This window comes from Paracidovorax sp. MALMAid1276 (assembly GCF_049198005.1).
In the GTDB taxonomy this organism is placed as follows: Bacteria; Pseudomonadota; Gammaproteobacteria; order Burkholderiales; family Burkholderiaceae_C; genus Acidovorax.
In genome coordinates, this window is record NZ_JBMIRS010000042.1 from 1 (window position 1) to 49,425 (window position 49,425).

The 49,425-nt window shown below is 58.7% G+C and carries 50 protein-coding genes and 4 pseudogenes; 22 read left to right on the forward strand and 32 right to left on the reverse strand.

All coding sequences use genetic code 11. The annotated features are described in order from the left end of the window. From ACOQFS_RS02270 to ACOQFS_RS02280, 3 genes are all read left to right on the forward strand, one after another. A partial coding sequence (locus tag ACOQFS_RS02270) for a hypothetical protein (RefSeq protein ID WP_421561369.1) occupies positions 1–293 on the forward strand: 293 nt, incomplete at its 5' end. A gap of 16 nt (positions 294–309) precedes the next feature. Further along, positions 310–840 (forward strand): chlororespiratory reduction 6 domain-containing protein, encoded by a 531-nt coding sequence (locus tag ACOQFS_RS02275; protein ID WP_421561370.1) that lies wholly within the window; start codon positions 310–312, stop codon positions 838–840. Positions 841–953: 113 nt separating this feature from the next. Then, positions 954–1,475 (forward strand): helix-turn-helix domain-containing protein, encoded by a 522-nt coding sequence (locus ACOQFS_RS02280; protein WP_421561371.1) that lies wholly within the window; start codon positions 954–956, stop codon positions 1,473–1,475. Here the strand turns inward: ACOQFS_RS02280 and ACOQFS_RS02285 are convergent. The 4 genes from ACOQFS_RS02285 to ACOQFS_RS02300 form a co-directional block, all read right to left on the reverse strand. Then, the gene (locus ACOQFS_RS02285; RefSeq protein WP_421561372.1) at positions 1,463–2,434 is read right to left on the reverse strand and encodes a hypothetical protein; all 972 of its coding nucleotides are present in this window, start codon (positions 2,432–2,434) and stop codon (positions 1,463–1,465) included. The two genes, ACOQFS_RS02280 and ACOQFS_RS02285, sit on opposite strands and share 13 nt — an antisense overlap. A gap of 471 nt (positions 2,435–2,905) precedes the next feature. After that, the gene (locus ACOQFS_RS02290) at positions 2,906–3,151 is read right to left on the reverse strand and encodes a hypothetical protein (RefSeq protein WP_421561373.1); all 246 of its coding nucleotides are present in this window, start codon (positions 3,149–3,151) and stop codon (positions 2,906–2,908) included. A gap of 157 nt (positions 3,152–3,308) precedes the next feature. Next, entirely contained in the window at positions 3,309–3,914 is a 606-nt protein-coding gene (locus tag ACOQFS_RS02295) for a hypothetical protein (protein ID WP_421561374.1), read from the reverse strand. Further along, positions 3,911–4,279 carry a hypothetical protein gene (locus ACOQFS_RS02300; protein WP_421561375.1) on the reverse strand — a complete coding sequence of 123 codons (369 nt, stop codon included), beginning with the start codon at positions 4,277–4,279 and terminating at the stop codon, positions 3,911–3,913. Before ACOQFS_RS02300 ends, ACOQFS_RS02295 begins: the two co-directional genes overlap by 4 nt. 591 nt (positions 4,280–4,870) lie before the next feature. Between ACOQFS_RS02300 and mobI the strand changes: the two genes are divergently transcribed. Further along, on the forward strand, positions 4,871–5,290 hold the full coding sequence (gene mobI / locus ACOQFS_RS02305) for a conjugative transfer protein MobI(A/C) (RefSeq protein ID WP_146186043.1): 420 nt from the start codon (positions 4,871–4,873) through the stop codon (positions 5,288–5,290). Positions 5,291–6,611: 1,321 nt separating this feature from the next. Here mobI and ACOQFS_RS02310 read toward each other — a convergent pair. Then, complete coding sequence (locus ACOQFS_RS02310) at positions 6,612–6,983, reverse strand: hypothetical protein (RefSeq protein WP_060987628.1); 372 nt, start codon at positions 6,981–6,983, stop codon at positions 6,612–6,614. 30 nt (positions 6,984–7,013) lie between these two features. Here ACOQFS_RS02310 and ACOQFS_RS02315 point away from each other — a divergent pair, with 30 nt between their 5' ends. Both ACOQFS_RS02315 and ACOQFS_RS02320 read left to right on the forward strand, forming a co-directional pair. Continuing rightward, on the forward strand, positions 7,014–7,376 hold the full coding sequence (locus ACOQFS_RS02315) for a hypothetical protein (protein ID WP_146186044.1): 363 nt from the start codon (positions 7,014–7,016) through the stop codon (positions 7,374–7,376). 373 nt (positions 7,377–7,749) lie between these two features. Next, entirely contained in the window at positions 7,750–8,637 is an 888-nt protein-coding gene (locus tag ACOQFS_RS02320) for a hypothetical protein (protein ID WP_421561376.1), read from the forward strand. A 61-nt stretch (positions 8,638–8,698) separates the two neighbouring features. On the opposite strand, the gene ACOQFS_RS02325 is transcribed toward ACOQFS_RS02320, so the two are convergent. After that, entirely contained in the window at positions 8,699–8,962 is a 264-nt protein-coding gene (locus ACOQFS_RS02325; protein ID WP_108627287.1) for a hypothetical protein, read from the reverse strand. Positions 8,963–9,199: 237 nt separating this feature from the next. On the opposite strand from ACOQFS_RS02325, the gene ACOQFS_RS02330 reads away from it, so the two are divergent. Beyond that, the gene (locus tag ACOQFS_RS02330) at positions 9,200–9,580 is read left to right on the forward strand and encodes a hypothetical protein (RefSeq protein WP_421561377.1); all 381 of its coding nucleotides are present in this window, start codon (positions 9,200–9,202) and stop codon (positions 9,578–9,580) included. Here ACOQFS_RS02330 and ACOQFS_RS02335 read toward each other — a convergent pair. The 8 genes from ACOQFS_RS02335 to ACOQFS_RS02370 all read right to left on the reverse strand — a co-directional run bounded on the left by ACOQFS_RS02335 (position 9,561) and on the right by ACOQFS_RS02370 (position 15,356). Then, positions 9,561–10,085, reverse strand: coding sequence for a DUF6036 family nucleotidyltransferase (locus ACOQFS_RS02335; protein ID WP_108627289.1), 525 nt, complete (start codon positions 10,083–10,085; stop codon positions 9,561–9,563). The two genes, ACOQFS_RS02330 and ACOQFS_RS02335, sit on opposite strands and share 20 nt — an antisense overlap. After that, entirely contained in the window at positions 10,082–10,756 is a 675-nt protein-coding gene (locus ACOQFS_RS02340; protein ID WP_108627290.1) for a helix-turn-helix domain-containing protein, read from the reverse strand. The genes ACOQFS_RS02335 and ACOQFS_RS02340 overlap by 4 nt, the downstream gene beginning before the upstream one ends. 636 nt (positions 10,757–11,392) lie before the next feature. Further along, the gene (locus ACOQFS_RS02345) at positions 11,393–11,593 is read right to left on the reverse strand and encodes a hypothetical protein (protein WP_108499163.1); all 201 of its coding nucleotides are present in this window, start codon (positions 11,591–11,593) and stop codon (positions 11,393–11,395) included. A gap of 259 nt (positions 11,594–11,852) precedes the next feature. Then, entirely contained in the window at positions 11,853–13,202 is a 1,350-nt protein-coding gene (locus ACOQFS_RS02350; protein ID WP_108627291.1) for a HipA domain-containing protein, read from the reverse strand. Continuing rightward, on the reverse strand, positions 13,199–13,516 hold the full coding sequence (locus tag ACOQFS_RS02355; RefSeq protein WP_199226546.1) for a hypothetical protein: 318 nt from the start codon (positions 13,514–13,516) through the stop codon (positions 13,199–13,201). Before ACOQFS_RS02355 ends, ACOQFS_RS02350 begins: the two co-directional genes overlap by 4 nt. Positions 13,517–13,937: 421 nt before the next feature. Further along, on the reverse strand, positions 13,938–14,615 hold the full coding sequence (locus tag ACOQFS_RS02360; protein WP_108627292.1) for a YkgJ family cysteine cluster protein: 678 nt from the start codon (positions 14,613–14,615) through the stop codon (positions 13,938–13,940). 83 nt (positions 14,616–14,698) lie between these two features. Next, positions 14,699–15,022 carry a hypothetical protein gene (locus ACOQFS_RS02365; protein ID WP_421561378.1) on the reverse strand — a complete coding sequence of 108 codons (324 nt, stop codon included), beginning with the start codon at positions 15,020–15,022 and terminating at the stop codon, positions 14,699–14,701. Between the two features lie 160 nt (positions 15,023–15,182). After that, a complete protein-coding gene (locus tag ACOQFS_RS02370; RefSeq protein WP_158276469.1) occupies positions 15,183–15,356 on the reverse strand; it encodes a hypothetical protein in 174 nt (57 codons plus the stop codon). Positions 15,357–16,521: 1,165 nt separating this feature from the next. Between ACOQFS_RS02370 and parA the strand changes: the two genes are divergently transcribed. The 4 genes and pseudogenes from parA (at position 16,522) to ACOQFS_RS02390 (ending at position 22,373) form a co-directional block, all read left to right on the forward strand. After that, positions 16,522–17,196 (forward strand): ParA family partition ATPase, encoded by a 675-nt coding sequence (parA, locus tag ACOQFS_RS02375; protein WP_421561379.1) that lies wholly within the window; start codon positions 16,522–16,524, stop codon positions 17,194–17,196. Between the two features lie 9 nt (positions 17,197–17,205). Then, on the forward strand, positions 17,206–18,213 hold the full coding sequence (locus ACOQFS_RS02380; protein ID WP_108497336.1) for a ParB/RepB/Spo0J family partition protein: 1,008 nt from the start codon (positions 17,206–17,208) through the stop codon (positions 18,211–18,213). Positions 18,214–19,649: 1,436 nt separating this feature from the next. Further along, entirely contained in the window at positions 19,650–21,008 is a 1,359-nt protein-coding gene (locus ACOQFS_RS02385; protein WP_421561380.1) for a replication initiation protein, read from the forward strand. A 218-nt stretch (positions 21,009–21,226) separates the two neighbouring features. Continuing rightward, positions 21,227–22,373 (forward strand): annotated as a pseudogene (locus ACOQFS_RS02390) (IS3 family transposase). Between the two features lie 154 nt (positions 22,374–22,527). Here the strand turns inward: ACOQFS_RS02390 and ACOQFS_RS02395 are convergent. Continuing rightward, a pseudogene (locus ACOQFS_RS02395) lies at positions 22,528–22,958 on the reverse strand (DDE-type integrase/transposase/recombinase); the annotation flags it as partial. Between ACOQFS_RS02395 and ACOQFS_RS02400 the strand changes: the two are divergent. After that, positions 22,953–23,236 (forward strand): annotated as a pseudogene (locus tag ACOQFS_RS02400) (ATP-binding protein); the annotation flags it as partial. The pseudogenes ACOQFS_RS02395 and ACOQFS_RS02400 sit on opposite strands and share 6 nt — an antisense overlap. A 72-nt stretch (positions 23,237–23,308) precedes the next feature. Here ACOQFS_RS02400 and ACOQFS_RS02405 read toward each other — a convergent pair. Then, complete coding sequence (locus ACOQFS_RS02405; RefSeq protein ID WP_108497338.1) at positions 23,309–23,620, reverse strand: helix-turn-helix domain-containing protein; 312 nt, start codon at positions 23,618–23,620, stop codon at positions 23,309–23,311. A gap of 199 nt (positions 23,621–23,819) precedes the next feature. Here ACOQFS_RS02405 and ACOQFS_RS02410 point away from each other — a divergent pair, with 199 nt between their 5' ends. The 3 genes and pseudogenes from ACOQFS_RS02410 to ACOQFS_RS02420 form a co-directional block, all read left to right on the forward strand. After that, positions 23,820–24,110 carry a hypothetical protein gene (locus ACOQFS_RS02410; RefSeq protein WP_133246262.1) on the forward strand — a complete coding sequence of 97 codons (291 nt, stop codon included), beginning with the start codon at positions 23,820–23,822 and terminating at the stop codon, positions 24,108–24,110. A 98-nt stretch (positions 24,111–24,208) separates the two neighbouring features. After that, positions 24,209–24,340, forward strand: a complete 132-nt coding sequence (locus tag ACOQFS_RS02415) for a hypothetical protein (RefSeq protein ID WP_291438078.1) — start codon at positions 24,209–24,211, stop codon at positions 24,338–24,340. Positions 24,341–25,261: 921 nt separating this feature from the next. Then, positions 25,262–25,411, forward strand: a pseudogene (locus tag ACOQFS_RS02420) (hypothetical protein); the annotation flags it as partial. Between the two features lie 89 nt (positions 25,412–25,500). Here ACOQFS_RS02420 and ACOQFS_RS02425 read toward each other — a convergent pair. The 8 genes from ACOQFS_RS02425 to ACOQFS_RS02460 form a co-directional block, all read right to left on the reverse strand. After that, a complete protein-coding gene (locus ACOQFS_RS02425) occupies positions 25,501–25,842 on the reverse strand; it encodes a hypothetical protein (protein ID WP_421561399.1) in 342 nt (113 codons plus the stop codon). Positions 25,843–25,898: 56 nt separating this feature from the next. After that, complete coding sequence (locus ACOQFS_RS02430; RefSeq protein ID WP_421561381.1) at positions 25,899–27,296, reverse strand: hypothetical protein; 1,398 nt, start codon at positions 27,294–27,296, stop codon at positions 25,899–25,901. Next, positions 27,293–27,808 carry a Mov34/MPN/PAD-1 family protein gene (locus tag ACOQFS_RS02435; protein WP_421561382.1) on the reverse strand — a complete coding sequence of 172 codons (516 nt, stop codon included), beginning with the start codon at positions 27,806–27,808 and terminating at the stop codon, positions 27,293–27,295. The genes ACOQFS_RS02430 and ACOQFS_RS02435 overlap by 4 nt, the downstream gene beginning before the upstream one ends. Then, positions 27,765–28,223: a DUF7665 family protein gene (locus ACOQFS_RS02440; RefSeq protein ID WP_421561383.1), complete on the reverse strand. Its 459-nt coding sequence runs from the start codon at positions 28,221–28,223 to the stop codon at positions 27,765–27,767. The genes ACOQFS_RS02435 and ACOQFS_RS02440 overlap by 44 nt, the downstream gene beginning before the upstream one ends. 9 nt (positions 28,224–28,232) lie before the next feature. Next, complete coding sequence (locus ACOQFS_RS02445) at positions 28,233–28,730, reverse strand: hypothetical protein (protein ID WP_421561384.1); 498 nt, start codon at positions 28,728–28,730, stop codon at positions 28,233–28,235. 103 nt (positions 28,731–28,833) lie between these two features. Further along, entirely contained in the window at positions 28,834–32,157 is a 3,324-nt protein-coding gene (locus ACOQFS_RS02450) for a UvrD-helicase domain-containing protein (RefSeq protein ID WP_421561385.1), read from the reverse strand. Then, positions 32,154–32,789 (reverse strand): hypothetical protein, encoded by a 636-nt coding sequence (locus ACOQFS_RS02455; protein ID WP_421561386.1) that lies wholly within the window; start codon positions 32,787–32,789, stop codon positions 32,154–32,156. Before ACOQFS_RS02455 ends, ACOQFS_RS02450 begins: the two co-directional genes overlap by 4 nt. After that, a complete protein-coding gene (locus ACOQFS_RS02460; RefSeq protein WP_421561387.1) occupies positions 32,786–33,502 on the reverse strand; it encodes a hypothetical protein in 717 nt (238 codons plus the stop codon). The genes ACOQFS_RS02455 and ACOQFS_RS02460 overlap by 4 nt, the downstream gene beginning before the upstream one ends. 872 nt (positions 33,503–34,374) lie before the next feature. Between ACOQFS_RS02460 and ACOQFS_RS02465 the strand changes: the two genes are divergently transcribed. Together ACOQFS_RS02465 and ACOQFS_RS02470 are read left to right on the forward strand one after the other, a co-directional pair. Continuing rightward, entirely contained in the window at positions 34,375–36,396 is a 2,022-nt protein-coding gene (locus tag ACOQFS_RS02465) for a HEAT repeat domain-containing protein (protein ID WP_421561388.1), read from the forward strand. Between the two features lie 309 nt (positions 36,397–36,705). Continuing rightward, a complete protein-coding gene (locus ACOQFS_RS02470) occupies positions 36,706–37,761 on the forward strand; it encodes a DMT family transporter (protein ID WP_056637549.1) in 1,056 nt (351 codons plus the stop codon). 11 nt (positions 37,762–37,772) lie between these two features. Here ACOQFS_RS02470 and ACOQFS_RS02475 read toward each other — a convergent pair whose 3' ends face one another. Further along, the gene (locus ACOQFS_RS02475) at positions 37,773–40,094 is read right to left on the reverse strand and encodes a heavy metal translocating P-type ATPase (RefSeq protein WP_421561389.1); all 2,322 of its coding nucleotides are present in this window, start codon (positions 40,092–40,094) and stop codon (positions 37,773–37,775) included. A gap of 78 nt (positions 40,095–40,172) precedes the next feature. Between ACOQFS_RS02475 and ACOQFS_RS02480 the strand changes: the two genes are divergently transcribed. Together ACOQFS_RS02480 and ACOQFS_RS02485 are read left to right on the forward strand one after the other, a co-directional pair. After that, on the forward strand, positions 40,173–40,607 hold the full coding sequence (locus ACOQFS_RS02480; protein WP_056637555.1) for a Cd(II)/Pb(II)-responsive transcriptional regulator: 435 nt from the start codon (positions 40,173–40,175) through the stop codon (positions 40,605–40,607). A gap of 60 nt (positions 40,608–40,667) precedes the next feature. Further along, complete coding sequence (locus tag ACOQFS_RS02485; protein ID WP_421561390.1) at positions 40,668–40,859, forward strand: heavy-metal-associated domain-containing protein; 192 nt, start codon at positions 40,668–40,670, stop codon at positions 40,857–40,859. A 157-nt stretch (positions 40,860–41,016) separates the two neighbouring features. Here ACOQFS_RS02485 and ACOQFS_RS02490 read toward each other — a convergent pair whose 3' ends face one another. From ACOQFS_RS02490 to ACOQFS_RS02515, 6 genes are all read right to left on the reverse strand, one after another. After that, positions 41,017–41,310 (reverse strand): hypothetical protein, encoded by a 294-nt coding sequence (locus tag ACOQFS_RS02490; protein WP_252662057.1) that lies wholly within the window; start codon positions 41,308–41,310, stop codon positions 41,017–41,019. 78 nt (positions 41,311–41,388) lie between these two features. Beyond that, positions 41,389–41,730, reverse strand: a complete 342-nt coding sequence (locus tag ACOQFS_RS02495) for a copper-binding protein (protein WP_421561391.1) — start codon at positions 41,728–41,730, stop codon at positions 41,389–41,391. Positions 41,731–41,768: 38 nt separating this feature from the next. Next, complete coding sequence (locus tag ACOQFS_RS02500; RefSeq protein WP_421561392.1) at positions 41,769–42,272, reverse strand: cupredoxin domain-containing protein; 504 nt, start codon at positions 42,270–42,272, stop codon at positions 41,769–41,771. A gap of 35 nt (positions 42,273–42,307) precedes the next feature. After that, entirely contained in the window at positions 42,308–43,720 is a 1,413-nt protein-coding gene (locus ACOQFS_RS02505) for a multicopper oxidase family protein (protein WP_421561393.1), read from the reverse strand. Positions 43,721–43,739: 19 nt separating this feature from the next. Next, on the reverse strand, positions 43,740–45,173 hold the full coding sequence (locus tag ACOQFS_RS02510) for a TolC family protein (protein WP_421561394.1): 1,434 nt from the start codon (positions 45,171–45,173) through the stop codon (positions 43,740–43,742). After that, positions 45,170–45,487 (reverse strand): hypothetical protein, encoded by a 318-nt coding sequence (locus ACOQFS_RS02515; protein WP_015012919.1) that lies wholly within the window; start codon positions 45,485–45,487, stop codon positions 45,170–45,172. Before ACOQFS_RS02515 ends, ACOQFS_RS02510 begins: the two co-directional genes overlap by 4 nt. Positions 45,488–45,631: 144 nt before the next feature. Here ACOQFS_RS02515 and ACOQFS_RS02520 point away from each other — a divergent pair, with 144 nt between their 5' ends. From ACOQFS_RS02520 to ACOQFS_RS02530, 3 genes are read left to right on the forward strand one after another with little or no spacing between them, the layout of a single operon-like run. Beyond that, positions 45,632–46,318 (forward strand): heavy metal response regulator transcription factor, encoded by a 687-nt coding sequence (locus ACOQFS_RS02520; RefSeq protein ID WP_421561395.1) that lies wholly within the window; start codon positions 45,632–45,634, stop codon positions 46,316–46,318. Continuing rightward, positions 46,315–47,721, forward strand: coding sequence for a heavy metal sensor histidine kinase (locus tag ACOQFS_RS02525; RefSeq protein ID WP_421561396.1), 1,407 nt, complete (start codon positions 46,315–46,317; stop codon positions 47,719–47,721). The genes ACOQFS_RS02520 and ACOQFS_RS02525 overlap by 4 nt, the downstream gene beginning before the upstream one ends. Continuing rightward, positions 47,714–48,976: a type II restriction endonuclease gene (locus tag ACOQFS_RS02530; RefSeq protein WP_421561397.1), complete on the forward strand. Its 1,263-nt coding sequence runs from the start codon at positions 47,714–47,716 to the stop codon at positions 48,974–48,976. The genes ACOQFS_RS02525 and ACOQFS_RS02530 overlap by 8 nt, the downstream gene beginning before the upstream one ends. Before the next feature lie 233 nt (positions 48,977–49,209). Here ACOQFS_RS02530 and ACOQFS_RS02535 read toward each other — a convergent pair. Beyond that, positions 49,210–49,425, reverse strand: a 216-nt coding sequence (locus tag ACOQFS_RS02535; RefSeq protein ID WP_421561398.1) for a DUF4148 domain-containing protein, incomplete at its 5' end; no start/stop codon positions are given.

The following is a 49,425-nucleotide window of genomic DNA, read 5'->3' on the forward strand; positions in this document are numbered from 1 at the left end:
CGAATCCCGGATTTGAAGGTGAACAGGAAAGCCAACAGAATCAACGATCTACCAACACCACCCCCGCGCCAGTGCTGGGTTTGCGTACCGCCAGTTATTGCACTGAAAACAAGGGGACCCCCATGTACGCATCCGCGCAGCACCCCTACCATTCCTGCATCTGCCTGTTCGAACGCGGTGTGGCCAGCATGACCAAGGTCTCAAGCACACCGCTCGTGCAACCCGGAAGTGATCGCCTCCACCTCAGCGTTCTGCGCTCAGCACTGGGCTCTCAAGTGGCCATCGTCTCGTGAATCAGGAGCGCAACCCATGCCCATGACCCCCAAGCCGTCAGTAGTCCGAACCGATGCCGCTGGCCTCGCCGCCTTTGAGGGTGACGCGTTGCTGGTGCTGGAGATCTCAAAGCGTGAGATTGAAACCGGCAACATCGCCAGTGCTTTGGAACGTCTCCATGCAATCGCTGAGTCCAGAGAAACCGCCCTTCGCTACCAGGAGTGCCTGGTCATCCAGGTGGTGGGTTATGACACTGACCCGCGCGAGTTGGCGGAAATCCCCGAGGTGCGCGCCTTCTTTGCCCGACTCGCCAAAGAGTGGCCCCACTGGATGTGGTTCCTGCACAGGCGTGTAGGCGCGATCCATCTGCTGATGGCGCTGCTTTGCAAGGTCAAAATCCATCGCCGGGGGGCCAGTACAGGGACCGAGTTTCTTGACCGCTACGAGCTTGCCGCCCAGATGGCAGACCTGTTTCAACGCGGCAACGCTATGTTCGAGGCGTTCGGAATCAGCGAAGGTGAGGCTGAAGCTTCATGCGAGAGCGCTTGCTCTGAATTGGTCCCCTAGAAGACTCCTGCCCTAGTTTCACTAGATGGTAAACCCAACAGGATCGCAGGGACACCAGACCTCGCGCGATATCAGCGGATCTTCTTGGCTCGTGTGTCCACTACCATTTCCAAATGATTGAACCGCCCGTGACAACTAAATTCGATTTGTCGCCTGAATCGGAACCCGCAAAGGCCGATAACAGCAGCTCCTTTGGGCGGCGACTGAAATTAGAGAGGCTCAGGCTACAGCTATCTCAGCAGGAAGTCGCGACACATTGCGGCGTCGCGAGGACAACGCAGAACATCTATGAAAAAGACAAACGCTCACCAGGTTTGGACTACGTGCAAAAACTTGGGGAGCTAGGATTCAATCTCCCCTACCTGCTGAACGCAAAACCACCGCCGCCATCTATTACAGAGGGGCTTCAGGCAACCGCTGTAGCACTTGGGAACGCATACCGCATCGTTGACGAATTCTGTGTAGACAGCGCTGGCAATCGATTTCCCCTGGAAAGTAGGCTCCAATGTTTTCAGCTTTTGTGCATGACCATGCACGAAGACTGTAGAAAAGATTCGACCATGGGCACGCTGCGAGATGCGATCAAGAAATTGCCCGCGAAAGGATCTACCGAGCGAAAAGGTCAGTCCTGGTAGACGGACACACGCCGCAGCGTCTTTCCCAAAACGACCACCTCCACACTGCCGACCGTGTAGCCACCGAGCTGCCATCGGCGGCTTCCATCTGACGCCCGCTGCTGCTCCCCAAAGGCACCTGCCATCCGCTGCTCGAACGCAGACATGTCCTCGGCCGTGACGCTGCAGGTGACACCCACCATGCCCCGGCGCGGCTGGAAGTCGAATTGCACGGGCCGATCCACTGAGCAGGGAATGAAGCCGTCGCTCAAGCGGATCGGCGGCTGCATGCCGGCCTGGTAGCCCATGCCACACCCGATACCGCCTCCAAACGAATAGGCACTGCAGTTGCGGACATCGAAGCCATAGAGATCGCCAGCATCTCTGGGCGACATCCCCAGCGGAGCTGCGACCGACACGCCACCCTCATCACCAGGCTTGGCGATGTAGACCATCTGAGCCGAACCGCAGCTGGGGTACAGCCGCACCTTGTAGCTGGTACCGTCCTTGAGCTGGCTCGACACGTCGAAGAAGCCCTCCTTCGAAAACGAGGTCTTCACATTCCACGGACCCTCGTGCTCCAGCACCTTGCTGATGGCCTCGATCAGGCTGGACTCTCGGCAGGAGCCGCTTTGGGTAGCGGCGAACCAGGTTGCCTTGGCCTGCGCCGATTTCGTCACGTCATCGGTGCAGCGCAGCCAAGACTTGTCCGAGTTGGCGGCGGCATAGGGCCCCCAACACCACCCACGGGATTCAGCCATCTCCTCCGCGAGGTTCGCGCGGCTGCACGGAGATCCTGGCTTGTCCGAATCCCGTGTCGCCGCGCGGCACTCTACCCGCTGGTGCAGGGCCTCGGCCTGCAGCTTTTCATCGCTCATGGCACCGTAGGCCTTGCGCACGTCTTCGACGGTCGTTTCGCCGCAACCGCTCAGCACCAAAGCTGCGGCCGACACCAAAGGCAAGAGGACAAGAAGTTTCATTGGGCTGGACGGTAAGGGGAAGTAGCGAGCTTAGCCCGGAGCGTGCTCAACTGGCCCCCGCTAGCGTCCAGTTCGGTGAAGTCGTTCACGCTGCTCGTCCAAAACAAAGGGCTGACCACCGGTCAGCCCTTTGGCAAAGAGTCGAGCGCAATGTGAGAGCGCTGTTCTTCGCAAAACCCAATCAAAGGACCAGAACGCTCAATCTACCCGCGCCCTTCATTCAAAACAACTATCGGTGGATACTCGTAGCCCCTCTTCAAAAGGTATGCCTGTACTGCGGTGAATCTGACCTTGGCCAGATCCAGGTCCGTGAATAGTTCCTGTCTGCGCCCATGACGGCGATTTGTCTCGCCATACCAATGGCGGTTGATTACACAGGCATCGAACAGATCAACATCCAGGCTTAGGATGTACCGGCGTTTTCCACGAACAAACTCTTGACGCATACGCGCTCCGCAGAAACAGGCCTGCCTACGAAGTTTTGGCGCGCTTGCTGGCGAGTCCCACGGCCAGGTCTGTCAAGACCGCAGCTTGCAGGTTCTGCAGTAAATCCTCAGGCACTCTGGTCCAGGCCAGAATGGAATTGGGATATGCGCCTACTGGCATTCCGTGTTCATTGAGGATGCAGGTGGTATTCCCCTGAGTGAAAACACTGCCATAAATGACGGTAACCGATGGCTTCATCATCATTTCCAGGCCGAGGGAATCAAGGTACATCGAAGGGTCGTGGGCAATGACCTCCACATACCGCTCATTGTGAATACCGCTCCACTTACGGCAAGCCATGGCGACTCGGACTCCCTCCGGGGGGGGGCCCACAGTCCAAGAGCCAAGACTGGCGGACTGAGTGTTTTTCAGATCTTCATTCATTCAATTAACCCAAAGAACGTGCAAAGCTTCGAACGCCTTTGCCAACCCTGTTACTGGCGTCGGTCGTGGACGACACAACTGGAGGCAACTCGGTACTGCTTGGACTACCTGCAATCTCCTTTACCGGGTCAACAGGCTTCGGAAGAGACTCCACGTCATCTGCATTCGTCGATAGCGCAGGTTGTCTTGAGCGTGGACTGTCCGACGAAATCTGAGATCTAGGTTCAGCCGCCATAGATGCTTGTATTGCTGGCTTACTCCCGTCTACTACGATTTTCCCCGTCTCTGAATAGAGCGCCAGAAGTGCCAATATCCTCAAACGTTCGGCTCTAGCGCGCTTAGAAATACTGCTCAACTGATCTAGCAACTTGGGTTGTGTTTCGCCAATAAACACTGCGAACTGGATCGGTTCGAGCTGCCCGTAAACAACCCCCATGTTTACCGGAATGCCCCTGAAAGTTTCTGATCCGCTTTCAAGGTACATACCGATCATTGCCAAAGCCCTAAGCCGTTCTGATCTGACATTAGCCGGAATCCGCGCAAAAGCACTATGCAAAAGCGGGTATGCCTCGTTAATTTCGACAACGACTTTCAGGCTTTTGCCGCTCATACAGAAGCACCGCCGAGCAGCCAAAATCCACGCGCATTCGAAAGCACAGGATTTTTAGGCGATACCACTTTCAGGCGCGGGAATGCCTCCTGAATTGCCTGCTGGAAGAAGCAAGATCCACCGCCGACCAGAACAATAACGTCAGGAGACATAGTTTCCACACGGAGAGCCTTTTGAATCGAAGTGGCTGCGACAGAGGAAAGAGTTTCACTTGCCTTCTTGAGGAAAGGAGCAAGTTCGACACGCTCACCCATGAGCAAGATGCTTTCCTTGCCGGAGTGAATTGCATTTCCGAGCGTTTCGACACTCACTTTTGCTCCGTGCTCTTCGGAAATAAAAGTTCCCGCTTGCGCTCCCACCTTCATTACATAAACTTCACAATTAATCGCACTCCATTAGACACTTAATGCAATTACGTGCAATTCTTGTCGCAGGTCAACCGCAGCGTAGTCGCAGCAAGTACGCCTGGCGTCGGACGGTCTCGTAGCAGTACAGAGTGACTAATGACTCACTTCAACGAATTGCTCGGACAAAACGACGTTTTCATCATTTTACGCCTCTTGATCCTAATAGGATGAATTCACACCCCTCTTTATGCGGACTGCAAGATCAGCTGTTCCAGCGGCTCTTTGACCTAGTGGATTCATCCTATTAGGATGGAACGGCAAATAATGGATCATAAAGAGACCCAACCCCCTCCGCTCCCTGCGACATGAAAAGTCCAAAAAGCTGTGCATCCTAATAGGATGGATTGGCACCCTGAATCCTTCCTATTAGGATTGACACTTTTTCAAGCCTACACCTGAGGATGCTATAGGATGGGTGGATTCATCCAACTAGGATGGACCAGACCGGCATCTCCATCCCGGAAAAAGTGTGTTTTGAGCAGTACGGCCCCGTGGATGGATGTACCGGGTATCTCCATACACGGTAAAGAGATGGATCTACCCCCCGAAATGAACAAAGACGAACTAGCCCTCTATGAAGATGCAATCCAAGGCCTTGAGCGATGCATCGAGGTGCTCTATGGCCAAGCCATGGTCGCGGCAGACGAGTACATGAGCTTTGTGGATCGGGTTGAGGCGAAGGCGACAGGCTGGGAGTCCAGGTCAACACTGCAACTGTCATGTACCAGAAAGGGCAACCATTTGGATCTCAAATGGACGGGAATCCGTTGGTTTGGTCAAAAGAACAACCGACAATCCATTCGAGTGAGGATTGCGATCAATGAAGAATCAATGACCTATGCAAAGGACCGACTGAATACCTTTGCCAGAGAATGGGAAATTGATGAAGTGATGAAGACAGAAAAAAAAGCTTCAATCCATCAGACGAAAGTCAAAACACATTGTCAAGGCCATCATCAATACTCGTAATGCCATCCGCGTGTTGAAAGCGCAGAAGGGGGATGAGGTTGAGTCCGAGGAAGAGGCGGTCGGCTAGGGCCTATGTAAAAGCAATAGAACCCGCAGCTTGACCCACAATCTTCTTTTTTCACTTGCACTTAAATCTGGGCCCTATGTAGATGCACATGGGGCCTTTGACATTTCAGGGGTGGATTGATGTGCTCGCTGGATGTTTCCCTCGCGGCGTTTATGCTCTTCAGGCCCCGTGCTTTGACCCCCGTCTTCTTTCCCCCGAAGAAATAAGCGCTCCGTAGTTTGGTTCCATTGATCTCGGGGTTAGGCGATCACACTGGCTCTTCCTCTATACACATTGCGGTCTTTCGAGGCTGTTATTGAGGGGACGAATCGCCCCTCGCGGAATCGCCTCAATCGCGGCGATAGCTGAGGCCCTATGTAGATGCATTTCTATGTAGTTGCGCATCGATTTTGATGACGGCCCTCGTCGCCCAATCAGCCCGACAGCGTTTAGTGTTCGCCCCGCACTTCCGTAGCCTTAATTTCCGCCCGGAACCGGTATCTTCACCATCTGGTGCTCGGTATTTGTCCAGTTTCCAGGCTTCGCCTTTCAGCACCCTGTTTCACGGCTGGAATTGGCATATGAATTCGAAGGCCGACTTGCGACAACAGTAAGATTGCGATGGCGAGCGTTGGATACGACGAGCTACGCGGAAGCCATTCGGCCTTTGGCGTTTCTGGCGGTGGTCCGCGTCGGGTTTTGATTCAGTGGTAACCCAAGGAGAATTCCGCTCTCTGAGCCCGGTGACGCGCGGCGGTGCAGAAATCGCTCTCGTGACCTTTTTCACCGAAAAGCCGCCTTTGCCGGTCTTAGTGGCGCAGCCCCCCCGGCGCGACCCTATAAAGCGGGAATTGCTCTCCGCTGCTTTCTCGAATCTCTGCGGGCCGAGGGTTTTTCGTCTCCCGTAATAGAACCCCAAGATCCTCCGATGGGCCTCCTAGCTCACCAAACGCCCTCAGAGCCCCAAAGTAATTCACCCCCCGGCTGGAGTTTGGAAGCTTGTTTTTGGGGCCTCCTGCGCCTCATTACATGGCCCTCCCCCGTTTGGTTAGACCCGCTCTATTTCGGAGTGGTTTCAAAAGGTGGCAGCAGTTTTCTAGCGTAGCCCCCAGAGAAGAGCAAAGCTTCGCGGATTTCCTGCTCCCCAAGCACCCGAGCATGGTCCACAAGCCCCCGCCAGACAGAGCCGTCCTCAAAATAACGAGCCTTCACGATTTCAGCGTCTAGATCTGCGGCTATGACTTGCCTATACGGCTCTAGATCTTCCAAATCAAATTAGCCTTGGTGGAGCGTGGAACTCGCGAGATCCAGCAATATGACGCCCGCTTTTTGCAGCTGGTATCCGTCTTCATAAAACCGGCGCACTCCCACGCGAGCTGCTTGGACCAGAATGGATGTGTCTGCAGTTGGTCTGCGCAATGGCACGACTACTCCGCGCGAAAACTGGGGAAGTGGCCGAAAAGGCGAGCTGTGGGCAAAGCCATAAAGCTGGCCCGCGAAACTCCCCTGCTTCCTGAGTTTTTCTGCCGCGCGTGACGCAAACTCACTCACGGCCTCCAGTAATGGCTCCAGCGTTTTCACCGGACGGCCGAAGGACCGCGTTACCGCGATTTGCTTTTTATCGGTGGGCACATCTTCCAGCGCCATGCACGATTGCTGCCCTTTTCACCCGACCCCGTGAAACTCAGCCTGGGCTTCAAGGGGGATTCGCTCTCCGTAATCAACGTGCAGCGCCCCGACGAGGTGATGGAGACCAAGATCCGGCAGGAGCTGGAAGCCAAGTACGGCTCGCCGACGCTCGATGATGGACGCAAGGACGAACAGTGCATCTACCGGAACGGCAACAGCTTTACCCTGAAGTCGGGCGTGATGTCAGTGCGCTGGAAGGATGACGAAACCTCGACCACCACAGATCTGAACCTGGTGCATTGCCAGTCGTGCCCGTCAAACCTCAGCAGCGGCATGGTCAGCACGCAGCCATCCCGCAGCCTCTCCATTCAGCGTCGGCCCGCCCCCGCCAAGGCCAGCGGGCTCTTCTGAGCGCCCTCCTCCCCCTCGGGGTGGCAAAAGCGCCTTTTTGCTCAAGTGCGAAGCACTCACGAGTGAGAAAAGCGGTTGAACTCAACAGGTCGGTTGTAGGGGGCAGAGCGCACGCAGCCTGATCCCGCTTTCGGGCGGGGCATGTAATCCAAACAAATCACACTTTTTGCCCTCGGTCCTGCGCGATATACTTGCAAGGCCACCCCTGGGCGCGCGCCGCTTGCGGCGTTGGGGGGTCTATTGAGACCATGGCCTGATCACCATTTACAAACCCTCGATCCTCTTTCTGGACTGATGGAGCTTTGCGAATGCGCCCTCCCAAGCTTTGGCCCGAAAGCGCCAAGGCAGCTCCATCGTGAATGAAGGAGTTCGAATGAAGTTGTATGTCAACGATGGCGCCGTTTTTGCCGCCAATGTCAACCTTAGCCAAGCTGCCAAGAAGGCAAAATCCCTGAAGTACGTCGAAACCGTTGAGGAGGGCGAGAATCTGATCGCCCAGCTGCTCGGACATCGCGACTTTTTCGAGGTGCGACATCTCGCCAAGAAGGGCGCAGCCAGCCGCAACATTGCGCACCTCGACGAATTTGCTATCTACGACCTGTTGCACAAGAAGTCCGTGACCAAGGGCGAACCGTTCCCTCGCGATCTGCCCCGTCAGTTCAATCGTCCCTGGAAGGATCAAGCCCTGCAGCTTCTGGATGTGGCGCTGGCCAACTGCAAGCCAGACGAACTGGATTTCGTGGCTCTTGTGGGTGGTCCTGGATCTGGCAAGACGATCCTCGCCAAAGCCCACAGCGTCAAGACAGGTGGCTACTTCATCGACGCGGACCTGTACGCGTGGTGGGCAAAACTCTCACCTCCGCGTAACGTTGCGCCGGCAAACTATCTGGACCGCCCAGCGAAAACGCCCACAACGACCGGCACCAACGCGCGTTTCGTTGCTGCCCGCGAGTGGCAGGCAACAGGTATGGACCAGCGCACCGAGGCCAAGGCCTCAGGAGTCTTTCGTGTCCCTGAACTCGGCTTCCCGATGGATGAGATTGAGGTCATGGAAAGCAATTCTCCGGCTCGGGCACTGGTGCGCAGCAGCCCAACGGTGATCGCCTTCGGGTCTCTAGATGCCGTACAGAAGGCTCTTGACAACGCTTGGCATGCGTACTTGGGCGGCCAAGCCAAAACCGCCCGTCTGAACTGGGGTGTAGCCCACGTGGTTTGCTTGGATGACATGACAACGCACACGCTGCGCCGTAAGTCGGGATAAGCATTCTGGGGGTCCGGCATATGCCCGAGCCCCCTCCTCAGCTCCAAGGGTCCAGCTTCACTTAGCTGTCTGCCGCGTGCCTGATGAGCATGCAAACCGCCTTGTAGCTCTCCATCACCAGAAGCGTGCGGGCCCCTTGATGCACTCCGTGACCAGAGCAGGTTTCATTGAGCGTCAACTTCGTCTTCACACCCGCCGCGTAATTGGCGCTTGCCACATCGACCACCGTGGTGATCAGGTCCACCTGCACCAGCGCGCTACGCGGTACTACCAGGTCATCGCTGGAATCGTTGACGACAGTCAGGTCGATGCGGGGAGTCGGCATGTTGGGGCGCTGTCAGACCATCAAGGTCTTGCCAGTCTTGTTGGCCATATCGCCCATGCTACTTGATGGCCCTGAAGGAAGTCACACACGCGCATGCCCTGGCGCTCCCCCGAAAAACACACGAGCCCATGGCCCGCAGTCTCACTTTCCGGTTGCTGGAACGAGTGCATAAACGCAAACCAGAGGCCGGAGGAAAGTGAGCCCGTTGAACAGATGACAGTGGCAACTCTCGGGGATGTGGCCATCATCTCCGACAGCGGGGAGCAGTATCTACGCGCAATCAACACAAAGGGCATGAACCGCGACACGCTGGCAGACAGCTTCATTGGTGCAATCCAGGCTGAGCCTTCACGGCATCCCCTGACTTTCCAAAACCCATATCCCGGTGGTCATACGCTGGCTTGTCTCGCAACACACGACTGTTTGCTGAGCCACGTTGTGCTTTTCGGGGTCTTCTACGCCACGTTCATAACGCGCAATCCATCGGGTTATGGCGGCGACTCCAGGGTGTTTTTCATCAACCCGGCATCTAGGGAGTACAACGCCAGCGACTTCAGCTGCGAGGTTGCCGCAGGGCGAATCAAGGGCTTGGGGAGACCTACTTCGCCCAGCGCTTGATGCGGGCTACCAGTCGCGCGATTTCTGGAGGCTCCAGTGGCATTGAGGGAGCAAGTTCGAGACACCTTTCAAGGGTCACATACCCTCGACGCAAGAGCCCCGTGCAAAACTCCTGATCCTTCGGCCTGGCTGCAGCCGCCTTCGACATGAAAAGGTCTTCAACGTCCAAGCACCAGCCAATGAAGCTGTCGGTATTCCCGTTCTGCACCTTCCATAGCCGTTCCTCCCACCCCTGGGGCAGGACTGCAGTCTCTGGGCCCACGCCTTGGGCATAAAACCCGTTCGCAAGGTGAAACTCGGAGCCCTCGCCCAGCACCCCTTCGATCTTCTCCGCAAGCTCAGGCGCGTACCTGGGATAAATGTCAGCCTCTGCAGACATCTTGAACTCGGGGTCTGGGTAGGGAATCTTGCCCAGAATGGACTGGCTCCCGATCACAACGAATTCGTACTCTTCGGTGATCGCACCGCTCGCCCGGATCAGATGCTCCAGTTCGTGGCGATTCATGGAAGGGGCCCTTCCGCACCAAAAACAATCCCCTTCTTGAGAGTTGAAACATGACTCAAGATGCTTTCGCGATCCTCTTTCGAGAGCAACGTGGGCAAAGGAGACGCCTGGCGTAGCTCCTGCGCATGTCTCGAACGGCCCAAAACCTTGCTCCACTTCTTCGCCATGAGGATCTTGAGCCACTCTGCGTAAAGGGTGTGCGAATGCGCGTTGCCACTTTTCATCCAGCGATTAACAGTCTCCTTGGCTTCCTCGATCAGCTCGGGATTGGCCCGCACCCGCTCCACCGCCTTTTCGTGAAGAACCAGGCTCAACAGATCCTGCGCCTGATGCCGCTTGCTGTCCGCGCTGATCATGATTTGAACCTGAGGCGCTGGTCGGTGTGACCGGGCCGCCGCCGTACCAGGCTGCGCTGGATGAACCATATCTCCCGCCAAAAATGCCAAGTCAGCGGCCACGCCTAGAACACCCATCACCCGCAGATAGGTGCCCATGGATGGGCCTGGATCGCCAGCTTCCACCGAAGCGAGTGTCATGCGGGAAATGCCAGCGCGTTCAGCCATCTCGACCGTGGTGAGCTTTCGCGCCTTGCGCAGTCGGCGCAGGCGATCACCCAGCTGCAATAGCAACTGCCGGTGAAGGACGAGAGAATCAGAAGGATCGGGTTTCATTTGGCTAGTATTTTATACAAACGACCTATCAATGTCCATATTTCTAGCCACATGAAAAGGCGCGACCACATAGCTAATGCGACGACAAAGGCTCCTGCTCAATCAACCTTTTGTCATGACATACCAACGCACATGGCCCTCAGGCGGCTGGGGCGCGTCTGGTAACTCGACTGCAGTCACAAGGCGCTGGACCAGCCACATGACCTTCCGGCCCGAGCAAGAGGACCCTTGGCAAGCTTATCCACCACACCATCGTCCCGAATGCCCAAAAGCGGCTGCGGGCACCGCACTGAGCCCCCAACCATGGCGATCTGGGTTCCCAGCGAAGATCGCCCTTGCCCTGCCCTTATCCATGTGGGGCCTCACAAAGATGGCCTCGAAGTCCTCCACAGCCTTCGGACTTGGGGCCATGCGCGTAACGGGCACCTGCGGCTGTGGGCCCGACACAGAGGTACCACAAATGGCCGTCCAGCAGCGCAACGGCAATAGGGATGGCCAGATGTGCATCTCTGCCCGTAGTTCCCGCTTTTCATGGCATCACGAGAACGTCGCCAATCCGAAAGGACGTGGGCGAAGGTCAGGGACATGGATTCTCCGAAACGGGTGCGGTCGGCTGGCGGTACGTGAGGGTTTGTTTCAGGGGTGCGCGCAATCAGGCATAGGGGTGCCAGGGACACCCCGCATCACCTGCGTGCTCACGCGGTACTGCGCGCCGCGCTTGGTCGTGAGCACAGGGGCGTAGCTGTAACCGCCGCTGTAGAAGCTGGATGGCAGTTCGGCCAGGGAGCCCCCGGCCCGCAGAGCGCTGAGAACCTGGTCGAGTCCAGCAGATTTCATTTGGTGGGGGCGCCACGCTCACCCAATCGTCCTCTGCATGGGTATCCTTCGATGCGTCAGTCGTTGCTGGCGCCCCGTTCTGTGGGCCTCTGGGCTGCTTGATGACTCTTATTGCAATTCAATAGCCAATTCAAAGCAGTACGGCAGTTGCTTTGTCAATTTCGATGAAGGAACTGAACCCGCCCAATTCAGCATTTGGATAGCGTCCAATTCGGCATTCAACCCATTCACGGGCTTCCTCTGCTGGGCTCACTTGTCGCTAGGCTTGGGGGGCCTTAGCAGCCGGGACTGGCAAGCGGACGCGTCTGAGCATGTCCGCAATCACAATCATGCGGATGGAGCGCAGGAGATGGCTTTGTGCGCCGACAGTTTCGCGGGTGGGCGTGCCGTTTGGCCCTGTGGCGTCGCGCATAGTGGCTTCCAGCTTGTCGGCGATGTCTTCTGCGGCCTTATCCAGCTTGCTCACGATCTTGCCGATCTCGCGCGCGGCAGTGACCTTGTTGAGCCCCAGCTCCATGCCGGTTTCAAGGAGCTTTTCGAAAGTCACTTCAGCAAAGAAGGTCGCTCCTGCAACGGGAGTGGCCAGCTTTTCGTTGGGCCAGACGGCATCGCCGTCGCTGTAGACCCGCGTGTGATACACCGCCGTACACAGGAGGTCGTAGAAGGGGGCCACTCGCTTACCCTCCTGATCCACCAAAAACGAGATGTTCTTCAGGTGCGAGTCCGAGTTGCCCACCATCGTGTTGAAGATGATCCAGCGGAACACCTCCAAGCGCGCCACCACTTTGTTGCGACACTGGTCGATGAGTTCGTTGAGCTTGGGGAGGGTGGCGCTCGTGTACTTGTTGAATGCAGGCTCATTGAGCAGCTGGATGCCGTCGAGCGCATGCACGCGGTCGGGTTCGATATGCCCAGGCGTTCGGTCGAAACGCTCGATGATGAACACTGGCTCCGGGAGGTACAAGTGCCAGACACTGGGCACGGTGAGCCCCAACCGAGCAGCCAGCAGCATGGTGAACGTTTCGTTGATCACTGAGTGCGGATAGCCCTCGGCTGTCGAATTCGGCTTGAGGATGTGGGTGGATGGCGTGCCTTTCAGGGGCTCGCTCAATTCCTGGCTCTTCGGATCAAAGAGAACCACCATCTTGTGCTGAGCCCCGGCCAGCGACATGCGCTTGGGGGCATCCTTGTTCAGAGACGCCCTCGGCAGGTTGCGGATGCGTTGAGACAGGTCTTCCCAAGTGAGCGGCTGCATGCCTTTTTCAGGCTGCGGTGCGCCCTCAGCCTGCAGCACCAGGGCCCCAGCCGACTCCATGCCCATGCGCTCCAGCATGCCGAAGGCATCCGCGGATTCCACGTTCACCTCTTTCGCCAGCACCTGGCGCATCAGCTCCTCGGGCAGCAGGTTGTCAAAAAACCATTGCACGGGCCGCGACGATGAGCCGTCCACCTGCCAGTCGGTGGATAGCGGAAGAGACGGGGCCAGAGGGAATGCGCCGGGGCTTGCCAACCAGGTGCCGGCATACTGGAACGCCCAGATGTTGTCGGCATCGCGCAGCGTGCCCACCAGTGCTCCGTTGATGAGGACTTGGAGCGTGCGGGTGGTCATTCACGCACCTTTTTGATGATCATTTTGTTCTCGGTGCTGGAAAGGAGAACCATGTTTGATTTGGGTAAAAAGTGCTCAAAGGCCCGCTTCACAGCGGATGCCTGCGAATCTGGCACCTCCAACAGCACCCGGATACCAAGCTCATCGAGCACCTTGAGCACGCGCCCGAACTGAATGGTGTCCTTGCCCTTCTCCAGGTCGCGCAGGAACACATGGCTTACCCCAGGCACATCCTCCTGACGAATACTGTTGACCTTGCGCATAGCGCGGATGGCCACACCGACGCTCTCAACTGACGTTACCTGTATCTGCATGTACACGCTCCTGAATCTCAATGATCGCTTAGTTTTAAGCCATTATGGACCCTGGTAGTAGTCAAACGCAACGATCTATTCGTTTTGACCATCACCAGTGGGTTTGAGGCTTAAAACTAAGCACACCATTCGATTCTGACCTTCAATACATCGTTGAAGCTAGTCTTCGAAGCGAGCGTTGCGAATTTCTAGGATAGGGCTAACGGCGAGCATCCCGGATGCCAACTCTGCGGGAGCTGGTAGCCTGTCATTCTCGAACGCCCCACAATGCTGTGCACCGTCGAATCGAGGAGACAGCGTGAAAGACTGGGGACATCTTTGATCTCGCGCGTCACATTTATCGAATGACGAGTAATGCGCTCTTCCTAGATCCAGGTACGGTTCTTGTCCCGCTCGTAGGTAACTCTTAACGACTCCCTGCTCACTGTTGCTCAGTCATCGGGAACCAGTTTCTGATGTCGTCGTAATCCTGGTGAGCCCCAAGGATGACAACCGAATCGACGTGGTGTTCCTGGGTGTTCAGGTAAGGGACATTGATGGTGCTGCCCTCCACGAGCTGGCACAGCAATGCGTCCTCATCCATGTTCAGGAGAAGCCTGCATTGAAGGGGGCGGCTTGAGTAGATACCACAGACATCATCCTTCAGGAAGGTACAGGGCTTGCCAAACGCTTCCTGCGTCGCCGCCTTGTAGCTCTCGCTGTCCTCATCCACGTTGGCCATCGTGTACTTCCCTGCCAACGGGTTCATCGGCGCACCGGTTTCCTTGGCGATGACCAGTGCCTCGGCTCTGGAGATCATCACGGCGATATGGCAGCAATGTGAGCAACCCTTGCGGCATGCGGCCAACGGCGCAGCACTGCCCGTGACGCTATCAGCCGCCTTGCGCAGCCATGTCACCCGCTTGGCCACAGTGCCGGCCTTGGCAGCTTGGTCGAGGAGCCGGGATTCCTGCCTGCGATCCACACCTTTGAGCGTCTGCAGCTTGGCCTCCACGCGTTCGCGCAAGCCTTCCCATCGGCGCTCGATGCGCCCCATGACCTCGGGGGCGGAGGTTTGAACCTGCCCACCGGGCACGACGAAGTCACTGTCGGTCTTCATGGCTTTACCCCAACTCCAATGGGTTCGATGCCTTCATCCAGCGCGGCACAGCCAACATGACGGTGAAGGGGCAAGTTGGGGGCTCATGTGCGGATACTTGGAGTAGTTGGCGCGACTGATGCCAAGAACTGGCCTTCCACCGCTCCAGGATCAGTTTTCGATGAGAAAGTAGCTATCAACCTCCCGACTGCCGTCTCTTCCTTGAGGTGAGCGAACAATTGGAGATCTACAGCATGTTCACGCTGCTCGGCTTCAAGGCGTAGCTTTAGATCCTGTTGCAGCTCGCCCAGGTCATCCAGCACATTGAGCTCATACGGCACGTAGGCGCAGTCGTCCTCGCTGCCCAGGAAGGCACGCGCGCACCGAGTGTCGCATATCGACAGGGCCGACAGGTCCTTGGGGGACACACTACCTTGCTCCATACAAATTCATCAATCTGGCCATTCACGCATACGGTGAAGGTTTCCTGAGCGTAACCAAATTGGGCCATAGCCACATTGGCGTTAGGGAGAAATAGCTCTGACTGGTTGACTGGTCGCGAGCCCTGCAAGCACGCTTTAGAACCCGTTAGCCCCCAGACTTTCCGCTTCCATTGCCGCCATAGACGGTCGTCAAGCCCTTGGCTCCAACTTCCAACTGCTGGTTTTCAGCGTTGACGTTGCGCAAATTCTTGATGACGAGCAACTGGATCCCGATCTCAGCCTGGATCGGTACCGGTATCCGGCCTTCGGCAAGAGGCAAGGGCTCCTGTTTCTCTGGATCAGGTATGCCATGTGCCACCTTGAGCAGCGCATGAAGGTCATCTTAATCAGCGGGCGTAAGCACATTCTTTACCAGCAAGAGCGCCGCTCCACCAGGCCTGGAGCCCTTTTGTCCAAGCCCATAGTTTCCGCGTCGTCAACATGACCTCTCCTGACTTGTCAGTCATACGATTTCAGTTAATCCATTGAGGCTGGATCTATTGGGTGCTCAATGGCGTTCTCAAACGTGAGAAATTGCCAAGGGGGCGGACATAGAGAAGACTGGCACGCTGGACGGGGAAAGCATCTTCGTGAGGACCGCCTGAATAGAGTCGCCGCGTCCGCTGCGCTCCACAATCTGCTGAAGCTCGCCCACCATGGTCAGCCCCCAAGAAGCCGCCTTCCCCTGATGGGTCAATAGCGTTGGTTACTTCGAGCCCCACGGGGTCTGGGCCCAACGCATCACTAAGCGTGCTCGTACCCTCCTTGGGTCGATGCAATCTGGTTCCTCGGTCAGTTCAATGCACATGATGACCTGAGTTATAAACGATCGTGGATGTCTCGAGCGCCGGGGCTTTGCCCCAATGATGCTCTTCCCTTAAGCCACCGCAAGCTCTCAATTTCGACGTTATCCAAACAACATTTCAAAAAAGCCAGCTCTGCATTGAACATAGCCGCATAACCACACCGCCCAGAACTTTCAGCGCTGAAAGTTCACCCTCGCACCCGCACTCAATAAAAAACACAAATTAGAAATTTTACAAAAATACAATGCACGAACAATAAATTTTACGCACCAACAAAACCGCGACACCCCACCGATCACGCACTCCCCCACGGGGTCCAACCTTCAACCCTCAGCACCAAAAGCCCCGCAACCAATCGCACCAAAACATCGCCGCCCAAACATAGCGCGCACCAGGCAACACAACACCAAAAGGCCGATCAACAACCACCCCTGACTCAACTTTCAGCGCTGAAAGTCAAGCCATAGCAACGATCAAAGCAACACAGAAGTCGTTTTGCAAAAACGCATGTGCGATAAAATAAACAGCATTTTCATTAATTTGTTATTGAATTTCATCTGAGTTTGATACAATCCCCTTCGCGGAGAATCCGGCAAGACTTTCAGCGCTGAAAGTCTGCCAACCTATCAGGAGCAGGCAATGACAGCAAAAGTGGTCACCGTGTTTAACCAAAAGGGCGGGTGTGGAAAAACAACCATTGCGATGAGCCTCGCTGGATCATTCGGGCTTCGCGGATATTCATCACTTGTCGTAGATATGGACCCGCAGGGGACTGCAAGCCGCTGGGCAAGTGCCGCCCCCGAAGAGCGGCCATTTCCAGCTTCTGTGATTAGTCTTGCTCCTATGGAAGGAAAGATGCACAGAGAAGTAAAAAATCACATAGATAAATTTGATGTGATTTTTGTAGATTGCCCACCGGCAATGAATTCTGCAGCCCCCACGTCGGCCATGTTGATCTCTGACTTGGCTCTCATACCGCTGGTCCCGAGTCCGGCGGATATCTGGGCGGCGGAGTCTGCCAAAAAATTGGCGGAGGCAGCACAGGCCAACAACGAAGAGCTCGTCGCACGAGTCGTTGCTAACATGGTCCAGCGCTCGACTTCACTAGCCAAAGAGCTAATTGAATTATTGGAGGAAGATAAGGAATTTCCTCTTCTAAAAACGTCCCTAGGTTCGCGAGCGGCGTTTAGAGAAGCCCAGATTCTGGGGTCAACCGTTCATCAAGTGCCACGCGCCACAGTTGCAATGGAAGAGGTGGATTTGATGGCAGAGGAAGTGCTTCACCTTTTGCACCTTCCTTCGCGCAAAAATTAAGGACAAAAGATGATTTCCAAAGTCGACCGCAAAGCTGCAATGCGAGCGTCCCTTTCGGCTGAAAAGCGGGATGTAAATGCGCGGTTTGCAGCGGCAGATGCCGTGCTTTCCGAGCGTCCAGGTGGCCTTGGAGGTGTGCCCCCCCCCCAAGTCGTCCTCGATGAGGCACAGGCTGGTCGGACTTTCAGCGCTGAAAATACTGGTCCAGCGCAGCAGCGAATTGTGGCAGCTCCTCTTGATAGAGTGCACGAAAACCCACTGAATGCCCGTCACATTTATGACCCTGACATCGTCAAGGAGCTGGCGGCGTCAATTGCAACTCGTGGTCAACTCGTTCCAGCGTCTGCGATCGCGCATCCGACCATACCAGGTGACTACTTGCTGATCGATGGCCACTATCGAAAGAAGGCGCTCGCTGCAGCTGGTCAACACAGCATCGACCTGGTGATTCGCCCACACGAAGGTGATCTCGAGCTCTATCGCGTGAGTTGGGTGCTCAATGAGGAGCGTAGCGCGCAAAGTCCCTTAGACAATGCATTCGCGTGGAGAAAATTGCTTGATAAAGGCTTAGTGCAAACTGAGTTGCAAATCGCTGAGCTCTTGGGAGTGTCGCTCTCGACGGTGAACAAGACCATTGCGTTGCTGAGCCTTCCGACTGCTGTGCTCGACCGAATGCGCGATCGGCCAGAGAAGTTTGGCGTATTCGTTGGGTATGAGATCACGCTTGCTGCCAAGAAGGTGAGCGAGATAGAAGTGCTTGCATTGGTAAATCGCATCATCGAAGAAGATCTGTCGTCGCGTGAGGTCGGCGCCATACGCGCAAAACTCGATACTGGCGATAAACGCAAGCCTAAAGAAACATCGCGCCAATACAAGATCCAACACACTGGCCAACAGATCGGATTCCTCAAAGAATGGGACTCAGGAAAGGTCTCACTTGAGGTCGTGCTTGCCGATCCAAAGGAGAGGGCAGCACTCGTTGCCGAACTCAGAAGCCGTTTCGGTCTGTTTGACTGATCAAGATGTCGGCCAAAAGGTGAGCCTCTACAGGGAGCGAACAATGCTCCCGAAGAGGACCAAGGGCCCATAGAACGGACTGGAGACTCTTTAGGGACGCGAAAAGGGGGTGACTGTCCTTCCCGCCTTAAACCGAGACCTTTGATAGCCCGTATCGGTCCCTTCTTCTTTCTAAGGTGAGTCTTTACGGGGAGTGCCGCTCCACCGTTGTTTCAGCAGTCGGCCTACCAATCCGTCTCCACCGCCGGAGTGCAGTGCCAGAGCGACCTGCGCTTGCCAATCCTCAAAAGGTGAGCCTTTTCAGGGACCCGTCGCAATCGTCAGCGCGAAGGACCGGGGGAAGCATTCGAACACCCCGATATGTATTAAGGTGAGCTTTTACGGGGGCTAAAGCCAGGCCCGGAAACCGGAGCGAAATGTTTGCAGTCTGCATTCGGCGGATCATCACCCCGAAACTCCCAAAAAGCGCCATATGGATGCCTACTTCATCGAGCCAAAGGGCATGTAAAGGCTCAAAGGTGAGACTCCACAGGGACTAGAAATGGCGCCCTAATGAGATTCCAGCATCTAGGATGTGTGCACTCACACACAGGGAAGAGTATTTAACAGCTATCTTGCACACAAAGGTGAGTCTCATCAGGGACCAGCGCGGATGAGGTTCCACTATGCGTAGCCCGCACGGCTTCCTGTAAAGATTGGGTATAGGTGAGCCTTTACGGGGGGGCCTGATGAATCTAGGCGATTCTGATTGTGGCTGGGGAGAGGGGCAGGAGTCGTTTTCGATTTGACCTCGTCTGGTGAGCTTTTACAGGGAGCAAGGGAATGATGCTCTACTGATGGGCAATTGGGCATGGTCGAATTCCTTCTGGACTCTGGTGAACTGGCTGTTTTGCATTGGAATTCACTCGTTAGGCATCCACGCTATTGAGGATTCTTTGTATTGAACATCCTTGGAAACCTTAAATACAATTTAAACATCGCAAAACCTAAGCCCCACGCGGTTTTCCGCCTAGTGAGGTGAGTGGATTCGGGGACCAAGGTGAGCCAATACGGGGAGAGAGGTGAGTGCCCCCGGGGACAGGCAACATCTATGGTGAGAATTAACAGGGACCATAAGTGAGTGGATTCAGGGGCAAAGTGCGCAAAGGTGAGCTTCTACGGGGAGTGGGCGACACGGTAGCTCCTTGAACTCGCCTAGAGCTCATGAACTTTTTCTTGGCGAGCTAGCTTCCACCTAATGATCGGGTTGGCCGAATGAGCGGTCTGCAGCCCAGCGTAGGCTTGCCTCATCACCTACGAAAAGGTGATGAGGCCACAAACCGATACAAAGGTGAACCCTCGACGCTTCCATCGAAAGGTGAGAGAATCGCGCCAAAATTTCACCGATAGATCCGGTCGCATGGCAGCGCGCACCAAGCACCGGTCAGGAAAGGTCGATGCCGATGGCGAGGAAGAGCAAGGCGAAACCTGGGGAGGTCATCACGATCGACGCCAGCGATGTGAGGGAGTTTCGCAAGACCAATGAGGCTATTGGATTGCGGGTCGTAGAAGGCAATCTCTCGCTGCTCTCTCGTAAGGTATTCAATGTGATGATGTACCACGCCCAGGAGATGAAGGTTCCTGGGCTCAATGCACCGATCAACACCGCTGCAGCCAAGAAGTACTTCTGGATTCCGCTTTCTGACCTTGCCCGGGATGCGGCCTACGACAGCAAGGATGTGCAGTACCTGAAGAAGCAGCTTGAGGAAATGCAGAACATTAAGCTGCTCATGGAGAACGAGCGACAGTGGACGAGTGAGCGACTGGTCTCTTCGGTCACCTTGGTTAATCCCGCTGGGCTGAACAAGCATGCAGGGCAGGTGTGGTTTGGATTCGCTTTTCCTCCTGAGGTGCACGAGCTGGTGATGGCGCCTAGCACTTACACACGGCTTTCGATCGTGTACCAAAGCTCGCTCAAGTCAGGGTCTGCCCTTGCTTTGTATGAAATCTGCCGTCGTTACGCGACTAATCCATCCAAGGTGACTTTCATCCAGACTTATGAGCACTGGTACGGTGTGATCACAGGCAATCCTATATCTGAGTCGACACCGCCCGTCTACAAGTACTTCAAGCGGGACACCCTGAGGCCCGCCATCGCTGAAATCAACGCGCTCACTGACATCAACATCGAACTGATTGAGCACAAGAACGGCCGGCGCGTCGAGAAGCTGCAGTTCAAGGTCGAGCAGACGAAGCAAGCCCAGCTTGAATTCCCGGCGCCGCCCATCATCGACACGGAACTCATGACGAGGGTGATGAAATTCGGTTTCAGCCAAGCGGACGCCAGCGACTTGGTCGCGCAACACAGTGACGACCTCCTGCGCACGGCCATTTCTCGGGTGGAGGCACGCGCAGAGTCGAAGGGAATGACCCCGCTGGAGACCCCAGCAGGCTACTTCCGCTGGACGCTCCAGGACTTGGTGCGTAACCCGACTCCTGTACCTGCACTGGCATCACCCAAGGCTGCCCCCTCGTCTAGCAAGGCGAGCGGTCGCAGTGTGATGGAGCGATTTCTTGCCGCCAGGGCTATTGAGGCCCTTGGGGTCTACAAAGAACTTGACGATAGCGAGCGCAAGGCTCTATTCGAGGCGTTCAAGTCACAGAACGCCAACAAGACGTTAAAGCTGGACAAGGGGCTTGATAGCGCTGCAGTCCGTGGCATTTTTGCGCCTTGGTACGCCAAACAGTTGTGGGGAGAGCCAACGGCCCAAGCGCTGGCTCAGTTTATCGAGGAGTATGGAGCTACGTCCAGTTAGCCAGCGCTGGCTGGCGTCGTACGTTGTGGCCGGAGACGAACCAATTTCTGCCGCTTCAACTCAATACCCCGGCTGGAAAATGGTTGCATTCTTATGTTGTTCGCATATTAATTATGTCCACGTAACGTGGACATTCAAAAAAATGGACGACAAAGGCTGGGCTGCTGCCGGTTTCGATGACACCTTGTTAAGGTGGAAGATGAAACCGGAGGTGGTTCATGGAGAGAAGAAGGACATTCAGCCGCGAGTTCAAGCTCGAGGCGGTCAGGCTGGTCACCGAGCGTGGCGTGGCTGTGGCCCAGGCAGCCAAGGACCTGGACGTTCACGAGAACGTGCTGCGCAAGTGGGTTCGTGAGTTGCGAGAGGAGCCCCAGGAGGCGTTCCCTGGCAACGGCAAGCAGAAGGCCCAGGACGCGGAGATAGCGCGACTGCGCAAGGAGGTTGCCAAGCTCAAGATGGAGCGCGACATCCTGAAAAAAGCCGCGGCCTACTTCGCGAAGGAGTCGATGTGAAGTTCGGCTTCGTGGCGAAACACCGAGGGGCCTGGCCGGTCAATCTGATGTGCGAGGCGCTCGGTGTCTCGCGGGGTGGCTTCTACGCGTGGCTCACACGGCCCAGGAGCCAGCGCAGCCTCAGCGATGAAGTGCTGGGCGCGCAGGTCCACCAGAGCTTCGTGCGCAGCGACCGCACCTACGGCGCGCGCCGTGTGTGGCACGACGTGTTGGAGCAAGGTCAAGCCTGTGGTCTGCACCGCATCGGCAACTCATGCGAGAGCAGGCACTACGAGCCAGGCCCCGACGACGTGGACTGCCCAAGGACCGGGGCACGCGCAGCGCGGTGGCCGATAACGTGCTGGACCGCCAGTTCCGGGCCGATGGCCCGAACCAGAAGTGGGTAGCCGACTTCACCTACATCTGGACAGCCGAGGGCTGGCTGTACGTGGCGGCGGTGCTGGACCTGTACTCGCGGCGCATCGTGGGCTGGTCGATGCAGGAGAGCATGACCTCGCAGCTCGTGGTGGATGCGCTGATGATGGCCGTGTGGCGGCGAGGCAAGCCGGTGGCCTTGTTGCATCACTCGGACCAGGGTAGCCAGTACACCAGCGAGCACTTCCAGAAGCTGCTGGATGAACAAGGCATCACTTGCAGCATGAGCCGGGCCGGTGAGGTCTGGGACAACTCGGCCATGGAGAGCTTCTTCAGCTCCCTCAAGACCGAGCGCACGGCCAGGAAGGTGTACCGCACACGAGGGCAGGCCCGTTCAGATGTGTTCGACTACATAGAGTGCTTCTACAACCCGACGCGCCGGCATTCGACGCTCGGCTATCTCAGTCCCGTACAGTTCGAGAAAGCTCAAGAAGCTTAGGTCGGTGTCAACGGAACCGGCAGCAGCCCAGGCATCTTTGAGAGTGCTCTAGAAGCAATAGCGCCAGTAATGCAGTTCGAGGTGAATCGTTCCGGGATTCTCGGAGGCTGTTTGGTTTAAGTCAGCCCACTTCCGCAGTGGCCTGACTGGCGAGTTACCGGTAGTGGTTTGCCTCAGCTTCTGCCGGTGGGACGTACCCTATGGGTTCGGGCAGGCGATGGTGGTTAAACTATGACCCCCATTCGAGCGTGGCGAACTCCACGGCTTCCTTTGTTTTCCATGGCGCGCGGTGATGGATTAACTCGGCCTTGTAGAGACCGTTGATGGTCTTGGCCAAGGCGTTGTCATAGCTGGCGCCCTTGCTGCACACGGAAGTCTCTATGCTCGCTTCAGCCAGTCTTTCAGAGTACCGAATGCTGGCGCATTGCGACCCGCGGTCACTGTGGCAAATCAAGCTTCCATCGCGCTCAGGCTGCCAGATGTAAAGGGCTTGCTCCAGTGCATCGAGCACGAAGTCCGTGCGCATTGAACTGCTTACCCGCCAGCCCACGATACGGCGGGCAACACGTCAATCACGAAGGCTACCTGCCGTTCCGTACGTGAGGAGGAGCTTTGCTGTTCCACCTGCTGTCCCAAGCTGTACGAGTGCACGAGCGTCGTGATAACCACCAACCTGAGCTTCAGTGAGTGGGCCAATGTGTTCGGAGATACCAAGATGACCACGGCGCTGCTGGACCGCATCACGCATCACTGCCATATTCTGGAAACCGGTAACGACAGCTACCGGTTCAAGAACAGTTCGGCACAGCAGCCACAGACCCACCAAAAAGGAGAAGACAACCAAGAACTTATCCACAACGTGAGCATGAAGTTCACGAACCAGGGTGGGTCAGATCGAGATGGAAATGGCGGGTTAGTTTTGGGGAAATCAACAGTCAGCCACCGCCCCCGCTAGGCAGGCCAAGCGCAGCGACTTCTTTCTGGACTTCGGCCAAAACAACCGAGACGTCATCTAGCGATGGAGAAGTGGCAAATGAAATTGCGAGCAGGGTCAGGGGATGGACGTTCAAAGCGGTGGCGATCTGCTCCACTTTTCCCAACGTGGGACTTTTGGTGCCTCGCTCTAGACTGCTGATGTAGGTTCGACTTGAAACAGAGGAGAAGTCCTCTTGGGTGTACCCCCGTGCGCGACGGATTACCCGCAGAGCCATGGCGATATTGTTCAACGCATTTGAATGAGCTTCCATCTCCGCGATTAGGAGACTTTGAACACAATAGGGCTACAATCTATAGTGTTCAAATTTTGCTTGACCAATGATTTCTTACTTTCGCAGTGTGCTTGCTGGGCTAGCTAGAGTCTCCCGCCGAAGAGCCCCAATAGCTAGTCTAAGTTTTGTACGACCATACTTCTTTGTTGAGTACCGTACAGAAAGCATTGGCGGAGGCATGAAGAACATTTTTTTGTCGAATGAAGACCTATTGCTCGACTTTGTGAAGCAAGGTTCTTTGCAAGGCTATATTGTGGTTCGCGTGAGGGTAATGTCACCTGGATACATGCATGATTCAAAATTTTGGCATTTTGAAGATCTCATAGCTTTATGGGAGGCTGAAGAACCTAATATGTATGAGCCGGCTCTGCTGTACACGCTGTCAACTGGTGTCGAGTTGGTAAAATCAGCTTCCTTCACGCCAATAGAGCATTTGGGAAAGCGCAAGTTGATATATCGGGCCCCTTAAGGCCAGGCAGTAGCAGCTATATGTTCCATTTCTCTCAAAAACTGCTGAGCAGAGCCTCCTGAAACGTGTTTTCTCTACAGTCGATTGCGGATATAACGATGACCGAGTTCTTTAATAATCCTGTTGCTGTCGGAATGAGCCTGTTCGGTCTGCTTCTGCTAGTGGGCTCCACATTTTCAAAAATGCAGGCTCGTTGGGAGCGGAAACACTTTCGCAATGACGCTCTTTGATTGAAAGCTGAGCCTCGTTGTTTTTAGGAATCAAATTGAATCGACAGGAGGAGCAAAAGAACGCTTTTCCCATCCTTCATAGGTTCTGTGATTGATTGAGTATCAGTCCTACATTATTTAGTTGCGCATATCACCATGGGCTTATTTGTCTCATGCCAGCGATAGCATAATTTATTGGTGTACGTCTCTGCGCAGGGGGTCAGAACTAAAATAATTGGAATAGCCTTGACTGCGTTGTACCAACGACATAAGCTGCACTATGTGAACAAAGCGCATTCGTTAGCCTTCGGCCTGACTACCGCCCAACTGCAAGAGTTGGCCAAACAGGCTGTCCGTGACGCCATAACCAAGAACGTTCAGGCGGGTGTTTCAACAACCGTTCTGCTCAACGGGCGTGTGCAATCGCTCGATGCAAGTGATCTACGACTGCAGTCGCTCTTGAACGAACGGGACGCGACTGGCCACGAGTCGTAGTGCGGAGGAACTTCATCTGGGCTGCTGTGCCCGTCATCGAAATCTCGAACTTCGTAGGGGTCATGGAGGCCGACCAGCTTTGACAACTGAGGTTGGCTCTGCGGGGGAAGCGTCCCGCGACTCCGAATTGCGGAATAAATGCTCCTATTTGGCGGTTCATATATCGGAGCATATAGGGGCAGCGGGCTACTTCAGGCTGATCTGAGCCATTAGCATTTCAGTACCTGAACGGCAGCAAACGCCAACACCACTCATTGAACTCCAACGTTGCTGACCGGCGGCTTGATCGTCGGAACCAGTCAGTCGAACGTGGAGCAGGCCAAGCAAATACCCGAACGACAGCTTATGCGCGCAGCGACAGACTCCTGTCAACCTTTCGCGGCTGCGAGTCAGCGTGCTTGAAAGCGGTAACTCAATTCGCCGGGTGGCGGGCAACGCGTGACTTGAATGGGCAAACGTCCGATCTGTGGCGGCTCACTCGCCATAGAAAATATCAACGCAAGGCTGAACGGGCGCAAGTTCGCCGGCACTGCCCGTGCCAACGTCTGCGACCAGGCTAAGAGCAAGGCGGGCGCACAACTTGAGCTTACAAGGGCGTTGCGAAAGTCTCCAAATGACGTAGCAGGCGTCGTACGAGCGGTTCGTATAGTGCTCATTCAAGCAGCCAACATTAGCGCCAGATGCTCTCAATGCCCAATCAAGCGGCTGACGACTTTGGAGACAGCGCTCAGGAGGGTCATGTCGTCGCCATCAAGGTCAGCTTGGCCAAGATGCTTCCAGAGGGCGATGGCCGAGCACATCAGCAGGATGGCGACTCCGGCCCATTGACAGGGCCAGATAAAGCGTTGCCACAGAACTTGGTCCAGCAATTGTGCAAAGACCTGGGCGGTGGGGCCCTTGAGACTGGCCTTCCGCTCAGCCGTCCAGGCCAACATGCAGGTCGGCAGCGCTGCATAGAAGACTACAAAGCCAATCACGCCGGTACAGAGGGCGCCAACCGGGCTGAACTTCGCGGCGATGTGCGCCATGTCGTCCACCGCGGAGGAAAGGCCGTCTTGCCGAGGATGGCCGTAGCACCGCCTGCTCATGTTCCCTCCCTTGCCCGGCCCGCCGGCTGCATCGCAGCTTGAACGAAGGCAGTCTGCAGCCCTTGGTATGTCATGGGTGGTGCACCAGTACGATGGCGCAGGCTCTTCATCTGCACATCCAGGGCGGCATAGACCAGACCACCGTGGAGCGGACGCATCACCTCGGTCAAAGCCATTGCAGCCGCCAGTACGCCGACAAACGGCGTGGCGACCGCGCGGGAGGCTAGTAGCGTCATCCCACAGATGTCTTTGCGCTCGTCGGCAAGCTTCTTGTACGTGTCGTTCAGCTCGGTGGCTGCTTGCGCGGTGGATTCAGCCGTCCAAATTTGTGATGGCAGGCGCGGGCCCGGGAAAGTATGCAGGCGAATGTTGCGGAAGTCGCGATATCCGCTGCCCAGTCCGGTCTCGACGACCTGCGAAAACTCGGCCGTGTCGAGGTCGCGGCGCGCAGCCACGTTGTCAACGCCGAACAGCGCCGTAGTCGGCTCGTCGCCCATGACTCGATGTCCGGAGCCGAACCGGCGCTCGACCAGCGCGGTGCTGAAGCCGGCAGTCTCGAGGCGGGTCGCGACCGCCCTGACCTTCGGTTTGAGCAGGTCAGCCGCCCATAGCAGCAAGCAGGTGCTGAGGTTGGACTTGGCCGCCTTGTCGAAGTCCTGGAGGACCAGGTGCGGGCGGCTGTCGGTCGGGTAGGGCAGCATGCCCAGCGCCCACGCATAGGCTTGGCCGAGGTGGCCCAGACCGACGAGCCACAGGGCCTTCGGCAGGTAGGCGAGCTCGGGGCCCTTGTGCGCGTCGCCGCGCCAGTCTGCGACGGCCAACGGGTTCCAGAGGGACATGCCGACGCTGCGGTGGCCAGAGTCGGCCAGGTCGCCGCGGACGTGCATGAAGGCCTCGTTGACGCCTAGCGCCGCGGCGCCGATGCCAGCGAGCGGGTTGTCGTCAGCGCAGGTCAGCCCGCCGCCAGCGCCGACGGGCGCAATCTCGAAGCGCCAATGGTCCCAGCTGAGTTGGACGCAGAAGGCCGGCAGCGCGTCCTCGGGGGCGACGCCGAGCACCAGGGTCGGCAGCTCGGTCGTAGCGTTGTTGACCACCGCGGCGCCGAGTTCCTCCGCAACGCCGCAGGCGCTGCGACCTTGATACAGCGGGACGTCGAGGGCATGGTCCAGGTCGCCGTAGACCTCGACGCCGCCAAGGAAGGCACGCACGGCCGTGTTCAGCGCGGTCAAGAAGCAGGCCTGGCCAGCCAGCGTGTTGACCCAACCATGACCGAGGTGGATGCGCAGCCTGTAGCGCGAGAACAGCGCCACGGCCTCCTCGGGCGACGCGACCTCGCCGGCGTCCAGGGCCATCTTGGCCAGCCGGTGCATGGAATCAGCGTTGAACTCGGTCATTGAATAACTCCAGCATCGCTAAGTCGCAGGAGGAGGCCGACATCGGAACCCGAATACGACGCCCACTGATGGTTGCCTTGGTAGACGTAGAACCCGAGGTCATGCGGGCGCGGACTGCCCTTAGCAAACCTGGGCACTATGAGGGCGATGTGGCCCTTCAGCGCGACCATGGGATTTGTGCGGTCCGAACGGCTCTGACCGGGGTCCAAGGGATGCGTGTGCACGTCGGCCACAACGGTCATGCCAGCGTCGCGGCAGACCTCCCAGAGTCTGGCGAAGCTGTCGGCCTTCAGGGACACGTAGTCGTGGTTGAATGAGTCGGCTTGCAACTGCTCGTAGGGCAGGAACCGCGCCACCACGCGGCCAGCGTCGGTCTTGTGCCCGAGCAAGAAGGCGCCGCTTTCGCGAACGCCGGCGCCTTGCGCGCGCAGGTGTGCCATCAACTCTGACCAGAGGGTGGCCGGCATATCAAGCAGGGGCGCAGGCGTAGTCGCGGCTTTGAAGAAGATCATGAACCACCTCCAGGTAGTGAGTGATGCCCTTTGCGGGCTTCCAGATGAGCTGTGGGTACTGGGCGAGCCAGCAGTCGTGGCCGACGATGCTTTCGCGGTCGCAGGGGATGTAGAGCGCATCGCCGTTCTTCCAGCTGGACTTGAAGGCCAGCTGCAGACGCTCGCCGCCTTGCGGCCACTTATCGAATGCCAGCTTGCTATCCGTCGAGATGTCCCAGAACGTGCCCGTGGGCGGCGTCGTCGGAAAGCCGCGGCAGTCCAGGCGCAGCGTGTATTCGCGGCGGTCGCGGGCAATTACGTTGATATAGACGAAAGGCCATTCCAGCTTCACGAACTGCCAGCGTTTGCGGTCCTCGCCCGAGAGAAGGCGTGCCGACGCGAGGTCGGCACGCAGAGATTCCTCATCCGGTGCCATACCTCCCCCTTAGCCGTTGATGCGGTGCGCAGGCACCAGGTCGAAGGTGACCTCGCACTGCGGGCACTTCGTCAGTGTGCCGATATGGACGTCGACGTCGGGCTGCTCGGTCGTGCCGGCAATCTGCAGGACGTGCTCGGCGATGTCACCGGGCGCCATGCCCAGCTTCTTGCCGGCCCACAGGCGCACGCGGCCGACGGTGGTCGCCGGACGGAACTTGTGGTGCACGACTTCGGCGCCGAAGCGGACCAGCACTTCCATCTGCTTGCAGCGGTGGAGGTGCACACGAACGCCATGCTCCTTCTTGAGGTGCTTGACGTGGGTCGCGTGGCCGTGGGCGTCGTCGTCATCGTCCTCGACCGAGAGGGTAAGGTCGGACACATCCGTGCCGGCCGGCACCAGCGCCAGGACGGCGTGCTTCAGCTCAGCGACGGTGGCCTCATCGTTGACTTCGACGAACTTGATGTCAGAGAAAAACTCCGACTGGATGTAAACGCGGGTGGGCATTTCTGCTTCCTTTTCCAGCTAGGTGAACTGCGCGGGATGCGCTGCTCCTACTGGGTAAGTCGCAGGAAGGCCTGGAAATCGGAAACTCGTGGGTAGGGGCGGCTCAGGCCGGGCAATGCAGGAAGTGCCGGCACTTCGGGCACTCGTACTGGTTCGGGCGTTCCTCGAAGTTGGCAGCCAGCAGGCCCTCGGCTGCCGCCATGGCGAACTTGTTGTTCCACCTGGGGCCGTCCGGCCACAGCGTCTCTTCCTTGCCGGTGCTGAGTACGTGGAGACGCGCGGAGAACGAGAGGTTCGTGTTGGCCGCCGCCAGGTATTTCAGCATCCAGCTGATTGCAGACCTTTGCCGCCCGAGCTTACCCGAGGGCTTGGTGCGGACGAAGTGAATCGTGTAGTTGTCACCAGACTTTGAAATGCGGTGTGCCGTCACGTTAATTTGTAGCCCTGCGCACGTGACTTGAAACGGTTTGGCCATGGCGGCACGCTGTGCTCGTATCAAGTTGCGTCCTGCGGACAGCAGACCATCTGCGTACGCACGCAGGTGAGTGAGCGAATCTTTGTAGGCGTGCCCCAGCGATACCAGCGTCCTTTCGACATCATCGGCAGCGACCGAAGGGTCGGCTCCGTAAGGAACAAAAAGCTCGCGCATCACCGCGCCCTCAATCAAGGCCGCGGGGTGTAGCCCCGATGCCGGCTTGAGATTCTTGACGTAGTCGTAGTAGTAGCTTCTTGGACAGACCATGTAGGTCATGAAGCCAGGAAACTCACAGTGATGAGCCTGATGGCCGCCTGTGGCCTTGGCTTTGGCGATGACTGCTTTGGGTGCTGTCGCGAACCCTTGAACAGACTGGAGAAGATGGGCAGCGTGCTCGATTGCGCTCACACATTGCGCCTTGGACGCGCCTTGGCTTTCATACAGGACGAGATGCTCGCGTGCCCGCGAAAGTGCGACATAAAGCTTGTTCGAGGCTTCAGTTTCTTCCTCAAAGTTCTCGCGGTGTTGAAGGGACTGCAATAGCGACTCCGGCACAAGGTTGGGGTCTGCGGCCATCCGGAAATGCTTGGCGTCGATGTCGACAAGATGGACTGTCTCGAACTCGAGCCCCTTGCTGCCGTGGATGGTCATGACAGCTACCGCGTCGAGACTGTCGGCCTCCGGCGGCGGAACGCGTAGCTCGCGGTCATCGCCGATACGCAGGCGTCGACGCAGGCGGGAAATAAAACTTCCGACGGTCTGATACACGTGACCGCCATCGGGAACGCGCAGGAAATAGATCAGCTGCCACAGGGCGATGCGCCGAGTAATGTCGAGTATTCCAGTGCCAGCCAGATGCGGCGCTAGGACGCTTGTTCGGTCGAGCAGCAGAGTGCAGATGACCTCCCAGGGCGAGTCTTTCGACGCAAGGCCTTGGAAGGCGGCCTTCCAGCGCAGAAGGGCAGCCGTGCCTTTAGCCGAAAGTCCCTGCGGCGGAGAATCTAGCCAGGACAGAGGTTCTGGTCGAGAGTTGTCGAGCCAGGTGAGGATGAGGTCGACGTCCGACGCTGGCATCTCTAGGCCCGGCAGACGCGAGATGCGCAGTAAGCCGCTACCAGACCGGTCTATGAAGACCTGCAGCAACGCCAGAAGGTCCTTAGCCTCGGAGCGCTGGAAGATGTCCCCAAGGTGGAGAGCCGGTATGCCGGCGGCGTTCAGGGCATCGGCCGTGTCGCCACAGGTATTGTGAGTGCTAGCCAGTATGACTTGGTCTCTGTATGCGACGCCTAGTTTGTGAATACGGGCTACGTTGGCCGCGACTTCACCGCGAACGATGTCCTCGGTTGCGCATTTGACATGGATAGGTTTTACGCCGCTCGCGCCCCGGGCAGGCTCTACATCGTCGAGCGGAAGTATGAGCTGTAGCGGGTGAGTCGCACGCCCCGAGTGTTCGAAGACTCGTACGACCTCTTCGTAGCTGCGCCGGTTCTCGTTGAGCGGAAAGGGCTCGTGGTCGGGATAGTCGTCGCCGAAGTTGACGATGCTGCGCATGGATGCGCCGCGGAAGCGGTAGATGGCTTGACGGGCATCGCCAACCACCCAGAGCGTTTCTGCACGGGCGGCAAGGGCCTTCACGAGTTGGGCGCTGGCCCGGTTGACGTCTTGGTACTCGTCCACAAGGATGTGCTTGAACCGACCAACGCTGGCGTTGAAGCTGTCGTAGTTGTTCTTCAGCGCGAGCGCGGGTAGCATCACGAGGTCGCCCATGTCCACAAGATTGGAGTTGGCCTTCGTCTTCTCCTCGTAGCAGCTGTAGAGCTTCGCTACGTCGCGTCGCTTGACAAGCAGGTCGGCCGGCGTGTCAGCGGCGGACTTCTCCACGGCTGCAGCGTAGGTGGCGGCGTCCGCGAGCTCGTCTTTCGCTCGCTGGATAGCTTCCACGACGGTCTTCAGCCAGTCGAGTGGGTCACCCAAGGGGTTGAACGCTTGCAGACCAAGGCTGTAGATGTGCGGCTCCAGCACCGCAATATTGGCCATCTTGTCGGCGACGCCGAAGCGGGGTTTCAGGCCAAACTGTTCGCAGTTCTTTCGCAGGAACTCCAGCCCGAACGCGTGAAAGGTACCGACCCAAATTTCGTGCGCCTTTTCGACGCCCAACTGCTGCAGCCGGTCCACTAGCTCTCGTGCCGCTCGGTTGGAGAAGGTGAGTAGTAGCAGTTCCTCTGGCTTGGCGCCTGCTTCCAACAGGTGTTGTACCCTCAGCAGCAAGGTAGCCGTCTTGCCTGTGCCTGGGCCAGCTTTCACCAGCGAGGTCTTGGCTTTGGACTGAGCCGCCGCAATCTGCTCTGCCGTTGGAGTGATGACCTTGGCGGGCTCTGGATCCTCTTCAGCTGGCTCTGGTAGCAGCAGGCCATCGAGCAGTTGTTGACGGACCAGCTCTAAGGGAAGGTCGAGTTCAATCGTTAGCTGTTCTGCCGTCTTGCCGGCCAGGAAAAGGGACCGGGCCACTTCTCTGGGCAACAGCGCCTCGCGTGCGAAGACGTTGGCTTGCAGCTCGGCACGCTCCCGCGCGCCGTAGGCCTCGACCTTCTGGGCACCGAACGTGTCGCTACCCTCTGGCTTCAGTATGGTGTCGACAACCTTGTGGCAGCCTTCGTGCCCGTAGTGGTGGAGCCTCCAGTGCCCGAATTCATGGGCGACGAGAAAGGCTCGCTCACCCGTTGATACGTCATTGCGGACAACTATCTGGCGGAACTTGACCTCCAGCACGGCGTCGGCGCCACCAAGCGCCTTATCCGATGGATTGGCGTCCGAAATCTGGAAATCCTCAGCATCCTCACTGGCGGCGGCATCAATGATTGCTTTAGAGGCAATGCCAGTTTCGGCAGCCCTCCCGAAGAGGTCCTGCCGAAACCGTCTCGCCTCCTCGCGAGCGCGATGAAAGGGTGTCACGAGGCGTCTTCCTCCGTCTGAAACCCAAGGAGCCGCTTCTTCTCGTCCTCGCTCTCTGGCAGGGAGCGGACGGCACTTTCCCAGGTCTCCAAGCCAGGCGCATTGGGCTGGCGGTTTGAGCTGTAGTTTCTTGCGCCCGCGAACTGCGGGCCAATGCACTGACGCAGGTCTGCCGGAGCCACGTTCAGATGCTTTGCCAAGTCCCGAATAACTCTAGGCGGGACGTTGGTGATGGTCGTGAGCACCTTGGTCAAGAGCAGCGAACTGGCGAATCCGGCAGCGGTCGCAGCCCGCCCCAGTTTGCCGCCAGCCAAGGTCGAAATGGCGCGTTTAGTGGCTTCGAGTTCAGAGGTTTGCGCCGTCTTCCCATCAAGTTCGTGAATGCGATTGAGAACGTAGCTCTGCAGCCGCGACACGTCATCCGTGGTCATCTTCGGGAGTGAGGCGTCTTCTATGGGCTCCGGCGATGCCTCGTAAGCAGTCCAGAGCGCCGCGAATTCCACGATGTCATCGCGATACTCAGGGTGCGCTTCGCAGACACGAAGCACTTGGGCAGGGGTAGGCTTGCCCGCCGAGTAGAAGAGCTCGTCAAGCACTTCGTCGAGCGACAGCCTCCGGTTTGGCGTTGTCATTGCTTGAACTCCTTGTCGATTTTTGCGAGCGCACTTCTCTTGTAGTTGTTCACGCTCTTAACGGTCACCTTGAGTGCTGCAGCTATTTCCTGGACCTGCCAGTCGGCGCAGTTGAGCAGCGTATAGGTGGCGTATTCCCTCTCCGTGAGGATTTCGAGTAGGCGGCTGTTCGCGCGTTCGAACGCCTGCTGCCGCGCAGCGAGAAGGTCCGGTGTGTTGTGGTCTTGCAGTTCCTCTAGGTCGTTGGTCGCAGATACCGCCTCGTCTTCACAATCCTCATCGACGTCCAAGCTGGACTGCTGCGTGCGCTTCTTCGGCAGCAGGGTTCGCTGAAAACTAATGGCCCGCCGTTCAAAGAACTGTCCGAACGCCTTCTCCGCATGCGCTGCGTCGTTGGCGTTTGAAAGCAATTGCTCCCAGATGTAGGAGGCAAGCTCGTGCGTCGCTCGTTTGAGGTCGTCGATGAGCCCGGGGAAGATGCGCGCCCTCAGGACAAACTTGCGCGACCGTTCCAGCAGGCGCTCGTTGAATGCCTCGGCCAAAAGCCCGATTCTGGTCGCGTCGCCCTTGGTGCGCGCTCGCCTGAACAGGCTGAAGATCTGCTCGTCGGCGACGAAGATCGGGTCGCGTTCCCAGTCAATGCGCGCTAGCCTGGCCCGCAGAGAGCGGTCATCGAGGTCCTCTAGGACCGTGTCAGGTTCTCGTGTGTACATCGTTCTTTTCCACTGATCATGCGAACACCCCCTCCCGGTTTTTCAGGGGATGCCCCCCTCACATGACTAAGTCGCAAGAGAAGCCGGAAATCGGAAACCGCTGGGCGTAGCAGGATGAAATGACCCGCTAAGGCTGGCCCGCCGCAGTGAATCTCCACTAGCCCAGTATGCGACAACTTTCGTTACATGTGCATGGATAGAGCCATTTTGGGGACCTGGTTACGTCGGTGTTCGCGATACCTCAGCCCTTGTTGGCGCTACATGGACGGCGTTGGGTCAATCTCGCGAACCGCAATTGCGCCCTCCTGTCGATGGTGTTCCACGAGTTGACCATCCTGTTTCGCTGGAGCCAATTTACCTGTCTGCGCAGCAGCAAGTTAGCACGTTGAACAGCGGCCAGGACGCCTCTATGGCTGCTTCACCACCGACAGCGATACTCCCAGCTGACATGTCGACAGCACAGTCAATGACGGCTTCTTGACCCAAACCGCGACCCCGGCAACCTGCTCAGGATGACAGCAACCGCTGCAGAATCGATTTCGGCGTGGCAATTTCAGACCCATCTGAGTCATTGCCGGTCCCGTATTTGCACTGTTCCCCCGCCGCAGGACCTTGAATGGTTCGATGCGGCATCGAAACTCGACAGCTCGGCTGAGCGCCCACGGCTGGTACCGCCGCTCTCCCGCTCTGCTCCAGGGTCATGCCGACCGTGTTTGTAAGCACGCTGTACCGGCCCGCAGCTCAGCACGCGGACGATTTACCGGTGGACGACTTGTCCAGTGGCAGCCGCTGGGCGGCATCTATGATTCCAAGCGGACCAGACGAGCCTGTGTTTACGGCTAGCCGTCGGGTTGCCATGTGGGGTCCGTATCTTGGACAAGTGGCACCCAGGCAATCCTGCCGATCCTCTAGTACCTATGAATCAAAATCTAAGCCAGGCACTTGCAGAGCAGCTGCAGAGCTCCACAAAAAATGTCGACGTGTTCCTGGCACTGGAAGCGCTTTGCCTCGCTGCTCCCGCAGTGGCCTTCGACGCCATCACGAAATTCCTACGGTCTGCGCCGGCAAATCAGCTGCCCCTGGCCAGAAATGCACTGCTGGTGTTGGCGGATCGTTCTCCCGCGCTCTTGGTGAGCGCGACGCTGGACGAAGACGCGAAAGTGGCGGACGCGGCCAAGCAGGCCTTGATGCTCCGCCCCTCCAATGATGCGTTGCCCCTGTACCTGCGCATGGCCAAGTCCAAGAGCGTTGACGAAGCCTGCTCGGGTTTCATGTACCTGGGCCGAATCTCCTCGCCGCAGGCGCGAGCGCCATTGTTCAAGGCGTTGGGCCACCGCAGCGCGACGGTGCGCGAGTATGCCGCTTCGTCCATCCACAGGCACGCCGACGAACACTGGATCGCCGACCTGCTGGAAGCCATCCGCACGCTGCGGCGTGAAGAGGTCGACAAAAAGAAAGACTTTGGTGAAGTGATCCACACGCTGTGCAGCGTGGTGGTGCAGAAATCCACACGCTCCAACCTGGATCTGCTGACGGAAGGACTCGGCGACGCGGACGCGAGAGTCCGCCGGACCTGTATCAGCGCACTAGGGCGCCTGGGGGACGCGGCGGCGGTGGTCCCGCTGATCGAGACGTTTGAACACCCGCGCCGGGGGATGCCGCTGGAACTGCGGATGGAACTGGTCAAGGTGCTGGGCGATTTGGGCGACGCGCGTGCGATCGCGCCGCTGCTGCGGGCCGGAGTGACCGTTGCCGCCCCGGCGCTGGGCCCGCTGAAGGCGCAGGGAGCCGTGCACGAACTGATGGCCGCGCTGGAGCAGGCCAGGACACCGCGCGATGCCAGCGAATTGGCCGAGGTGTTGGCCCAGCTGGAAGGGTCCGGCGAGCAGCAGTGGCCGCGCGCAGGGTTGCATTCGGCGTCGTTGCAGGTGCGCCGTGCCGCTGCGCTGCAGCTGGCGCGCGCGGCGCCCGAGGAAGCGGCAGAGCATCTGCGTGGCATGCTGCCCCAGCTCTCCAGCGGCGACACCGTGGGCGTTGCTGCGGCCCTGGTTTCCATAGGCTGTGCGGAGGGTTTCGAGGGCTTCTCGCGGGCATTGGAAGACGATCCCCATCACTGGAACGCCAGCGCCGTGGCGTACGCCTGCAGAACTCTTCGTGGGCCACGGGTGCAAGCGCTGTTGTTGGGCCTGCTGCCCGGCATCCGCAACGAATATCTCCACTACGTGTGCGCAGCCCTGGCTGCGCAAGGGGCTGATGTGTTGCCTGCGCTGATTGGCGCAGCCCAGGAGGCCAGCGACGGCTTTAGATACCGCTACATTGCGGCGCTTGCCGAGTTCCGCGACCCCCACGGGGTCGGGCTATTGGCTCCTCTCATGGTCCGCCGCAACCCATTGCGGGACGCGGCCATGCAGTCGTTGTTGGCCACGCCCAGCGCTGAGGCCCATGCAGCGCTGGCTGCTGCATTGCCGCTGGCTGAGTCGCCCGCTGACGCCCGGCTGATCACAGAAACCCTGGCGAAAGCAGCCACGCGCGAGGCGATCCCCGATTTGATACGGGTGCTGCAGACCGATGTCGCCACTGAGACGATATTGGAGGCCCTGGGCCGTGTGGGCGATCGAGCTGCTGTGCCTGCACTGGTCGATCAACTGAGCAGCCCCAACGCGCGCCGCCGCCAGGGAGCGGCAATGGCGCTAGGACAGATCGCAGACCCTGCGGCAGGGGCGCCGCTGGTCAACCTGCTGCTGAAAGAGTTTCATCTGGAGGTGGCGCAGGCCGCAATGCACGCCTGGCTGGCCAATGGAGCGGAAGATGATGGCGCACTTGATGGGCTGAGTGTGCCGGGCACGCGCGCATTCCTGTTAGCCAGTGCCAGACAGCTGAGCAAGGAACGCTAGCACGCACGTGCTTGGGGATGCCGGCTCAGTCCCTGTTTCAGCTGATCGCCGGGTTGGATGAGATCGTCCAGCGGACACCTGCCCAGATTGCGGAGCACTCGGTCCACCTTGCCATCGCTGCGGAACCGACATTTGGCGCGGCGGCTTGAGGCTGGTTGCCGTCGCTCAGTCTGACAATGTCGTTGGCCGCTTTCTTCGAAAGCAGACCTTCCACTTCTCGTCGAGTCAGCTATTTCCGTCTTTGAACCCCTTGCCTTGTCCAGTTCTGGGGATTACCAGACTCCGATGTCGTGCTCAAATCCCTCACCTATGAAGCGTGACCCTTTGCATCTTCCCGCCTTGCGCGGTGGCTTTCTCGCCCTGCTGGCGGCGGTACTCTTCGGCATCAGCACGCCCGCGGTACAGAGGCTGGGCGCAGGGCTCGGGGCCTTCACGACCGCAGCGCTGCTGTACTTAGGAGCGGCCCTGATCGGGGCACTGTCGCTGCGGACTGCTGCGCATGAAGCGCGAGTGCAGAGGTCCGACATTCCGCGCCTTCTGGCGATGGCTGGCTTTGGCGCCGCGCTGGGGCCGGTGGCCCTGGCCTGGGGCCTGCAGCACACGAGCGGAGCCAGCGCGTCGCTCATGCTCACTCTGGAAGCGCTGTTCACCGCCACGCTGGCATGGTGGCTGTACAGCGAAACCATGGACCGCCGCGTGTGGGCCGCCATGCTGTTGCTGCTCGCAGGAGGAATGGCGCTCGTTCTGGACCAAGGCCTGCAAGGAGGCGTGCAGTTGCTGGGGCTGCTTGCCGTGCTGCTGGCCACGGTCGCCTGGGGGGTGGACAACACCTTGTCCCGTGGGCTGGCTGAGCGCGACCCCAGCCAGGTGGTGATGGCCAAGGCCACCCTGGGGGCCGCAGCGACGGCTGCATTGGCTGTTTCGACTGGGGAGCCTTTGCCTTCCCTGTCCGCAGCACTGGGACTTCTCGCCGTTGGAGCCACTGGTTACGGCCTGAGTCTGCGCTGTTACCTCCTGGCCCAGCGGGCATTTGGTGCGGCGCGGACGGGCTCGGTGTTCGCCTTCGCGCCCTTCATTGGTGCTGCCGTGGCCTTCGGTTTCGGGGAACGCTCTGCGGGGTGGTTTATGCTCTTGGGTGGAGTGTTCATGTTGGCGGGAGTAATGCTCCATCTGGCGGAAAGCCATGGACACGAGCACACGCACGAAGTGCTGGAGCATGAGCATGCTCACCGGCACGACGATGGGCACCATGCACATGTGCACGTAGTAATGCCAACTGGCAGCCACAGCCACAAGCACACCCATGAGCCTGTGACCCACGCCCATCCCCATGCTCCTGACGTGCACCATCAGCACGTTCACTGAACCCGCTAGATCTAACCAACAGCGCGGACCGCGTGAGCGCGCGTGCCGCGCAGCAGCCTCAGCCCATTGCCAACCACCAGGAGGCTGGCCCCCATGTCCGCAAAAACCGCCATCCACATCGACGCGTTCCCAAAGACCGCAAGCACCAAGAACACCGTCTTGATACCCAGCGCCAGCACGATGTTCTGAAGAAGGATGCCCCGCGTGCGCCTGGAGAGCTGGATGACTTCGGGGATGCGGCGCAGATCGTCATTCATGATGACGATGTCCGCAGCCTCCATGGCCGTGTCGGTTCCTGCTGCACCCATGGCAAGGCCGATGTCGGCGCGTGCCAGCGCAGGTGCGTCATTGATGCCATCCCCCGTCATCGCCGTGGCACCGTACTGGGCCTGCATCTGCTCAATGGCCGACAGCTTGTCTTCTGGCAGCAGGTTTCCATGCGCCTGGTCGATGCCCGCCTGTTTGGCGATGGTCTCTGCCGTGGCTTGGTTGTCTCCGGTCAGCATGACCGAGGCGATTCCCAGCGCGTGTAGCTGGGCGATGGCCTCCCGTGAGCTGTCCTTGATGGTGTCGGCCACCGCAAAGATGGCAAGAACCTCCGATTGACTGGCCAGAAGGGTCACCGTGCGGCCCTGCGATTCCTGTGCCTGTAGCAGCGCCTCAATGGCGGGGCTGCAAAGACCCCGTTCCTCGATGAGCCGGTGATTCCCCAGAATCAGGGGTTGGCCATCAAGCTGGGCTTCCACACCACGTCCGGCAAGGGCCGTGAAGCCTGCCACGATGCCCTGGCCAGCAGACAGTCCTTGCGCGATGGCCTTGGACACGGGGTGGTCAGAGTGACCGGCCAGGTCCGCCGCCCAGCCCAGAATCTGGGTTTCGGGATACGTTCTGGCCAGCACGTGCTGGGCCACCAGTTTGGGTTTTCCTTCCGTGATCGTGCCGGTCTTGTCGAGCGCAATGGCCTTGAGTTTGTGCGCGTCTTCCAGGTAAACCCCGCCCTTGATGAGGATGCCACGCCGGGCCGCAGAAGCCAGACCACTGACCACCGTCACCGGCGTTGCGATCACCAGCGCACAGGGGCAGGCGATGACCAGCAGTACCAGAGCCTTGTAGACGGCATCCACCCACGTCAGGTCCATAAAGACCGGAGTGAGCGTCGCCACAAGAACGGCCATGATGAACACAGCCGGGGTGTAAATGGCAGCAAACCGGTCCACGAACTGCTGTGTGGGGGCGCGTGAGCCCTGCGCCTGTTCCACCGAGTGAATGATGCGGGCCAAGGTGGTGTTGCTGGCCTCTGCCGTGACCATCACCTCCAGGGTGCCTGTTTCGTTGATGGTGCCAGCAAACACGGGATCTCCAGGAACCTTGTCCACCGGAATGCTCTCTCCCGTGACCGGCGCCTGGTTGACTGCGCTGGTCCCAACGGCCACCGTGCCGTCCAGCGGCATGCGCTCGCCCGGCCTGACCCGGACGATGGCGTTGACGGGAACCTGTGCAGCGGCCACCGATTTCCAGCTGCCGTCAGGCTGGCGTACTTCGGCCGTCTCGGGCGTGAGATCCAACAGGCTCTTGATGGCATTGCGTGCACGGTCTACCGCGCGGCCTTCGATCAATTCAGCAATGGCATAGAGGGCCATCACCATGGCGGCTTCTGGCCATTGGCCAATGAGAAACGCGCCGGTCACGGCCACCGTCATCAGCGCATTGATGTTCAGCCGTCCCTGCAGCAAGGCGGCAAACCCCTTGCGGTAGGTGGAAAAGCCCGCCAGCCAGATGGCCGCCGCCGCCAGGGCCATGCCAATGCCCTTGAAGGCCAGCGTGTCTGGAGAGAAGAAGGCCACGGCTTCGGCGCAGACGGCCAGGCCCAGCGCCAACCCCATACGCCCGAGTTCGTCGGTGGTGGAGGCCCGCCCAGGGGCTTCGCCCGTTGCCGCAGCGGTTGCCACGGGCTGCGGGTCGAACCCTGCCTTGCGAATGGCCGCCAAGGCTTGAGGAATCACAGCATCAGGGGCGTCAATGGTCAGCGTGCGTGCGCCGAGCTGAAACCCCAGGCCGCGCACCCCGGCAATTGACTCCAGCGCGCGGCGGATCTCACTTTCTTCGGCTGCGCAGTCCATGGCCTCGATGCGGAACATGGCTCCCTGGGGGCCACGCCCATTTGCAAACGAAGGCGCTGCGGTTGCTAGCGAATGTGGGGTACAGCAAGTATCTGGAGAGGCCGCAACCGGGCTGGCGCAACAGGAATCAAGCTGAGTAGAGACGGGAGCGGCTGGAGCGCAGCATGGGTCCTGGGAGGTTGGTTTTTGTGCTTCGTCGCAGCAGGATTTCATAAATTTCTCTCCTTGATGCCTCGATTGGAAACCTTGGAGTAGCTACAGTGTCAAGACCTCCAATATCCAGCTCTCAACATGCAGATCAAGGAACTGGCCGCCGCAACAGGCGTTGACGCCGAAACGATCCGTTTTTACGAAAAGGAAGGCTTGTTGCCCCAGCCCGCGCGGCTGGCCAACGGCTATCGCAACTATGCTCCCGCTCACCTGGAGCGGCTGTCCTTTGTACGGCACTGTAGGGCACTCGACATCCCACTGGCAGATGTGAGGAGCCTGTTGGGTGCGCTAGATGCGCCCCAGGAGGCGTGCGCAGACGTCAACAATCTGATTGACGACCAGCTAAGTCGGCTGCGCGCTCGTCTCATCAGCATGATGGCGTTGGAAAAGCAACTGCTGCAGCTGCGCTCAGCATGCAGTGGAGAGCATGCGCATCAGAGCTGTGGAATTCTTAATGAGCTTGTCGCGGCCGCCCATGGCGAGGCGTGTCTGTGCCATGGAGGAAAAAGTGGTTGACCTTGCCACTGTGGCAAGTCCGAGACTGCACTCCTCTCAACTCTTTGCCACGAGAAGTAAATGCATGAATTCCAGCTTCCCGACATGACCTGCGGGCACTGCGCAGGGATGGTGAACCAGACACTGCAGATGGCAGATCCCGATTGCAAGGTGCAGGTGGACATGTCCAAGCGCTTGGTTACCGTGCAGAGTGCCGAAGACCGCCAGACGCTAGCGGAAGCGCTCACCGAGGCGGGCTACCCGCCCTCTTGACTACGCGTCCGTACCGCAAAAGATCTGCTCCGGCACACGTTCATCGCGGCGGGCATTGACACCGCCTTGGAGCCGCCGACCATCGCCTTGACGCAGCGATGGTCGGCCTGAGGTCTTTGGGCGGTTGCTACTTTTTTGCCACCTCTCTGTCTCGGAACTACTTGGGCGTGGAGCCCGGAGTGGCTTCCTTGTGCGGCATGGCTTCACGCGCATTGGCCTTTTCCTGACCACGGGCTTCGGCCTTGCTGGTGTCGGCGATGCCAGAGCCTTCACCCCGCGCTGTACTGCCATCCTTGGTCCGCTTCACGCCGGTCGCAGGACGGGCCTTCTTGTGTTCCTCGCCATGCGCTTGCGCCTTGGAGTTGGTATAGGGCGTGGCTTCCTGGGTGTCGCCAGCGGCAAACGCGGACGATGCAGCTGTCAGGGCGAGGGCAATAAGGAGAGTTTTCATGATTTTTCCTTGGTAGGTTGACGTGCGAACAGAAGAACGCCCCCTTTTCTTGAGGGCGTATCGAGACACTTTTTGCGCTTACTTGGCAGGCTCGATGGCGGTGACCACCATCTTTCCGCCCTCGTTGATCACCATGAAGCGGATCTTGTCGCCGACCTGCGCCTTGTCGAGCAGGGCCTTGTCCTTGGCAGCAAACACCATGGTCATCCCCGGCATCTCCAAGTGCTTGATGTCGCCATGCTTGATGGTGATTTTTCCGGCGTCCTTGTCGATCTTGCGCACCTCTCCATCGGTCATGGAGGCTGCGGTCGTGGTTGCGGCTTTTCCGGCGTCTGGAGCAGCCTGCGCCACAGCCGACAGCGGCATGAGAGTGGCCAGCGACAACATGGCGCCGATCAACAGAGTGTTTGCGTTTTTCATATGAACTCCTTGTCCAATTGCGTGGAGGGTTTCTCCGCTTACTTCTTGACCACCGTGACCTGGCCCTTCATGCCTGCGTCGTAGTGGCCTGGGTACAGGCAGGCGAACTTCACTTCGCCAGCCTTGGTGAAATGCCAGATGATTTCGCCTTGCTTGCCTGGGGCCAGCGACACCTTGCTGGGCTCGTCATGCTCCATGTCCGGGAACTTCTTCATCGTCTCGTAGTGCTCCTTGAGTTCGGCATCGGTGCCCAGGCTGAACTCATGCTTGACCTGGCCACTGTTCTTGATCACGAACTTGACCGTTTCGCCCTGCTTGACGGAGATCGCAGCGGGCGTGAAGCGCATGGTGTCGGCCATGTCCACGTTGATCGTGCGGCTGACACTGGAGGCCTTGCCAGGCTGACCAATAGCCGATTCAGCGCTGCCGTGGCCGTGTGCGCCACCGCCGTCATGGCCACCACCGTGGTTGCCACCAGCAAAGCTGTTGAAGGACAGCGCCACCAGGGCGGAGGCAGCGATCAGGGAAAGAGTGCGTTTCATGTTTACCTTGCGTTGTGAATGGGGAAAGAATGCGATCAGTGGCCGCTGTGCGAAGACGGCTTTTTGACCTTGACGACAGTGTCCGAACTGGACTTCTCTTTGCGGGGCATGGATTGGCCGCCCTCGGCCTTGAAGCGGGCAGGCTCCGCCATCGGGCCGGTGTACTCGTACGCCACCGTGCCCTCTGGGTTCTTGTACCAACCCGGATTTTTGTAGTCGCCCGGTTTCTGGTCGCGGCGTACTTTGACGACGCTGAACATCCCGCCCATTTCGACCGACCCGAACGGGCCTTCCCCGGTCATCATGGGAATGGTGTTGTCCGGGATGGGCATCTCCATCTCGGTCATGTCCGCCATGCCCCGTTCGCCCATGACCATGTAGTCGGGGATCAGGTTGTTGATCTTCTTGGCCACGCCCCGGTGGTCCACGCCAATCATGGTGGGAATGTCGTGACCCATTGCATTCATGGTGTGGTGGCTCTTGTGGCAGTGGAATGCCCAGTCACCTTCTTCGTCCGCGAGGAACTCGATCTGGCGCATCTGGCCCACGGCCACGTCGGTGGTCACTTCATAGAGACGGGTGCTCTTGGGTGTAGGACCACCATCCGTGCCCGTCACCAAAAACTCGTGACCGTGCAGGTGCATCGGGTGGTTGGTCATGGTGAGATTGCCGATGCGAATACGCACCTTGTCGTTGAGCCGGACGTTCAAGGAGTCGATGCCAGGAAAGATGCGGCTGTTCCAAGTCCATAAATTGAAATTCAGCATTTCCGCGACCTTCGGCGTAGCGGCCCCGGGCTCAATGTCGTAGGCACTGAGCAGGAAGCAAAAGTCTCGATTCACTTCATCAATCAGCGGATGCTTGGTCTTTGGATGCGTGATCCAAAAGCCCATCATGCCCATGGCCATCTGGGTCATCTCATCGGCGTGCGGGTGGTACATGAAGGTACCCGGGCGGCGTGCCACGAACTCGTAGACGAAGGTCTTGCCCGACTGGATCGCGGGCTGGTTCAATCCCGCCACACCGTCCATGCCATTGGGCAAACGCTGTCCATGCCAGTGGATGCTGGTGTGCTCGGGCAGCTTGTTGGTCACAAAAATGCGAACGCGGTCGCCTTCCACCACTTCAATGGTGGGACCAGGACTCTGGCCGTTGTATCCCCACAGGTGGGCCTTGAAGCCAGGGGCCATTTCGCGCACGACGGGTTCTGCCACCAGGTGGAACTCCTTGACCCCCTGGTTCATGCGCCAGGGCAGCGTCCAGCCGTTGAGCGTGACCACCGGGTTGTAGGGGCGCCCGGAGTTGGGCACCAGCGGCGCCATGGTGTCTGCGCTTGTCTGGAACACGGGTTCTGGCAGTGCGGCCATTGCCACGCGGCTCACACTCGCTGCGGCTACGGCCCCTCCGGCAATGCCAGCAAACCGGAAAAAATCTCTTCTTGAATTCATGTTGGTTTCCTTGAGGGGATCAGTGGCCTGCACCGGCTTCGGCAGCGGCTGCGCCACCGCCCGAGACGCCAGCGCTGGTGGGCTTGCCGATGAGAGAGGCCTGAAGGGCGGCGTCCGCCAGCCAGAACTGCTGTTCGGCGTTCAGGGCCGCCATCACCGAGTTCACCTGGTCGCGGGAGTCGGCAAGCAACTCGAAAACGCTGATCAGCATCCCGTTGTAGCGAAGCTGGTTTTCTTCGGAGATGGTTTTGCGCAGGGGGATCACCTCGTCGCGGTGGTGGCGCGCGATGTCATATGCCGTGCGGTACGCGGAGTAGCTCTCCCGAAGGTTCGAGCCTGCCGAGCGTGCGGTTGCTTCCAGGCGGTTGGCCGCAGCCAGGGTCTGCGCATTCATGGCGTCGCGCCGCATGCCCCCCCAGTCGAAGATCGGCAACTGCAAGCTGATCTCGAAGCCGCGCCGCGTGGTGTGGGTGTTCTCGGCAGCATCAAAGACCGAGTCGCGCCGCACGCCCAGCTCGATGTCCGTGAAGGTCGTGATCGTGTTCCAGCCTTGGGCGCGTGCGGCCGCGTCGTAGTCGGCCTTCGCGATCTGCAGATCCAGCCGCCCCTTGGATGCCTGGCGGCCAGCGTCCGATGGGGACAGCGGCTCCTTGGGCAGTGTGGGCAGGCGCTCAGGCAGCTTGAGCTGTTGGGCTTGGCTATCGTCCAGGCCCAGCAGCCGGACCAGTTCCTCACGGGCTGCCGTGACTTGGTGCTGGGCGCTGGCCAGCTGGGTCGCCGTGTCGGCGTAGAACGCTTGCTGGCGTACACGGTCAAGCTTGTTGAAATTGCCCACCGCCTGCATGCGCTTGGCCAGTTCGGCACTGGCTTGGGCGCTGGCGACGACCTGTTGGGTGTAGGCCAGCGTTTGTTGCGCGGCAACGGCGCGTACCCATGCCTGACGTACCTGCGTGACTTGGTCCACTACCTCGCTGCTCAGGCGCAACTGGGTCTGCTTGATGCGCTGCTCGGCGATGCCTTTGCGCGTCGGCAAGGTCAGCAGGTCCAGCAGCCCGAAGGACAGGAGGCGGCCGATCTCCGTCTCGCTGCCCAGGCGAACGCGCTCCAGGCTCAGGATGGGGTTGGCGATGCGGCCGGACTGGGCTGCCGTGGAAGTGTCCGCCCAGTTTTGGGCCACGATGGCCTGCAGGGATGGGCTATTGACGAGTGCGAGTTGAACGGCATCCTTCTGACTGAGCGGCTTGGCCAGCAGATCCGAAGCGCGCTGGCGCAAGGTATCGCGCTCGCTCTGGTCCCGGGCCAAGGTAAGCTGGCCGTCCGTGAAACCGCTTGCGGCTGTATTGGCGCTGGTGAGGTTCTGCTCCAGATTCACGCTGGCGCAACCAGACAAGACCGCCACTGCGGCCACGGCGATCACGAGTTTGGCGCGGGGCGTGTGCAAGGGGCGGTTCATTGTTTGCCCCCGTGGTGTGCGTCATGGCCCTGCGCGGGTTGGTCCTGGCCGGTTGTGGGTGCCGTCTGGCGAATTTCCTTGGCATAGGTGCGCCAGCCTCCGATCTCGCCCACCTTGTCATTGGCCGCTTTCCAGGGCTGGACGGATTGCTCTTTGTAGGCTTCGTAGCCCGAGAGGGCTGATCGGTACGAAAGCTGATAGTCCACCTTGGCGGATTCGCCCTCTGGCATCTGAGCCAGAGCCAGGGACGGCGCTATTAGCGCGGCGGCCAGCCAGGGGGTTGATATAGGTCGTGAAAGCCAGGAAATTTTCATAGGTTCACCATGCGTTCTTGATGCAACGCATTGTGTGATCCCAAGGCTTCCGCCGACATAACGGCTTAATTACATCTTTGTCATCTGAAAGAAAGCCCGCGATCTGCAGGCACACTTGCCGTCATTCGCAGACAGGGAGATCCCGTGAAGATATTGATCGTCGAGGATGAAATCAAAACCGGCGAATACCTGCGCCAAGGCTTGCGTGAGGCAGGGTTCAACGCCGATCTGGTTCACAACGGAGTCGATGGCCTGCATCTGGCCCAGGAAGGTGACTACGACCTGGTGATCCTGGATGTGATGCTTCCTGGGATGGATGGCTGGCAGGTGCTCACCAATCTGCGTCGCCGGGGCCTGGAGATGCCCGTACTGTTTCTCACGGCCAAGGATCAGGTGCAAGACCGGATCAAAGGGTTGGAACTGGGGGCGGACGACTACCTGGTCAAACCGTTTTCCTTTGCCGAGCTATTGGCGCGAGCGCGCACCATCCTCAGGCGTGGTCGCAATGGCACCGAGGTGACGGTCCTCCAGGTGGCCGATCTAGAACTAGACCTCTTGCGGCGGCGAGTCAGCAGATCTGGCAAACGCATCGACCTCACGGCCAAGGAGTTTGGACTGCTGGAGCTGCTGATGCGCCGCCAAGGGGAAGTTCTGCCGCGCTCTCTGATCGCGTCGCAGGTGTGGGATATGAATTTCGACAGCGATTCCAACGTGATCGAGGTGGCGATGCGCAGGCTTCGGGCCAAGATTGACGATGCCTATGACGCCAAGCTGATCCAGACGGTCCGAGGCATGGGGTATGTGCTTGAGGCTCCCGAGGAGAGTGCGTGAAGGCAAGGTACTCGCTCACGACACGGCTGACGGTCTTTTTTACTTTGGCTTCCGGGCTGGTGCTAATTGGACTGGGGACTCTCGTGGCAATTTCCATCGACCGACATTTTGTGGAGCTTGACCGCGATGCATTGCGTGACAAGGTTCACCTGACGCGTGAAGTCATCGGCAAATCGAAGTCGCCGCAGGATCTGAAGACGCGGCTGGATGACGTTTTGCACAGCCATGAGGGCCTCTTCGTCACCGTGCTTCGCAATGGTCAATCGCTGTACTCGACGGAAGACTTTGAGTTTCCTGCGGACTTGAGCGTGCGGACCCAGCATTCCCGCTTGGGGGTCGCCTCGTGGCGAATCAAGGACCGTGAGTACCGGGGAATGTCCGAAGCCGTGACGCTGCCTGATTCCGCAGAGCCGCCGCTGCAGGTCTGGGTGGCGGTGGACATTGCCCACCACAAGCACTTCATGTACGAATTGATTTGGGTGCTTGTGGGCTACGTGGCATTGGCAACACTGGTGGCTGGGGTCCTGGGCTGGTGGGCCGCAAAGAATGGATTGGCCCCCCTTCGCGCCATGCGGTCCCGCGCTATGGCCATCACGGCACAGCGACTGGATGAGCGGATGCCAACCCAGGAGTTTCCGGTGGAGATGGCCGACCTGGCGACCACCCTCAACGAGATGCTCCGGCGCTTGAAGGAGGAGTTCGACCGCCTGTCCGAGTTTTCTTCGGACCTGGCTCACGAGCTGCGTACGCCGATCAACAATCTGATGACACAGACGCAGGTCACACTCAGCCAGGCTCGCTCCTCTGAGGAGTACCAGGACATACTGGCCTCCAACGCCGAGGAGTACCAGCGCCTGGCCCGCATGGTGGCTGACATGTTGTTCCTGGCCAAGGCTGACCACGGTCTCATTCTTCCCAGCACGGAAAGAATCGCGGTCCATGATGAAGCTCAGGCTTTGTTTGACTTCTACGAGGCCTTGGCAGAAGAGAAGCAAGTCCGACTGCAATTGATCGGGACGGCGGAGATCACAGGCGACCGGTTGATGTTGCGCCGGGCGCTCAGCAATCTCCTGTCCAACGCCATTCGCTACACCCCACCAGGCGAGCTGGTGGTCGTGGACATCCAGGGGGGCCTGCACGGAACCACCGTGGACGTCGTCAACACTGGACCTTCCATCGAGGCGCAGATGATCCCCCGCCTGTTCGACCGCTTCTTTAGGGCGGACAAGTCGCGCAAGCAGCTGGACTCGGACGGAGCGGGGTTGGGCTTGTCCATTACCCAGGCGATTGTTCACGCACACCGGGGACGGATTTCTGTGAGTTCGGCGGATGGCAGGACTTGTTTTTCGATGTATTTCCCCAGTGCACAGAGCATTGGCAAGCACCTCACGACAGATGCATGACCCTTTGGAAACTCTCATAGACTGCTGGAAGGCAGACCCGAGCAGCACCTACAACACCTGGTTCTTGTGGGATCAGCGGATCAAGAACTTCCGCTCCATTCGCCGAGGCATTGCGCAAGTGGTGGAGGACATCCGGGCCGGAACGTTTGGCAACGCCTACCGAGGCTCCTCGCTGGAGACAATCGTCGGGTCCGTGGCGGAGCAGCGCCAGATTTTCAAGGGAGCGGACCACGCGTTCCTCTGGAAACCCAAGCTGCGGATTCCGGACATCTACGAGAACACCAGCAACCAGCTCGCCTTCGCAGATCTTCTTCACACTTGCGATCACTGCGACTGCGCAGAAGACGTAGTGGCCGCCATACAGCGCATTGATGCAATTGGCATCAAAGGCCTGGGCCCTGCAGTTGCCAACTTGCTGTATTTCATCCACCCAACGCTGGTCTCTCCCTTCAACACAGCCATCGTCAATGGTTTCAACGCGGTGACCGGGGGGCGCGTGAAGCTCGGACGCTGGGACCACTACCTTTCGATGCGAGAAGGTTTGCTACGCTTGAACGCGCAGTACAGGCTGAAACTGTCGAATGATCTGGGCGCGATTGCAGGACTCCTGTTTGACATTGGCAGTGGCCGATATGCAGCGCCGCCACAAGCAATGGATGCAGCGGCGACAGCTCTCTGGCAAGAAGACCTTGAACGTGTGCGGCAGGAATCCACCGCATTGCAACGGGAACTGTCCCAAGCGACCGAGAGTGATGCGACCCACACGGGTGTCCAGGCCTCGCTGCGCGACCTGGGCAAGGCGCTCGGATTTGAGGTCTGGATCGCGTCCAACGACCGGGGCCGCGCCTATGGCGGGGGGCTGCTGGGAGATGGATGCATGGCGCAGTTACCCGCCAGTCTGGACCGAGGACTGGAGTCCGTGCGACTGATCGATGTCGTATGGGTTGATCCCCAGACCTCGCAATTCGCCGCCGCATTCGAAGTCGAACACACCACGTCCATCTATTCGGGCATCGTACGCATGCTCGATCTGGCCCTGGGCACGCCGGTTGCAGGCAACTGCGCCCTGTTTCTGGTGGCTCCAGACAATCGCAGAGACAAGGTCGCTGAGCAACTTCAAAGGCCTGCCTTCTCCAGGGTATCAGAGCTGGGGATCCGGTACCTGCCCTACAGCCAGCTGGAGCAGAACCATGCCTTCATGAGCCGCTTTGGGTCCAGCATCAAGCCGCTGCTGGAGATTTCGCAGCGGCTGTGAGCCAGGGCTATTTCGTGCAGCGCGCTTCGCAGCGCTCTATTTTTGAGGCCCAGGGCGCGGCCCCCCACAGCGATGTCGTTCAGGCCTACAGAGGCTCGGCGGTCGGAGCAATGCAAATGCAGATGTTGCACGCACTTGCTGATAGCGCGGCAGACACGAATGGCGAGCGAACTGGAGGGGACCTGTTTCGAAAGGCCCCCCCAGATCAGCAGCCGACTGCCCAGAGAACCTGTTTAGAACCGAGGGGCCTTGGTGGATTCGTCCGAGGTGGCGGCCACGGCAGCATGGCGCGCAGCGTGGTAGCGGTCAGGATAGATTTCGTTGAGCTTGCGACCGTCTTCGCCCACAGCGACGATTTCTCCTTCGCGGATGGCGCGTGCCAACTCACTTTTGACTTGTTCCCGCGTCTTCAACGACTTGCCTGCCACGATCGGATAGCGACCAGACAT

Bases quoted from the DNA above. Each gene is read 5' to 3' on its own strand.
- ACOQFS_RS02275 (WP_421561370.1), top strand. From the start codon at position 310: ATGCCCATGACCCCCAAGCCGTCAGTAGTCCGAACCGATGCCGCTGGC.
- ACOQFS_RS02280 (WP_421561371.1), top strand. From the start codon at position 954: ATGATTGAACCGCCCGTGACAACTAAATTCGATTTGTCGCCTGAATCG.
- ACOQFS_RS02285 (WP_421561372.1), bottom strand. From the start codon at position 2,434: ATGAAACTTCTTGTCCTCTTGCCTTTGGTGTCGGCCGCAGCTTTGGTG.
- ACOQFS_RS02290 (WP_421561373.1), bottom strand. From the start codon at position 3,151: ATGTACCTTGATTCCCTCGGCCTGGAAATGATGATGAAGCCATCGGTT.
- ACOQFS_RS02295 (WP_421561374.1), bottom strand. From the start codon at position 3,914: ATGAGCGGCAAAAGCCTGAAAGTCGTTGTCGAAATTAACGAGGCATAC.
- ACOQFS_RS02300 (WP_421561375.1), bottom strand. From the start codon at position 4,279: ATGAAGGTGGGAGCGCAAGCGGGAACTTTTATTTCCGAAGAGCACGGA.
- mobI (WP_146186043.1), top strand. From the start codon at position 4,871: ATGAACAAAGACGAACTAGCCCTCTATGAAGATGCAATCCAAGGCCTT.
- ACOQFS_RS02310 (WP_060987628.1), bottom strand. From the start codon at position 6,983: ATGGCGCTGGAAGATGTGCCCACCGATAAAAAGCAAATCGCGGTAACG.
- ACOQFS_RS02320 (WP_421561376.1), top strand. From the start codon at position 7,750: ATGAAGTTGTATGTCAACGATGGCGCCGTTTTTGCCGCCAATGTCAAC.
- ACOQFS_RS02325 (WP_108627287.1), bottom strand. From the start codon at position 8,962: ATGCCGACTCCCCGCATCGACCTGACTGTCGTCAACGATTCCAGCGAT.
- ACOQFS_RS02335 (WP_108627289.1), bottom strand. From the start codon at position 10,085: ATGAATCGCCACGAACTGGAGCATCTGATCCGGGCGAGCGGTGCGATC.
- ACOQFS_RS02340 (WP_108627290.1), bottom strand. From the start codon at position 10,756: ATGAAACCCGATCCTTCTGATTCTCTCGTCCTTCACCGGCAGTTGCTA.
- ACOQFS_RS02345 (WP_108499163.1), bottom strand. From the start codon at position 11,593: ATGAAATCTGCTGGACTCGACCAGGTTCTCAGCGCTCTGCGGGCCGGG.
- ACOQFS_RS02350 (WP_108627291.1), bottom strand. From the start codon at position 13,202: ATGACCACCCGCACGCTCCAAGTCCTCATCAACGGAGCACTGGTGGGC.
- ACOQFS_RS02355 (WP_199226546.1), bottom strand. From the start codon at position 13,516: ATGCAGATACAGGTAACGTCAGTTGAGAGCGTCGGTGTGGCCATCCGC.
- ACOQFS_RS02360 (WP_108627292.1), bottom strand. From the start codon at position 14,615: ATGAAGACCGACAGTGACTTCGTCGTGCCCGGTGGGCAGGTTCAAACC.
- parA (WP_421561379.1), top strand. From the start codon at position 16,522: ATGACAGCAAAAGTGGTCACCGTGTTTAACCAAAAGGGCGGGTGTGGA.
- ACOQFS_RS02380 (WP_108497336.1), top strand. From the start codon at position 17,206: ATGATTTCCAAAGTCGACCGCAAAGCTGCAATGCGAGCGTCCCTTTCG.
- ACOQFS_RS02385 (WP_421561380.1), top strand. From the start codon at position 19,650: ATGCCGATGGCGAGGAAGAGCAAGGCGAAACCTGGGGAGGTCATCACG.
- ACOQFS_RS02405 (WP_108497338.1), bottom strand. From the start codon at position 23,620: ATGGAAGCTCATTCAAATGCGTTGAACAATATCGCCATGGCTCTGCGG.
- ACOQFS_RS02410 (WP_133246262.1), top strand. From the start codon at position 23,820: ATGAAGAACATTTTTTTGTCGAATGAAGACCTATTGCTCGACTTTGTG.
- ACOQFS_RS02415 (WP_291438078.1), top strand. From the start codon at position 24,209: ATGACCGAGTTCTTTAATAATCCTGTTGCTGTCGGAATGAGCCTGTTC.
- ACOQFS_RS02425 (WP_421561399.1), bottom strand. From the start codon at position 25,842: ATGGCGCACATCGCCGCGAAGTTCAGCCCGGTTGGCGCCCTCTGTACC.
- ACOQFS_RS02430 (WP_421561381.1), bottom strand. From the start codon at position 27,296: ATGACCGAGTTCAACGCTGATTCCATGCACCGGCTGGCCAAGATGGCC.
- ACOQFS_RS02435 (WP_421561382.1), bottom strand. From the start codon at position 27,808: ATGATCTTCTTCAAAGCCGCGACTACGCCTGCGCCCCTGCTTGATATG.
- ACOQFS_RS02440 (WP_421561383.1), bottom strand. From the start codon at position 28,223: ATGGCACCGGATGAGGAATCTCTGCGTGCCGACCTCGCGTCGGCACGC.
- ACOQFS_RS02445 (WP_421561384.1), bottom strand. From the start codon at position 28,730: ATGCCCACCCGCGTTTACATCCAGTCGGAGTTTTTCTCTGACATCAAG.
- ACOQFS_RS02455 (WP_421561386.1), bottom strand. From the start codon at position 32,789: ATGACAACGCCAAACCGGAGGCTGTCGCTCGACGAAGTGCTTGACGAG.
- ACOQFS_RS02460 (WP_421561387.1), bottom strand. From the start codon at position 33,502: ATGTACACACGAGAACCTGACACGGTCCTAGAGGACCTCGATGACCGC.
- ACOQFS_RS02470 (WP_056637549.1), top strand. From the start codon at position 36,706: ATGAAGCGTGACCCTTTGCATCTTCCCGCCTTGCGCGGTGGCTTTCTC.
- ACOQFS_RS02475 (WP_421561389.1), bottom strand. From the start codon at position 40,094: ATGAAATCCTGCTGCGACGAAGCACAAAAACCAACCTCCCAGGACCCA.
- ACOQFS_RS02480 (WP_056637555.1), top strand. From the start codon at position 40,173: ATGCAGATCAAGGAACTGGCCGCCGCAACAGGCGTTGACGCCGAAACG.
- ACOQFS_RS02485 (WP_421561390.1), top strand. From the start codon at position 40,668: ATGCATGAATTCCAGCTTCCCGACATGACCTGCGGGCACTGCGCAGGG.
- ACOQFS_RS02490 (WP_252662057.1), bottom strand. From the start codon at position 41,310: ATGAAAACTCTCCTTATTGCCCTCGCCCTGACAGCTGCATCGTCCGCG.
- ACOQFS_RS02495 (WP_421561391.1), bottom strand. From the start codon at position 41,730: ATGAAAAACGCAAACACTCTGTTGATCGGCGCCATGTTGTCGCTGGCC.
- ACOQFS_RS02500 (WP_421561392.1), bottom strand. From the start codon at position 42,272: ATGAAACGCACTCTTTCCCTGATCGCTGCCTCCGCCCTGGTGGCGCTG.
- ACOQFS_RS02505 (WP_421561393.1), bottom strand. From the start codon at position 43,720: ATGAATTCAAGAAGAGATTTTTTCCGGTTTGCTGGCATTGCCGGAGGG.
- ACOQFS_RS02510 (WP_421561394.1), bottom strand. From the start codon at position 45,173: ATGAACCGCCCCTTGCACACGCCCCGCGCCAAACTCGTGATCGCCGTG.
- ACOQFS_RS02515 (WP_015012919.1), bottom strand. From the start codon at position 45,487: ATGAAAATTTCCTGGCTTTCACGACCTATATCAACCCCCTGGCTGGCC.
- ACOQFS_RS02530 (WP_421561397.1), top strand. From the start codon at position 47,714: ATGCATGACCCTTTGGAAACTCTCATAGACTGCTGGAAGGCAGACCCG.